The 57,671-nt window shown below is 52.5% G+C and carries 53 protein-coding genes, 6 tRNA genes and 1 pseudogene (2 of these 60 running past the window's edge); 41 read left to right on the forward strand and 19 right to left on the reverse strand.

The window, feature by feature from the left end; genetic code table 11:
* Positions 1–440 carry the beginning of an ATP-dependent RNA helicase HrpA gene (gene hrpA / locus NXT00_RS01030; RefSeq protein ID WP_259157731.1) on the reverse strand. Its footprint begins 3,598 nt before the window's first position, so only the first 440 of its 4,038 coding nucleotides appear in the window; the start codon lies at positions 438–440; its stop codon lies off the left edge, out of view.
* 142 nt (positions 441–582) lie between these two features.
* On the opposite strand from hrpA, the gene NXT00_RS01035 reads away from it, so the two are divergent.
* Complete coding sequence (locus tag NXT00_RS01035; RefSeq protein ID WP_259157733.1) at positions 583–1,572, forward strand: hypothetical protein; 990 nt, start codon at positions 583–585, stop codon at positions 1,570–1,572.
* A 32-nt stretch (positions 1,573–1,604) separates the two neighbouring features.
* On the opposite strand, the gene NXT00_RS01040 is transcribed toward NXT00_RS01035, so the two are convergent.
* A complete protein-coding gene (locus tag NXT00_RS01040; RefSeq protein ID WP_259076476.1) occupies positions 1,605–2,555 on the reverse strand; it encodes a hydrogen peroxide-inducible genes activator in 951 nt (316 codons plus the stop codon).
* Positions 2,556–2,818: 263 nt separating this feature from the next.
* Between NXT00_RS01040 and NXT00_RS01045 the strand changes: the two genes are divergently transcribed.
* Complete coding sequence (locus NXT00_RS01045; RefSeq protein ID WP_259076477.1) at positions 2,819–3,415, forward strand: peroxiredoxin; 597 nt, start codon at positions 2,819–2,821, stop codon at positions 3,413–3,415.
* 1 nt (position 3,416) lies between these two features.
* Positions 3,417–3,944 (forward strand): carboxymuconolactone decarboxylase family protein, encoded by a 528-nt coding sequence (locus NXT00_RS01050; protein WP_259076478.1) that lies wholly within the window; start codon positions 3,417–3,419, stop codon positions 3,942–3,944.
* A 52-nt stretch (positions 3,945–3,996) separates the two neighbouring features.
* Here NXT00_RS01050 and NXT00_RS01055 read toward each other — a convergent pair whose 3' ends face one another.
* Positions 3,997–6,534: an RNA helicase gene (locus NXT00_RS01055; protein ID WP_259157735.1), complete on the reverse strand. Its 2,538-nt coding sequence runs from the start codon at positions 6,532–6,534 to the stop codon at positions 3,997–3,999.
* A gap of 55 nt (positions 6,535–6,589) precedes the next feature.
* Positions 6,590–7,525, reverse strand: coding sequence for a PAC2 family protein (locus tag NXT00_RS01060; RefSeq protein WP_259076488.1), 936 nt, complete (start codon positions 7,523–7,525; stop codon positions 6,590–6,592).
* 151 nt (positions 7,526–7,676) lie between these two features.
* Between NXT00_RS01060 and NXT00_RS01065 the strand changes: the two genes are divergently transcribed.
* A complete protein-coding gene (locus NXT00_RS01065) occupies positions 7,677–8,543 on the forward strand; it encodes a DUF4192 domain-containing protein (protein ID WP_259157738.1) in 867 nt (288 codons plus the stop codon).
* Here NXT00_RS01065 and galE read toward each other — a convergent pair.
* From galE to NXT00_RS01095, 6 genes are all read right to left on the reverse strand, one after another.
* Positions 8,540–9,517, reverse strand: a complete 978-nt coding sequence (gene galE / locus NXT00_RS01070) for a UDP-glucose 4-epimerase GalE (protein WP_259157740.1) — start codon at positions 9,515–9,517, stop codon at positions 8,540–8,542. The genes NXT00_RS01065 and galE overlap by 4 nt on opposite strands.
* Before the next feature lie 20 nt (positions 9,518–9,537).
* Positions 9,538–10,224, reverse strand: a complete 687-nt coding sequence (locus NXT00_RS01075) for a metal-dependent transcriptional regulator (RefSeq protein WP_259076495.1) — start codon at positions 10,222–10,224, stop codon at positions 9,538–9,540.
* Between the two features lie 302 nt (positions 10,225–10,526).
* The gene (locus NXT00_RS01080; protein WP_396124895.1) at positions 10,527–11,552 is read right to left on the reverse strand and encodes a sigma-70 family RNA polymerase sigma factor; all 1,026 of its coding nucleotides are present in this window, start codon (positions 11,550–11,552) and stop codon (positions 10,527–10,529) included.
* 180 nt (positions 11,553–11,732) lie between these two features.
* Positions 11,733–12,179: a D-aminoacyl-tRNA deacylase gene (gene dtd / locus NXT00_RS01085; RefSeq protein WP_259076500.1), complete on the reverse strand. Its 447-nt coding sequence runs from the start codon at positions 12,177–12,179 to the stop codon at positions 11,733–11,735.
* Between the two features lies 1 nt (position 12,180).
* On the reverse strand, positions 12,181–13,767 hold the full coding sequence (locus NXT00_RS01090; protein ID WP_259157743.1) for a class I SAM-dependent methyltransferase: 1,587 nt from the start codon (positions 13,765–13,767) through the stop codon (positions 12,181–12,183).
* A gap of 22 nt (positions 13,768–13,789) precedes the next feature.
* Positions 13,790–14,254, reverse strand: coding sequence for a DUF3099 domain-containing protein (locus tag NXT00_RS01095; protein WP_259157745.1), 465 nt, complete (start codon positions 14,252–14,254; stop codon positions 13,790–13,792).
* A 57-nt stretch (positions 14,255–14,311) separates the two neighbouring features.
* On the opposite strand from NXT00_RS01095, the gene NXT00_RS01100 reads away from it, so the two are divergent.
* The 4 genes from NXT00_RS01100 (at position 14,312) to NXT00_RS01115 (ending at position 17,472) form a co-directional block, all read left to right on the forward strand.
* Positions 14,312–14,548, forward strand: coding sequence for a DUF3039 domain-containing protein (locus tag NXT00_RS01100; protein ID WP_259076505.1), 237 nt, complete (start codon positions 14,312–14,314; stop codon positions 14,546–14,548).
* Positions 14,548–16,224: a DEAD/DEAH box helicase gene (locus NXT00_RS01105; protein ID WP_259157746.1), complete on the forward strand. Its 1,677-nt coding sequence runs from the start codon at positions 14,548–14,550 to the stop codon at positions 16,222–16,224. Before NXT00_RS01100 ends, NXT00_RS01105 begins: the two co-directional genes overlap by 1 nt.
* A 182-nt stretch (positions 16,225–16,406) precedes the next feature.
* Positions 16,407–16,844 carry a DUF4870 domain-containing protein gene (locus tag NXT00_RS01110; protein ID WP_259076508.1) on the forward strand — a complete coding sequence of 146 codons (438 nt, stop codon included), beginning with the start codon at positions 16,407–16,409 and terminating at the stop codon, positions 16,842–16,844.
* Positions 16,845–17,280: 436 nt separating this feature from the next.
* Positions 17,281–17,472, forward strand: a complete 192-nt coding sequence (locus tag NXT00_RS01115; protein WP_259076510.1) for a hypothetical protein — start codon at positions 17,281–17,283, stop codon at positions 17,470–17,472.
* 218 nt (positions 17,473–17,690) lie between these two features.
* On the opposite strand, the pseudogene NXT00_RS01120 reads toward NXT00_RS01115, so the two are convergent.
* Both NXT00_RS01120 and ppgK read right to left on the reverse strand, forming a co-directional pair.
* A pseudogene (locus NXT00_RS01120) lies at positions 17,691–19,301 on the reverse strand (RNA polymerase sigma factor); the annotation flags it as partial.
* Between the two features lie 464 nt (positions 19,302–19,765).
* Complete coding sequence (gene ppgK, locus NXT00_RS01125) at positions 19,766–20,521, reverse strand: polyphosphate--glucose phosphotransferase (protein WP_259076520.1); 756 nt, start codon at positions 20,519–20,521, stop codon at positions 19,766–19,768.
* 310 nt (positions 20,522–20,831) lie between these two features.
* Between ppgK and NXT00_RS01130 the strand changes: the two genes are divergently transcribed.
* Positions 20,832–21,125, forward strand: coding sequence for a DUF4193 domain-containing protein (locus NXT00_RS01130; RefSeq protein ID WP_259076522.1), 294 nt, complete (start codon positions 20,832–20,834; stop codon positions 21,123–21,125).
* Between the two features lie 36 nt (positions 21,126–21,161).
* Here the strand turns inward: NXT00_RS01130 and NXT00_RS01135 are convergent, their stop codons facing one another.
* The gene (locus NXT00_RS01135) at positions 21,162–21,692 is read right to left on the reverse strand and encodes a DUF3093 domain-containing protein (protein ID WP_259076524.1); all 531 of its coding nucleotides are present in this window, start codon (positions 21,690–21,692) and stop codon (positions 21,162–21,164) included.
* Between the two features lie 133 nt (positions 21,693–21,825).
* Here NXT00_RS01135 and dut point away from each other — a divergent pair, with 133 nt between their 5' ends.
* The 5 genes from dut to dxs all read left to right on the forward strand — a co-directional run bounded on the left by dut (position 21,826) and on the right by dxs (position 27,133).
* On the forward strand, positions 21,826–22,284 hold the full coding sequence (dut, locus tag NXT00_RS01140) for a dUTP diphosphatase (protein WP_259076526.1): 459 nt from the start codon (positions 21,826–21,828) through the stop codon (positions 22,282–22,284).
* A gap of 115 nt (positions 22,285–22,399) precedes the next feature.
* A complete protein-coding gene (locus NXT00_RS01145; RefSeq protein ID WP_259076528.1) occupies positions 22,400–23,110 on the forward strand; it encodes a DUF3710 domain-containing protein in 711 nt (236 codons plus the stop codon).
* Between the two features lie 16 nt (positions 23,111–23,126).
* Complete coding sequence (locus NXT00_RS01150) at positions 23,127–23,759, forward strand: DUF3159 domain-containing protein (RefSeq protein ID WP_396124688.1); 633 nt, start codon at positions 23,127–23,129, stop codon at positions 23,757–23,759.
* 29 nt (positions 23,760–23,788) lie between these two features.
* Positions 23,789–25,033 (forward strand): class I SAM-dependent RNA methyltransferase, encoded by a 1,245-nt coding sequence (locus NXT00_RS01155; RefSeq protein ID WP_259076530.1) that lies wholly within the window; start codon positions 23,789–23,791, stop codon positions 25,031–25,033.
* A 174-nt stretch (positions 25,034–25,207) separates the two neighbouring features.
* Complete coding sequence (gene dxs, locus NXT00_RS01160; protein WP_259076532.1) at positions 25,208–27,133, forward strand: 1-deoxy-D-xylulose-5-phosphate synthase; 1,926 nt, start codon at positions 25,208–25,210, stop codon at positions 27,131–27,133.
* On the opposite strand, the gene NXT00_RS01165 is transcribed toward dxs, so the two are convergent.
* Both NXT00_RS01165 and NXT00_RS01170 read right to left on the reverse strand, forming a co-directional pair.
* A complete protein-coding gene (locus tag NXT00_RS01165) occupies positions 27,083–28,330 on the reverse strand; it encodes an HRDC domain-containing protein (RefSeq protein ID WP_259076533.1) in 1,248 nt (415 codons plus the stop codon). The genes dxs and NXT00_RS01165 overlap by 51 nt on opposite strands.
* 6 nt (positions 28,331–28,336) lie before the next feature.
* Positions 28,337–28,951, reverse strand: coding sequence for a DUF3000 domain-containing protein (locus tag NXT00_RS01170; protein ID WP_259157748.1), 615 nt, complete (start codon positions 28,949–28,951; stop codon positions 28,337–28,339).
* 222 nt (positions 28,952–29,173) lie between these two features.
* On the opposite strand from NXT00_RS01170, the gene hemQ reads away from it, so the two are divergent.
* Positions 29,174–29,878, forward strand: a complete 705-nt coding sequence (gene hemQ, locus NXT00_RS01175) for a hydrogen peroxide-dependent heme synthase (protein ID WP_259076536.1) — start codon at positions 29,174–29,176, stop codon at positions 29,876–29,878.
* Between the two features lie 43 nt (positions 29,879–29,921).
* Here the strand turns inward: hemQ and msrB are convergent, their stop codons facing one another.
* From msrB to NXT00_RS01190, 3 genes are all read right to left on the reverse strand, one after another.
* Positions 29,922–30,329, reverse strand: a complete 408-nt coding sequence (msrB, locus tag NXT00_RS01180) for a peptide-methionine (R)-S-oxide reductase MsrB (protein ID WP_259076539.1) — start codon at positions 30,327–30,329, stop codon at positions 29,922–29,924.
* Between the two features lie 64 nt (positions 30,330–30,393).
* Positions 30,394–31,629 carry a glycosyltransferase family 87 protein gene (locus NXT00_RS01185; RefSeq protein WP_259076547.1) on the reverse strand — a complete coding sequence of 412 codons (1,236 nt, stop codon included), beginning with the start codon at positions 31,627–31,629 and terminating at the stop codon, positions 30,394–30,396.
* A 39-nt stretch (positions 31,630–31,668) separates the two neighbouring features.
* Positions 31,669–32,445 carry a dihydrofolate reductase family protein gene (locus tag NXT00_RS01190; RefSeq protein WP_259076548.1) on the reverse strand — a complete coding sequence of 259 codons (777 nt, stop codon included), beginning with the start codon at positions 32,443–32,445 and terminating at the stop codon, positions 31,669–31,671.
* A gap of 215 nt (positions 32,446–32,660) precedes the next feature.
* On the opposite strand from NXT00_RS01190, the gene NXT00_RS01195 reads away from it, so the two are divergent.
* The 16 genes from NXT00_RS01195 to NXT00_RS01270 all read left to right on the forward strand — a co-directional run bounded on the left by NXT00_RS01195 (position 32,661) and on the right by NXT00_RS01270 (position 44,591).
* Positions 32,661–32,733: transfer RNA gene (locus NXT00_RS01195), tRNA-Gly, on the forward strand.
* Positions 32,734–32,754: 21 nt separating this feature from the next.
* Positions 32,755–32,829 (forward strand) — tRNA-Val (locus NXT00_RS01200).
* A 29-nt stretch (positions 32,830–32,858) separates the two neighbouring features.
* Positions 32,859–32,931: transfer RNA gene (locus tag NXT00_RS01205), tRNA-Gly, on the forward strand.
* A 36-nt stretch (positions 32,932–32,967) separates the two neighbouring features.
* Positions 32,968–33,041 (forward strand) — tRNA-Cys (locus tag NXT00_RS01210).
* Between the two features lie 5 nt (positions 33,042–33,046).
* Positions 33,047–33,121, forward strand: a tRNA-Val gene (locus tag NXT00_RS01215).
* Positions 33,122–33,138: 17 nt separating this feature from the next.
* Positions 33,139–33,214, forward strand: a tRNA-Gly gene (locus NXT00_RS01220).
* Between the two features lie 951 nt (positions 33,215–34,165).
* Positions 34,166–34,774, forward strand: coding sequence for a copper resistance CopC family protein (locus tag NXT00_RS01225; protein WP_259076550.1), 609 nt, complete (start codon positions 34,166–34,168; stop codon positions 34,772–34,774).
* Between the two features lie 57 nt (positions 34,775–34,831).
* Positions 34,832–35,437, forward strand: a complete 606-nt coding sequence (locus NXT00_RS01230; RefSeq protein WP_259157749.1) for a copper chaperone PCu(A)C — start codon at positions 34,832–34,834, stop codon at positions 35,435–35,437.
* A gap of 151 nt (positions 35,438–35,588) precedes the next feature.
* Positions 35,589–36,851, forward strand: coding sequence for a Dyp-type peroxidase (locus NXT00_RS01235; protein WP_259157750.1), 1,263 nt, complete (start codon positions 35,589–35,591; stop codon positions 36,849–36,851).
* A 234-nt stretch (positions 36,852–37,085) separates the two neighbouring features.
* Entirely contained in the window at positions 37,086–39,155 is a 2,070-nt protein-coding gene (thrS, locus tag NXT00_RS01240) for a threonine--tRNA ligase (protein WP_259157752.1), read from the forward strand.
* Positions 39,156–39,333: 178 nt separating this feature from the next.
* Positions 39,334–39,936 carry an HIT domain-containing protein gene (locus tag NXT00_RS01245; protein WP_259076572.1) on the forward strand — a complete coding sequence of 201 codons (603 nt, stop codon included), beginning with the start codon at positions 39,334–39,336 and terminating at the stop codon, positions 39,934–39,936.
* Positions 39,929–40,570 carry a phosphatidylinositol phosphate synthase gene (gene pgsA / locus NXT00_RS01250; protein ID WP_259076574.1) on the forward strand — a complete coding sequence of 214 codons (642 nt, stop codon included), beginning with the start codon at positions 39,929–39,931 and terminating at the stop codon, positions 40,568–40,570. Before NXT00_RS01245 ends, pgsA begins: the two co-directional genes overlap by 8 nt.
* Positions 40,571–40,599: 29 nt before the next feature.
* Positions 40,600–41,508 carry a phosphatidylinositol mannoside acyltransferase gene (locus NXT00_RS01255; protein ID WP_259076576.1) on the forward strand — a complete coding sequence of 303 codons (909 nt, stop codon included), beginning with the start codon at positions 40,600–40,602 and terminating at the stop codon, positions 41,506–41,508.
* Positions 41,509–41,585: 77 nt separating this feature from the next.
* Positions 41,586–42,680: a glycosyltransferase family 4 protein gene (locus NXT00_RS01260; protein WP_259157755.1), complete on the forward strand. Its 1,095-nt coding sequence runs from the start codon at positions 41,586–41,588 to the stop codon at positions 42,678–42,680.
* On the forward strand, positions 42,677–43,141 hold the full coding sequence (locus NXT00_RS01265; RefSeq protein WP_259076580.1) for a hypothetical protein: 465 nt from the start codon (positions 42,677–42,679) through the stop codon (positions 43,139–43,141). The genes NXT00_RS01260 and NXT00_RS01265 overlap by 4 nt, the downstream gene beginning before the upstream one ends.
* A 31-nt stretch (positions 43,142–43,172) precedes the next feature.
* Positions 43,173–44,591, forward strand: coding sequence for a deoxyribodipyrimidine photo-lyase (locus NXT00_RS01270; RefSeq protein ID WP_259076582.1), 1,419 nt, complete (start codon positions 43,173–43,175; stop codon positions 44,589–44,591).
* Here the strand turns inward: NXT00_RS01270 and NXT00_RS01275 are convergent.
* Positions 44,581–45,822, reverse strand: a complete 1,242-nt coding sequence (locus NXT00_RS01275) for a hypothetical protein (RefSeq protein WP_259076584.1) — start codon at positions 45,820–45,822, stop codon at positions 44,581–44,583. The two genes, NXT00_RS01270 and NXT00_RS01275, sit on opposite strands and share 11 nt — an antisense overlap.
* Positions 45,823–46,117: 295 nt before the next feature.
* Between NXT00_RS01275 and NXT00_RS01280 the strand changes: the two genes are divergently transcribed.
* The 10 genes from NXT00_RS01280 to NXT00_RS01325 form a co-directional block, all read left to right on the forward strand.
* Positions 46,118–46,873: a YebC/PmpR family DNA-binding transcriptional regulator gene (locus NXT00_RS01280; RefSeq protein WP_259076586.1), complete on the forward strand. Its 756-nt coding sequence runs from the start codon at positions 46,118–46,120 to the stop codon at positions 46,871–46,873.
* Between the two features lie 193 nt (positions 46,874–47,066).
* Positions 47,067–47,744, forward strand: a complete 678-nt coding sequence (gene ruvC, locus NXT00_RS01285; RefSeq protein WP_259076588.1) for a crossover junction endodeoxyribonuclease RuvC — start codon at positions 47,067–47,069, stop codon at positions 47,742–47,744.
* Positions 47,745–47,785: 41 nt separating this feature from the next.
* A complete protein-coding gene (gene ruvA / locus NXT00_RS01290; protein ID WP_259157758.1) occupies positions 47,786–48,397 on the forward strand; it encodes a Holliday junction branch migration protein RuvA in 612 nt (203 codons plus the stop codon).
* Positions 48,398–48,414: 17 nt separating this feature from the next.
* Complete coding sequence (gene ruvB / locus NXT00_RS01295) at positions 48,415–49,494, forward strand: Holliday junction branch migration DNA helicase RuvB (RefSeq protein ID WP_259076600.1); 1,080 nt, start codon at positions 48,415–48,417, stop codon at positions 49,492–49,494.
* Between the two features lie 51 nt (positions 49,495–49,545).
* Positions 49,546–49,839: a preprotein translocase subunit YajC gene (gene yajC, locus NXT00_RS01300; protein WP_259076611.1), complete on the forward strand. Its 294-nt coding sequence runs from the start codon at positions 49,546–49,548 to the stop codon at positions 49,837–49,839.
* A gap of 277 nt (positions 49,840–50,116) precedes the next feature.
* The gene (secD, locus tag NXT00_RS01305) at positions 50,117–51,997 is read left to right on the forward strand and encodes a protein translocase subunit SecD (RefSeq protein WP_259076613.1); all 1,881 of its coding nucleotides are present in this window, start codon (positions 50,117–50,119) and stop codon (positions 51,995–51,997) included.
* 1 nt (position 51,998) lies between these two features.
* Positions 51,999–53,105, forward strand: coding sequence for a protein translocase subunit SecF (secF, locus tag NXT00_RS01310; RefSeq protein ID WP_259157762.1), 1,107 nt, complete (start codon positions 51,999–52,001; stop codon positions 53,103–53,105).
* Between the two features lie 192 nt (positions 53,106–53,297).
* A complete protein-coding gene (locus NXT00_RS01315; protein ID WP_259157764.1) occupies positions 53,298–54,893 on the forward strand; it encodes an ABC transporter substrate-binding protein in 1,596 nt (531 codons plus the stop codon).
* A gap of 149 nt (positions 54,894–55,042) precedes the next feature.
* The gene (locus NXT00_RS01320; protein ID WP_259076620.1) at positions 55,043–55,594 is read left to right on the forward strand and encodes an adenine phosphoribosyltransferase; all 552 of its coding nucleotides are present in this window, start codon (positions 55,043–55,045) and stop codon (positions 55,592–55,594) included.
* A 99-nt stretch (positions 55,595–55,693) separates the two neighbouring features.
* On the forward strand, positions 55,694–57,671 hold the 5' portion of the coding sequence (locus NXT00_RS01325; protein ID WP_259076622.1) for a bifunctional (p)ppGpp synthetase/guanosine-3',5'-bis(diphosphate) 3'-pyrophosphohydrolase. Its footprint extends 296 nt past the window's final position; only the first 1,978 of its 2,274 coding nucleotides appear in the window; it begins with the start codon at positions 55,694–55,696; its stop codon lies beyond the right edge, outside the window.

A 57,671-nucleotide genomic window follows, 5' to 3' on the forward strand; every position in this document is an offset into this window, starting at 1 on the left:
CGGGGCTGGGTATGCCCGATGAGCCCCCGTCGCCCGCGCCCTAAATCTAGACATATTTTGGGCAATTGCGTGGTTTTACCTGAGCCAGTTTCGCCAGCGATAATAACGACCTGGTGATCGCGGATCGCTGCCGCTATATCGTCTCTACGGCCGGAAACAGGAAGGCTAGCAGGGTAGACGATGTCGGGTACGAGCATACTGCGCGAATGGACGAGTTTTTCGGCGCGGGTGATATCATTCTCGATCGCACAAAGGGCCTTCAGGCTGCGTGCTTTTTTAAGTCTGATACCAAAAACTCGGGCATCACTTAGGCTCACATTATCCAAGCGAGCTCGAAGCGTATCTCTTAGCTGCGAGTGCGCTGGATCTAGCTGTGTCTGATTGCGTCGCCGGCGACCTCGCTGATTTGTGTTGTGGTCATGTGATGTAGGTATAGACATAGTTGCTAAATCACTTTAGTGTATGGAAAGGGTGGCGCCCATTTTAAGGGCCTCACATTGAGGGGTGGTGCCAGCAGTGGTGAAAGTTTTTGGATACCCTTATATCCGTATTCGTATTTCACGTAACAGGAAGGCATAAATCATGACAGACAAGCACGAGCCACCATTAGGTGAAGATCCAGGTTCTGAGGGTTTCCAGCACCCGGAGAGTGCTCAACCGTATAGCGAAAATCCATATGGCTACTACGGTGATGGCACCTCAGCCGGCTTTTCCGATCCTGTCCAGGATCGACCAGATAAGATCAACCCCTACACTGAAACACGCATGGTGACTCGGGACAAGGGCCTCGATATCATGATGGCCTTTAGCTACGCCTTCAAGGCTACGTTTGCTAAGCCTTTACTCTGGATCGGCGGGGCGGCGCTCTTTCTCCTGCTGAGCCTGATTGTCGGTATAGCGTACGGTGTCTTAGGGTTTTACAGCTCAGGTGGGATGATCGCTGACCCCAACGCGGTTGATGGAGCTATCTATGAGGTACAAGCAGAGGATTCGCTGAGTTCGACCCTCCTCACATTTGGGATCTCCCTAATCATTGCTGCACTTTCCCCATTCTTGCTGGCTCTCCTCCTTGACCAGATTGATGGTCGCCCATTGAGCTGGGCAGGAATGAAAGAGCGCACTAACTATGTTCCTGTTTTCCTTGTGGCGCTTCTTGTAAGCCTGATTATTCAGGTACCAACGCTTCTCATTCAAGTAGCTCTCGGTGCTAACTCCTCCACGATGTTTGTTGATCCAGAAACTGGCCTCCCCACAGTGGCCATTGGGGCTCTTATTACGACCGTGTTGGTTTCTAACTTGTGGCTCTTTATTGCCTCGCTGTTCTTAAGCTTCTGTGAGTATTTGGTTGCTGATCGCCGCGATTCGGTAATTGGTTCCATCGGCACGTCAATCTCAATTGTTCTGAAGAACTTTTTCCCAGTTTTAGGAGCCACCCTTCTCATTGGTTTAGTAGCCGGTCTGGGAACTATCGTGACCTGCGGTTTGGGCGCAGTCATTCTGTTGCCCGCCATATACCATTTTTCCGTGCATATGTATCGGCAGCTTGCTCACGGAGAGTACCCGGAGATGTAGAAAAAAATTGCCCGCCTATGCGGGCAATTTTTTTACCTGATCCCAGGACGCTGGTGCCGAATATCATCAAAGGCGCGGGTAATAAGCTGTCCTAGGAGTTCGAAGTCAGTGGTACGTATCGAGGAATTTCTAAACGCTAAGCCTACCTCTCGCGAAGCCGTGACTCCCTCGGCAAAAGATGCTGTGGCCACATGCGTTCGAGAGCACTCGATTGCTTCAGCGGATTCGGGAATGAGGGTAGCTCCCATACCTGCGGTAATGAGCTGTAAAACGGTGGTTAGGGACGCCACGCGAGTTTCTTTGTATGTTGTGGGTAAAAAGTTATGGTCAGCCTGGCGGCACAAGTCTACTACTTGATCCCGGAGACAATGGCCATCATCAAGGAGGAGGAGCGATACATCTTTGAGGTTCTCCAATACTAAGTCGTCGCGCCCGGCTAGGGAATGATCAGCAGGAACCACCATGAGAAAGGACTCTGTGTAGAGAGAAATCTCATGCAGACCCGCTGTATTCGTAGGTAAAGCTAGTAATGCGCAGTCTATGGTGCCATCTCGCAACTGGTTAATGAGATGGTGTGTTTGATCTTCAACGATTTGGAGTTCTAAATTGGGATACTCTTCTCGTACTTTCGTAAATATCTGCGGCAAAATATAGGGTGCGATGGTGGGGATAATACCTAAAGAGAGGGGGCCGGTAAGCGTGCCTGAGGCGCCGTGAGCGTGGGCGATAAAGGTGTCTGCAGCGTCTAAGGTAGCCTTGGCGAGTGGGAAGAGCTTCTCGCCGGCTGGAGTAATAATAACTCGCCTGGTGGAACGCTCAATCAGTTGTACTCCTAAGCCTTGTTCGAGAGCAACGAGGGCTTGTGAGAGCGAGGGTTGGGAGATATTTAATTTACTGGCCGCTGTACCGAAATGTTTATTCTCCGCAATAGTGACGAAGGTGCGAAGCTGGGCGAGGGTAGGCCGATACTCTTTGTTCATCATAGCTATAGACAATAGCAAAGGAAGTATTATTTTCAGTTGATCTATAGCAGAAAATTAACAATGAAAGTCGATATTTTGAGTTGAGTGGGTAACCCTGGGTGAGGGAACCCAGTTAGCAAGATTGATAGTCAAAACCTTTTTCTCCATTCTTTAATTATAGGTTCAGTCGTTAGCGCAATGTGTCTATCGGATGTAAGATATCAATGGAGAGCCGGTTCATCGGCCGACAGTTTCAGAAACCATCCGCTTGAAGGAGCATACCCATGGCAGTTTTGTCTATTGGCGAAAAATTCCCCGAATTCAGTCTCACCGCACTCAAAGGTGGCGACTTGCACGATGTCAACGCCGCCTCACCTGAAGATTACTTCGAGACTGTTTCCCTCGACGCATATCAAGGTAAGTGGAAGGTAATTTTCTTCTACCCCAAAGACTTCACCTTCGTGTGCCCAACCGAAATTGCTGCTTTTGGAAAGCTCAACGAGGATTTCGAAGATCGCGATACCCAGGTACTCGGTGGTTCCGTTGACAACGAGTTCTCCCACTTCAACTGGCGAGCACAGCACGAAGATCTCAAGAGCATTCCTTTCCCGATGTTCTCCGATATCAAGCACGAGTTGGTTCGCGCTCTCGGTGTTGAAAACGCCGACGGCGTAGCTGATCGGGCAACCTTCATTGTAGATCCTGATGGATATATTCAATTTGTCACAGTGACTCCAGATGCCGTGGGTCGCAATGTTGACGAGGTCCTGAGGGTTCTTGACGCTCTGCAGTCGGAAGAAGTTTGCGCCTGCAACTGGCAAAAGAACGATCCGACCAAGAGCATCGATCGCTTCTCCGTTCTTCAAGAAGGCCTGAAATAATATGAGCATTGACAACCTCAAGACTTCGGTGCCGCAATTCGCTAAGGATCTTAAACTCAACGTGAGTTCACTCGCGCGTGCTTCAGTTCTCACTGAGCAGCAAAAGTGGGGTACCTTCTTAGCTGCAGCAGCAGCATCCCGTAATGCTGTGGTACTACAGGAAATAGCTGCTGAAGCTAAGGAAAATCTGAGCCCCGAAGCGTATGAAGCAGCGTTTGCTGCAGCTTCTATTATGGGCATGAATAATGTCGCTTATCGCGCCAAAGGGTGGCTCGGCGACGATTATGCCCAGGTCCGCTTGGGCCTTCGCATGAATGTCATGGCTAATCCCGGAGTGGACAAGTCAGATTTTGAACTATGGGCCACCGCAGTTTCGACCATCAACGGCTGCGAACACTGCACGATTGCGCATGAGGACATTCTGCGTAAAGAAGGGCTCAGCAAGGAGCAAATCTTCGAGGCCATCAAGATCGCAGCAACCGTTCACGGGCTAGCTCAAGCTTTCGATATCGACGAAATTCTCAGCTAGTACAGCAAACGCCTGAAATCTCCTTGGTCTTCCAACCGAGGGGATTTTTCCTTTATCCGACAAAATCGATCGAAGCAAAGCGTACTTCGCCCGCCTCATCTGAGGCATCGAGATCGACATGAGCTATGAAACGGAAAGCCCGATCATCCTCGGGATCCTTGAGGATTTGGGTGGCCTTCATAACCCTGCCTTCCTCCTTAAGGTGGAAGTAGTCACCGCTGCGCGCCGCGGAACTTGTGTCTATATCCGCGTACTCGTCAAAATAATTATCCATCCAAGCCCCAAAGTCTGGTTGAGGGCTTAAATAATCGGTCATGGTCTCGAGCTCTGCCTCTTTCTCCCAGGCGAAAAGCGACAGCAACCGAAACATTGCATTGCGCACCATAATGCCGAAGGCACGACGATTAGCGCTGACTGCCGTTGGATCTTCCACTCCAAAGGCTAATTCCTGCTGGAGAGTCATTTCGGAGATAGGCGCGTCAGGATCTGCCATTTGCGCCCATTCGTCGACAAGAGAAGAATCGACTTGGCGCACTACTTCGCCAAGCCAAACAATAATATCGTCTAGCTCCTCATTGAGAAATTCAGTCGGCACTGAATGTCGTAGTGTGCGCCAGGCGTCCGTGAGATAGCGCAAGATGACCCCTTCTGCGCGGGCTAAAGAATAGGTGGCCACCAGATCCGAGAACGTCATGCCTTTCTCTATCATTTCTCGCACGACCGATTTGGGTCGTAGCTCGAATTCTCGCGCCCATGGGACCTCCTGAGCATAGAGCTCGTAGGCCTTTTCTAACTCTTCCGCTAGCGGTTTGGGCCACGTAATATCCTCAACGATGGCCATGCGCTCGGTGTAGTCAACCCCCTCTGCCTTCAATTCCGCGATTTCTTCTCCTCGACGCTGCTTTTGCTGTGCAATCAAGAGGACTCTGGGGTCTTCCAGAATCGCCTCATACGTACTCACCACATCAAGAGCAAAGGTGGGGCTATCCGGGTCGAGGAGTTCCAGAGCCGCCATTGCAAAAGGACTCAATGGTTGATTGAGGGCGAAATCTCGCTGGAGCTCTTGGGTAAGAATATAGCGTCTCCCCGTGGCATCTAGGGTTTCAAGTCGCTTGGCGATCCCAGCATCCAAGAGACTGCGGAATAGCTCGAGAGCTTTGAGAATATCTTTGTTTTGCTTGCCGCGCCGGTCGTGATTACTGCGCACTAAATGGCGCATATGCTCAAATCCGTCACCCTCGCGGGACAAAATATTAATCAGCATGGAGGTGCTTACTCTGAACTGACTGCGTAAACCCTCAGATTCCGCTTCGATGAGTCGTTCAAAGGTCTTCTTAGTCCAGGTAATTTCCCCATCACGTGCAGACTTTTTGCGTAGCTTCCTGATTTTCGCAGGATCTGCACCTGCGCGTTCTCGCATCCGCCAATTCTCAATTTCATGTTCGGTTGCCTCAACGACCACGTAGCCAACAGAGTCAAAGCCTGCTCGACCCGCTCGACCCGCTATCTGGTGGAACTCCCGGGATGCTAAAATGCGCATCTTAGAGCCGTCAAATTTAGCTAATCCCGTAAAGAGTACCGTGCGGATTGGGACATTAATGCCCACGCCGAGTGTGTCTGTTCCGCAGATAACCTTCAGTAGACCCGTTTGCGATAATTTTTCCACTAAACGCCGATATTTCGGCAACATGCCAGCATGGTGCACTCCAATTCCACGCCGCAATAGTGAAGATAGAGTTTTGCCGAAGGTGGTGGTGAAACGAAAATCACCTATCTCTTGTGCAATCTTCTTTTTCTCTTCAGCATTGACTATGGACAGGCTGGTTAGGGATTGCGCTCTCTCAATGGCATCGCGCTGGGTAAAATGTACAACATAGACAGGAGCCTTGGAGGTACTCAGAATATTCTCAATTGTCTCATGAATGGGGGTGTAGACAAACGAGAAATCAAGCGGAACCGGACGCTTTGTATCTTGACCGATGAGGGAAGTTGTCCGACCAGTTCGGGCGCTCAAATCCTCCCTTAAAAAGCGAGTCTCGCCCAGAGTTGCAGACATAAGCAAGAATTGGGCTTGTGCCAATTCGATAAGAGGTACTTGCCACGCCCAACCACGATCCGGCTCGGAGTAATAGTGAAATTCATCCATTACTACTAGGTCTATATCTGCATCTTTACCCTCACGCAAGGCAATATTGGCAACAATTTCTGCGGTCGCGCATATGATCGGAGCGTTACCGTTGACAGTGGCGTCGCCAGTCATCATGCCGACAGATTCCGCGCCAAAAATCTCACACAGAGCGAAGAATTTTTCATTAACTAAAGCTTTAATGGGGGCGGTGTAGAAACTACGCTGGCCGCGAGCGAGAGCAATGAAGTGTGCTGCAATGGCCACCATTGATTTCCCACTTCCTGTGGGGGTTGCAAGGATAACGTTATCACCAGCAACTAAGCTGAAAACTGCCTCATCCTGAGCAGGGTAGAGGCTAATTGAGCGGGACGTAGCCCATTGCTGGAAGGAGTCATAGATAACCTCATCAATGAGAGAATCAGGCACCTCCGCTAAATCGGGCAATACCTCGGTCAATTTCATAGCCACCCTCGCTTACGACTTAGCTGTTTAACTCAGAAAAGCTCTTTGAACTCAATTATTCAGATTTATCATCTTCAATGTCCTGCAAAAAACGTTCAAACTCAGCACCAAGCTTCTCTGCATCAAGAATCTCGTTGCCGAGAAGGGAAGCACGTCCCCGTTCGGATTCGATTTTCTCTCGGTAACGCGCCATCGACTCATCATATTGGTGCTCAAGATGTTCTACGATACTCAACATTTCAGGATGAGACTGCACTTGCTCCTGGATCATGGCAAATACCTTAGGTATATCCTCCTTCAAGCTTCCCAACGGTAACTCCAGGTCCAATGTATTGGCGGCCTCCTGAAGAAGGGTAAATGTTGCCTCGGGATAGTCAGAGGCTGCCACGTAGTGGGGAATATGTGCTGTATAGCCGCCCACTTTCCGCCCGGAATCCGCCAGCGCCTTTTCGATAAAAAGCGATGCTGATCCCGGTACTTCTAAGCGTGTATCAAGGGTGTAGTGCTCAGCGAGTAATTCCTGTGAATTGCCGTGCGCGCTTAGAACCAGGGGACGTGTGTGGGGAACCGTCATAGGAACGGCGTAGAGGCACAGCGTGCGGGAGACATTGAACTGCTCGACCAAATCGGCAATGACCTCACTAAAGGCCTCCCAACGTAGATCTGGTTCGGGACCGGACAACAGAAGGAAGGACTTATTCTTCGTATCTTTGAGCACATGAAGCGCCAGCATGAAATCGTCAATATGGGCGACCGAGTTATTGTCCACCGTTACTGTAGGACGGCGGGAGCGATAATCTAAGAGCTCGTCACTGTTAAAGGAAGCGACGAGATGATGCTCTAATGCGGCCAGGAGATGCTCCGCGCTGTCACTCACAGCGGAGCCGGCATCGGCGAAGCCATCGAGGGCAATAATGAGAGAGGGGCCCTCGTTCCTCGCCGCAGAAAACTCCGGAGCAGGAAATTCGAGTTCATATATGCGCTTTTCCATGGCACACCTCCCTAGTAGATAGTTAAAGGTCAATTCTAGCCGATTTAGTCAAACACTGAATTTTTCTTAAAACTACCTCGTTATCCACAATTATCCGGACCCCACGACGCTCCGCCGCGCGAGGACCAACACGAGGCGCTCTGATGGATATATGAAACCATTCGACGCTGCAATATTCCTGTACAGCCTTTCGCCATACCTTGGAGCTCCGTCAGATAAAAGGATAGTTGTAGCGGCGCTTGATGCTTCGCACTCCATTGTGGCGGTATTCGCCCTCAGAGATACCGAAGCCGTCCCAGAGCTAGCAGAGAAAATATCGGCGATGGCTCCACGGTATTGTTTCGGTCTCATCATCCACGGCGAGCTAGATCCTGGCCCATTGCTCAAATCTCTCCACCCACTCCGTCCTCTCGATGGCTGCTGGCTCATCCCTTCCTTGAGCGCCGGTGAGCGGTACCATCTTGCTTTTACCGATAAGAAATCCAATCTCAAGCAAAAGGGTTTTATCACTGGTCGCATCCCAACTTCCGCTGCATCCACGGAAGCTAAAAGTAGAAAGATGGTGGCTCGCGCTCAGGTTGATCCCGACACTCTGTTGAATCGCTGTCACGACCTAGCGACCATTCTTCTCAGCATCGAAGCGGATCCTTTACGGCCGATCACTGATTGCGATATAGATGTGCTCGCCCAGTTTATGGGGCATATAACCCTACGAGACGCCGTTCTTCGAGTGCTCTTTATAAGCCCCGGAGCGGCCATAAAACTTGCCCACGAGGTGGCAGCGCGGTACGGCGGAGATATTCGGGCAAATGCCCTATGTTGCGTGAACCTTGCCCACTGCATCGCCAACCCAAATGATGAGCGCGCCGTGGGGGAGTTGGACCCTCATCACCGACTTAGTCAACTCATATATGAGTGTTATACAGCAGGTAAAAAAGAAGAGCTCATCGAGGCCGCAAAAAGAGGGTGTGACCGTACCTGGCTTAACCTCCTCAAAAATGGCCGCGCTGCCGCCTAGCTACTGTGCGCTTGATCTCCAAGGTTGGAGGTAAACGCCCACGCATCTTCTATAATGGTGCGCAGGTCCTTATGCTCTGGTTTCCAGCCCAGCTCTTTCTGAGCTTTGCTCGAGGATGCAATAAGCACAGCTGGATCCCCGGCACGTCTGGGCTTAATTTCTGCAGGGATCGAATGACCAGTAACCTCTCGGCAGGTATCTATGACTTCTTTGACCGAATAACCATCACCAGAACCAAGATTGAAAATCCTGTGGGTGAAGGGAGTATTACTCTCTAGTGCAAGGGCATGTGCTTGGGCTAAGTCAAGAATATGGATATAGTCGCGAATACAGGTACCATCTGGGGTCGGCCAATCGTCGCCGAAAATCATGATCTTTTCACGATGCCCCATAGCAACCTGGAGGACGAGCGGTATTAAATGGGTTTCAATCTCTCGGTTTTCTCCGATAGGTCCATAAGCTCCGGCTACGTTGAAATACCGCAGTGACGTGGCTCCCAAGCCATAGGCATGAGCATACGAAGAAATAGCATGATCGATCGCTAGTTTCGTGGCCCCGTATGGGTTCGTCGGCGAAGTAGGCATATCTTCGGTGATGGGCACCTCATCGGGTTCACCGTAGGTAGCAGCCGTGGAACTAAAAACCAGGTTATTAACCCCATGGCGTCGCATGCTGTCGAGAATGCCAAGAGTGGTGATGACATTACCGTGCCAGTAGTCGTGAGGTTTTTCTACTGATTCACCTACAAGGGAGCGAGCTGCGAAGTGGAGGATGCCGTCGATACGCCCAGAAGCGAGCACGGGATCAATGAGGTCAGCCACTTCGCCTTCGTGAAGCTGCGCCTTCTTGGGTACGGCCTCGCGGTTTCCGGTGGAGAAATTATCGATAATGACAACCTCGTGACCGCGTTCTATGAGGTACTGGGCGCACACGCTACCTACATAGCCTGCGCCTCCGGTAACTAGGAGTTTCAAACCCTTAGCCTTTCTAGTGTCTAGAGAGCTTCAACCCGAACGGCGTGAGCCATCTCCTCATCGAGGTGGATCACCTTGTCTCCCTTTATCAGAGAGATGCCCCCATCTTCGCGGTGCTGGAGTTCTACCGTGGTTCCCACAGTCATCTCCGCGTCATACAACATTTTGAAATAATGTGGGTCTACTTGGAGGATTTCATTAATTTGAACGATGCGTACCTGCTGAATAGTGCTGATATTCCTAGTATCAGTGGCACGGACCCCCGGACCTGCGGGCTCCTGAAGGTGAACACCGAGCTGCTCAAGCCCTGGGATGGGGTTGCCGAAGGGTGACCGTTCGCAATTGCCAATCACTGAAATAACACGCCGCTCAACTTCTTCGCTCATAACATGTTCCCAGCGGCACGCTTCTTCATGCACCTTATTAATGTCGAGGCCTAAGATATCGACAAGCAGGCGCTCGGCCAGGCGGTGTTTACGCATGACAGAAATGGCGAGTGCTCGCCCCTTCACAGTCATCTGGAGGCTGCGATCGCTAGCGACAACGACGAGGCCGTCGCGTTCCATACGGGCAATAGTTTGACTCACTGTAGGTCCGGATTGTTCGAGGCGCTCGGCAATACGTGCCCGTAGGGGAGTGATCCCTTCTTCTTCTAATTCGAAGATGGTGCGCAAATACATTTCAGTAGTGTCAACGAGGTCTTTCATGGCTTAGCCTTCCATTCGCAGTGAGTCACCACCAGGGCGCTTTTCCCAATAATTATAGGTGGAATTTATGCTCGGGTGAATTTTAATAGTAAACAAAATGTGGGATGACCCACGCAGAGGTCTCGTGGAATAAATAATAACAACAAAAGCCCCAAGGCGGAGAAGTGGTGTCCACCACACCTAGCACAGGCACTAAGGCTGGCACATTCAGGGCGTTAATCAGACGTTAATCAGGCGTTAATCAGGCGTCGAACAACCTTGAGAAAAGGGTTACCCCCAAGGGGATAACCCGATCGTCTTATCTAGTGGGCATAGGCTCGTAATTTTTCGGCCCGATCGCCATCGCGCAATTTCCGCATGACTTCGCGCTCGATCTGACGTACCCGCTCCCGCGAAAGCCCATAACGGCGCCCAATCTGATCGAGGGTGCGAGGAACGCCATCATCGAGCCCATAACGCATTCGGATCACATCTTGTTCGCGCTGCTCTAGGGTGGAGATTACCTCTCTAATATCGGCATGTCGCAGGGTAGCAACCACCGAAGCTTCTGCATCTGCAGCCTCAGAGTCCTCGATGAAATCACCTAATGGAGCTTCCTCATCCGCGCCCACCGGCATATCAAGCGAGACGGGATCACGCGATTGGCGTAGAAGCATCTCAATCTTTGAGGCATCAATACCCGTTTCCTCGGCAAGCTCTTCGTGGGTAGCCTCGCGCCCGAGGTGCTGATAGAGCTCACGCTTGGTTCGCGAGAGCTTATTAACTTGCTCAACCAGATGAACTGGAAGGCGAATAGTGCGCGACTGATCCGCCATCCCCCGGGTAATCGCCTGCCTAATCCACCACGTTGCATACGTGGAGAATTTGAAGCCTTTCGAATAATCAAATTTCTCCATGGCACGGATGAGTCCCAGGTTTCCTTCTTGAATGAGATCAAGCAGAGGCATCCCGCGACCGGTGTATCTTTTGGCTAAGGAAACAACTAACCGCAGATTAGCTTCCAGGAGGTGTGATCGAGCCTTTCGCCCGTCGCGTACTAATACTTTCAAATCGCGTTTCATGGCTCGGGTGAGGGGACGTTCGGCCGATTGCAGGAGATGCTCGGCATACAGACCGACCTCGATAGTTTGAGCGAGGTAGACCTCATCTTCCGCGTTAAGCAGGGCGGTCTTGCCAATACCATTGAGATAGACACGAACAAGATCTGCGGAGGGGTTATCATTGGTTTGTCCCCGTCGCGAGCGGGTATCCACTTCTGGACGGGGGTTGTCGAGAATATTTTCCTGCACAGCATCATCAGTGTTCTCGGTGTATTTAGCAGCCGTCATCGACTTGTGCCCCGCTTTCTCCGTCTTATACTCAAGCACGCTACTTTACTCACAGCGATAAACTAATCTGAGGTAGATGTGGTAGCGACGTTTCTATATTTAACAACGGGGCATCGATGGATTTTGTTCCCCTAGGCCGAATGCGCGCCTACTTCTGGAAAAAAATTATTTCCTTCGCTGTCACAGTGTGGCTCGAGTATCCACGAGAACCGTATACGGCCCCTCATTAACACTCTCCACCTGCATATCTGCCCCGAATACCCCCTGTTCGCAGGAAATACCGCGGTTGGCGAGCTTCGAAACTACAGCATTAAAGAGGGCACGCGCTTGCTCAGCGTGAGCGGCATCGGACCACGAAGGTCGCCGCCCTTTTGCGGTTCGTCCTAAAAGGGTGAACTGGGAAACAAGGAGAACTGGGGCTGCCAAGTCCGAGATGCTACGCTCGCCCTTGAGAATTCTCAGTTCTGCTATCTTGCGCACCATCGTGTCAACGTCAGATTCATCGTCAGTTGCTGCGACACCAATAAGGGCCAGTATGCCGCCATATTCCGGACACGAAATCTGGCCAACTATGTGGCCATCTACCCTAACTTGAGCCTCGCTGACACGCATTAAAACTGCCCTCATACTAGGACCCAGATAGAAGATCGGCAGGAATGATAAATCCGTGACGAATCAGATCCACTACCGCGGGGAGCGCAGCTTGTTGGGTTAGATCCGGATCGAGACCACGACTGATAGCAAAGAGTTCGATAACTTCGCTGAGGTTAAGGCCTTCAGGGTGTAGCCCAGCCAAAATAGCGGCTAGCTCGGCGTCGATATCGTGAGACCATCTCGGTCCGTCCATGCGGGTTATTCGCCTGGCTGCGGGAACAAAGCCCATAGCCTCTTCTGCATCTGCCACACTTATCTCCTCCTGGGCAATACCGGGACGCACCTGATAGCGAGCCTGCAGAATCTCGTTCTCGGTCTGGGCGTGCAGCCACGAGATACGGGCGAAATACTCTTCAGCCTCTTGAGCAAGATCCTCAATGGGGTGGGTGAGTTCTTCAACAAGAATATCTGACGGCAGATCATCAGAGATTCTCTTGATGAAGACAAAACCGAATCCGATGGCTAAGACATGATGGGAAGCAAAAAAGTCGAGCCAATGGAGAGTCTTGTGAGCACCCTGTTCGCTCCGGGGATCGATGGATTCATCGCGTAGCCACGTGCCGCAATAATGTTCAGGCGAAACCCGGTCGCGTTCGAGTATCCAACACATCACACCCTTATCTGGAAGCCACGATGCTAAACGCTGCTGGAAGGAGTGCCCGGACTCGTGAATCCACGATCCTAAAAGCGTAGCTGTGCCGTCCATATTGAGATAGTCGGGTATATTTTCCATCAATAACTGCGTTGCTCCATCAAGAGCGAGACCTGAATCTCGATAGATATGCGAGACATCATCAGGACCAACCACGAAGGGTGGGTTGGCGATAATGCGGTCGAAGCGACGCCCGCGGACTGGCTCAAACCAGCTCCCGCGCTGAATATCAACGGTGGCGCGGTTATCGGATATCAGCCCTGCTGTGTCCACGAGGGTTGCGTGGGCAAATAGCAGAGCACGTGGATGAATATCGGTCGCCGTGATCGACTCTGCCGCGTGCAACTGGCCCAATACCTGGATGCCGGACCCGGTTCCCAGATCGAGTACCGAGGACACAGCACTGCGACTGGTTGCCGATAACAAAGAGAGGCTGGCTGCACCCACCCCTAGAACGTGATCCTTTCCGGGGATGTAGTTACTCAACTGAGAGGCATCGCAGTCCGAAAAAACAAAATAGTCATTGCCGTCAACTCTGTGGGGATGGATATCGATGAGCGCAGTCACGTGGCTATCGTTTGCGGATTTAGGCCCCAAGATGCCGACTCGAATCAGGTCGTGGAGCAGTTCGCTGCCGAAAATTTTGGTGAGATCTTCCTCGCTTAACGCCCGATGAAGGAGAAATACAGTTATTAATTGAGCCAGTGGTTGGGTTCGGCTATTTCTCATAGAAAAAAGCACCGCATGGGGTTCGCCTCGGTAGAGGGCCTTATAGGCATTCTCGCCTAAAAATTCGCGCACCCCATCAGCCGTGAACTCGTAACTGATAAGGGCTGCCTTTAGTTGGGCAGCACAACGCACAAAGTCATCGTGTTGTTCCTGCAGATGATCAGTGGCGGGAAATTTCATAAAGTTTCGTCACTTTCTCAGATTAGTTTGTATCGCCGGAGTCAATAGCGGCGGGACCAGGCCGGGAATTGTGGGATAATTGCTGGCGCGCCAGAGCCGGCTTGTACACAGATCTTTCGCGCGGATCACGCGGTTGTCCCACTCCATTAGCGATGACTACCGCGATCCATGGTAACGGGACCGAGATGACAAATAGCACGGCAGAGAACCACACCAACTCGAGATATAGGTAGCTAAATGCCGCGAGTGCTAGAAATGGCAGCCTGATCGCTTGGATGATCGCATATTGGCGTTCGCGTTGCTTCCGATTCTCAGCCGGGGACTGCCGAGCCGACGTAATGAGCGCAGCTTTTTTCCTTCTCCCAGGCCACCATATTCTCTGACTCATCCGTTGTGCGGAGAGTGGTCGGGAGGTAGCGTCGATAATGGTAGGCGAGGAGTCAGGTGCCGCGCCTGTGTGCGAGGTATCTCGTTTATCCTGCTCCATAGCTATAAATCTAGTCTCGCTTCGCGTCAGAGGCGAACGTGGGGCACAATAGGAGGAGTGACTACTCAAACTCAAACGATCGAACGTCCAGATATTCGTAGCGATGAGCTTCTTGACGACGATACTCCGAAGTTTTTCCATTATGTGAAGAAAAATCAGATAGTGGAATCGGCAGTATCCGGTCGCATCGTGGTTGCTCTCTGCGGTGAAACCTTTCCCGTAACCAAGCAAGCAAAACCTGGGTCCCCCGTGTGTCCCGACTGCGAAAGCATTTACAGGAGTATGCGCAAATAGTGAGTAATGATCTGCGCGTTTGGCAACGTCAAGCGCTAGAGAAATATCTTGCCGTTCAACCTTCAGATTTCCTCGCTGTTGCCACTCCAGGAGCTGGAAAAACGACGTTCGCGCTGCGGGTTGCCACCGAGTTGCTCAACAGCCACGTCGTAGAACGAGTCATCGTGGTGGTTCCCACCGAGCACCTGAAGGTGCAGTGGGCGGAGGCGGCGTCGAGGGTAGGAATCTCTCTAGATCCTCATTTCAAAAATTCGGGCGCAGTTAACCCTCATTACCATGGCATTGTGGTGACCTACGCCCAAGTTGCCATGCACCCATTCAAGCACTATGCCATCACCACGGCGCACAGGAGTCTCGTGATCCTTGATGAGATTCACCACGGCGGGGATGCAAAGAGCTGGGGTGATGGAATCCGGCAGGCGTATCGCGATGCCACGAGGCGCCTTGCGCTCACGGGAACCCCGTTTCGCTCCGATGATTCCACGATCCCCTTCGTCCGCTACGACGAAGATGGCGAGGGGCACCTCGTCTCCCAAGCCGATCACACCTATGGCTATTCCGATGCTCTCGCCGACGGAGTGGTCCGGCCGGTGGTATTCCTGTCCTACTCAGGGGAGGCACGTTGGCGTAACTCCGCTGGTGAAGAATACGCAGCGCGCCTTGGCGAGGCTCTTTCACCGGAGCAAACCGCACGCGCTTGGCGCACTGCGCTTGACCCTAAAGGCGACTGGATACCTGCTGTCCTCGGTGCGGCCCACACGAGGCTTCTCCAATTACGCAAATCGATCCCCGATGCTGGTGGTTTAGTTATCGCTACTGATAAGACCACAGCGCGCGCCTACGCCAAGATCTTGGGAAACTGGAGTTCAACACCGGTTACTGTGGTCCTCTCCGATGAAGTGGGTGCATCAGATCGGATTGAGGAGTTCTCCGCAAGCAGCGATGAATGGATGGTGGCGGTGCGCATGGTGAGCGAAGGGGTGGATGTGCCGCGGTTGGCCGTGGGCGTATACGCCACGAGCGCTGCAACACCGCTTTTCTTTGCTCAGGCAATTGGACGTTTTGTAAGAAAGCGCCGCCCTGGGGAGACCGCGAGCGTCTTTTTACCGTCGGTACCCGTGTTGCTGGAACTAGCGGCACAGTTGGAAGTTTCTCGGGATCACGTTTTGGGTAAACCTCACCGATCTAAAGAAGGTTTTGATGATGATCTTCTGGCTCAAGCTAACCGGACAGAAACCGAGCCCGATCTAGAACGTAGTTATGAGTCTTTAGGAGCCGAGGCGGAGCTTGATTCCTTGATATACGATGGCTCTACGTATGGAACGGGTTCGATTGCAGGTTCGGCTGAGGAGGCTGATTACCTCGGCTTACCAGGCCTTCTCGATGCTGAACAGATGCGGGAATTACTGCGTCAGAGGCAGGCCGAGCAAATTGCCCAGCGAGAAAAAGAAAGGGCTAACCACGTTAGCGACTCTTCCACCGATCACGTTGCTAGTAAGGAAATCCCAACACTGCGCAAAGAGCTCAATAGCCTAGTGTCTATGGAAGCGGCCCGTACTGGACGTCCTCACGGGGCCATCCACACAGAAGTAAGAGCTAGATGCGGAGGCCCCCCCACGGCAATGTGCTCTGCTGATCAGTTGCGCGAGCGTATAGCCTATTTGCGACGGTGGTAGCCCCGATTGTGGCTATGGAGTGGTGGGGCTTAAACGTTGCAGAGAATAAGTGCTGTAGGATAGTCCCCGCTGGTATGTACCCCGCGAAGCTACAGAAACGAAAGCGCAGGGGAGCAATACCGTAGAACGCGGAGAAAAATTTTCTCCATATTTACAAATAACTACTCTCTAAGGACATCTTTATGACCAATCCCTATAACAACAATGACGAGTTCGTACAACCAGAGCAGAGCCTGCCCGCCTACAATCCCGTCGATCCCGCGCCTGCAGCAACACCGGTCGTCGTAGCAAAAAATGGCCTCGCACTTGCAGCTCTGATTGTTTCGGCTGTAGCTTTGGTGCTCACCCTCACCGTTGTTGGCGTTATCATTTCTTGGGCTGTAGCACTGGTGGGACTCGTGCTCTCCATTGTAGCCTTGGTTAAGGTGAAGAAATTCGCCCCAGGTGCCGGTCGAAAAGGTATGGCCATCACAGGTCTGGTCTTGAGCATTCTGGCACTTCTACTAACCATCGTTTTCGGACTCGTCTTTGCGCAGTTCGGCGCTATCGTGGGGGATTGCGCCCAGTATGAGGGTGAGGAGCTTCAAACCTGCATCGAGCAGCAGCTCGTTAACCAGTAGTAGCTACTACTACCTAGGTGAGGTGGTTACCGTGGTCAAGAGCTACGGTAACCACTTTTTTGCTTATTGGCACAGATACCTGGGTAGAGAGATCAAGCTACGAGTGCGAGGTGCAGCCATGTGTAGACGCGCAAAATACTCATTTGCTGTGTAATCCGGACCACGGCTCAGCCTGGTGCTGGACTTTCGACTTTTGCCGGGGCGCTGGCGGTAGATGTGCATGCGACCGAGCCCGGACGAGTATGGTCCCCATATTTGTTGTGGCTTTTTATAGACCGTGGGCATGAGGTTTCTCTCGGACCATCGGTACAGTTACGTACCTAGGGGGCGCGGGTCACTCTTATACGGCATTATATGGCTGACATCGTGTAAGACTGTGTGTGGAGAATAGCGCTGCGCCCAACTGCTCTTTACCCTAATAACGTCCTATTTGGGGGTGGGTAACCTTTACGCAGCGATCGCGGAGGCCCAGTTATGTGCTGGTTTAGATTTTCATGCTTCACCCATTAAAAAACGCATGTGGAGTCCGACACCCCTCGTCGACGCCGAGATCGATAGTGCGTGGACAGCCCAGCAAGGTGCCGGTTCTGCTGCTCCCTCACCACAGCTGACGCAGGTGCAACGGTGAGTTACTACAAGTAGTGCGGGTCTGTTATGCAGATATAGCTAGTGTGGCACTGGAGTAATAGAGTGTATACGCGATCTTCCCATCGAGGTCACCTCACCGCGGCTGAAATCGGCCACTAATACGATATATGGCCTGCCGTATTCGCTTGGGAATGAGCGAAATTTTTAGACCCCTCGGACTATCCGAGGGGTCTAAAATTGTGATATTAACGTCCAGCGTTAGTCAAGATAATCGCGCAGTACTTGGGAACGCGAGGGGTGGCGCAGCTTAGACATGGTTTTAGATTCGATCTGCCTGATACGCTCGCGTGTAACACCATAGACCTGGCCGATTTCGTCCAAGGTTCGTGGCATGCCATCCGTGAGCCCGAAGCGAAGTCTCACAACTCCAGCTTCACGTTCGGTGAGGGTATGGAGGACATCTTGCAGTTGGTCCTGCAAAAGCGTGAACGACACCGCATCGACTGCGATAACGGCCTCAGAATCTTCAATGAAATCACCCAGCTGGCTATCGCCTTCGTCACCGATCGTCTGGTCCAGCGAAATGGGCTCGCGCGCATACTGCTGAATTTCGAGGACTTTTTCCTCGGTGATATCCATTTCCTTGGCAAGTTCTTGCGGAGTGGGTTCACGGCCAAGATCCTGAAGCAGTTCACGCTGAATGCGTCCGAGCTTATTTATGACCTCCACCATATGGACTGGAATGCGGATCGTTCGTGCTTGGTCGGCCATAGCGCGGGTAATAGCCTGCCTAATCCACCACGTGGCGTAAGTTGAGAATTTGTAGCCCTTGGTATAGTCAAATTTTTCCACAGCACGAATGAGTCCAAGGTTGCCCTCTTGAATCAGATCAAGAAAAGCCATACCCCGGCCGGTATAGCGCTTCGCCAAGGAAACGACGAGACGTAGGTTTGCTTCGAGTAGGTGGTTCTTGGCCTTGCGGCCATCGCGAGCGATAGCCCTGAGGTCGCGCTTGACTGCGGGGGTCAGTTTCGCTTCCTTATCGCCATTATGAAAAGCTTCTGTCATCTGGTCCATGCGGTAGGTTGCATAGAGTCCAGCCTCGATTCGCTTAGCGAGTGAAACTTCTTCCTCAGCATTGAGCAGCGCAACTTTACCGATCTGTTTGAGGTATGCGCGAACCGAGTCGGCTGAGGCCGTAAGCTCGGCATCCTTACGGGCTTGACGCAAGGCTGCGGACTCATCCTCGTCCCATACCGACGACCCATCGTCCTCGTCGTCTTCAGCATCCTCGTCGTCGTCATCTGGGACGTCGAGTTCATCGATTTCAGCGCTGAAATCCTCAGCATCATCGTCAATCAAAGTATCATCGGCGATGAGATCAACGTCAACGTCTTCATCGGAGGACTCGTCGAGAACGCCGGTATCTTCTACCTCGACAACAGGTTCTGCAACTTTTTTAGTCCGAGTCTTTTTGGCCGTCTTCTTCGCAGATTTCTTTGCAGTCTTTTTAGCTCGAGTTTTCGGTTTTTCCGACTCCGGAGCGTCTTCGGCTTTGGGCTGCACCTTACGGGAGCTAGCAACCTTCCGAGAGACCTTTTTAGGCAAAGACGCCGACTCTTCGGAACCTGCGTCGGCTTCGGCTTCGGCTCTAGTCGCGCTCTGAGCAGATTTTGTCCGCGTGACCTTCTTCGCTACCTTCTTCACGACCCGCTTGGTAGTCGATTCGGTGTCAGTACTTTCCTCTACTTGAGCGCTGGATACAGTTGGCTCTTGCGATGTCGATGCGCTCTTACTGGTAGCTTTTCTGGTTACCTTGCGGGTCGTCTTACGCGCTACTTTCTTTGCTGCAGTCTTTTTCGTTTCAGTCACAATTGCCCCTTCTCCGGCGTGGTCACTACGTTAACGACAAAAATAAACTCTATGCACATTAGTGACCATCACTATGATGCTTATTCCAGCATAAAGAAAAATTAACAGTTATGCCGATATCCCCGTGCGATACCCACGAGTCTTTCCTATAACAAAGTCCATGGTACTGCTAGTTTCCCGGGTGGGAACGAGAGATATTGACGTGTCTCGGTGATCTTAATGTCAGTCCGTTAAGGGTGAAGGGTAGTTCGCAGGGGACGTATCAGGTCTATGCGCTGCGCGTAGTGACTTTATTATTAAGATCATAGAATCCGGGGAGAGCCAAACCTTGGGTCTCCGTCAGACAAACGGCAATTATAGAGCACGCGCAGGCAAAAGCCTAAATAATACTCTGGAATTAGCTGCGTTGGATTCTCCTCGGAAATATCCAACGCAGCGACACTAAGCAATCTAGCGGTAATCTAGGGGAATAAGCGGTGCTCGACCGCCAGTGCAGCACCCACGATACCAGCGCGATTACGCAATTTTGCTGCAATAACAGGGGTCTCATTGCTTAGTTTCGGAATCCACTTGTCGCCCTTGCGGGAGATGCCACCGCCGGCGATGAACAGCGTGGGATTAAAGATCCTCTCGTATTCCTTGAGAACTGTGGATACCCGAGCGGCCCACTTGGTGTAGCCAATCTCGTCCCTGTCTTTAGCGGAAGACGAAGCGAATGACTCAGCTTCACGTCCCTCGACGATCATATGCCCTACCTCTGTATTTGGAAACAGGGTGCCATCTACAATGAAGGCGGATCCGATACCGGTACCGAAGGTTAGCAAAATAACTGCACCCTTTGATGCTTTTTCGTCGCCGAAGGTCACTTCGGCCAAGCCGGCGGCATCAGCGTCGTTGAGTACGCTGATCAGGCGAGCCTCGCCGAGGTGATGAGCAAATAACTCGCGAACATCTACGCCAATCCACGAGGGGTCGATATTAGCTGCGGAAAGCACGAACTGATTTTTGATCACCGAGGGGAGGGTGATGCCGACCGGCCCATCCCATCCTGCGATTCTTAAGATCTCGTTGCACGTGTCCGCAACGGCTTGAGGGGTGGCGGGCTTCGGCGTCAAAATCTTAATGCGATCACCGACGAATTCGCCGGTATCCAAGTCAACGCGAGCTCCTTTAATTCCAGAGCCGCCAACATCGATTCCAAATCCAATTCTGCTCATGGCGCATAGTTTAGTGGACGAGTACGAGACCATCCCAATATCCTGATAGTGATAAATCTTAAATTCTCCGAGAGCTTTATAAGCTCTTAAAATAGGTACTCACATGGAGAAAGTCGCTGTGTAGCTGCAAGTAGGAGCGCTTTTTTGCTTGCATAAACGCTGCTGCATTATGGTATTGCTTGCTCGAAAATGGGAAAGAGTGTGACAAGAAACTCGATTCCGTGTATAAATAGCGACAACTAACACTTCACAATCTCGCATCCTTTGAGAGGGTGCAGCTAGCTAAACCGAAAGCGAGGGGATCGAAGGTATGGCTACCGACTATGACGCACCACGCCGTCGTTCCGACGATGACATTGAGGCCGATTCTCTCGAAGGTCTCAAGGCTCAAGAATCAGCTTCATCGACACTCGATGATGACGATGAGATGGTCGATTCCTTTGAGATCCCCACAGCCGATCTCACAGGCGAGGAATTGAACGTTTCCGTGGTTCCCCGTCGCGATGACGAATTCACGTGCTCCTCATGCTTTATTGTGCAGCGCAAGAAACGAATCGACCACGTCGAGGACGACGGCAGCATCATCTGCATGGATTGTGCCTAAAAAAGACGCTACTTAGAAAAGTAGCGTCCGCACCTCCTAGTTCAGGGACTGTGTCGCTTTATCGGCTTGATCGGGTAGATAGGCCCGCAATAGTTTCTCAGGATCGCGGGTTGCCACAAGCCAATAAGGGGTGGGGTCTTCGGGATCGTCAAGAACAAGCATCACCATTTCTGGGACCCACCCATGGGAGACCACGAAGGCTGCAGGGTCGAGCTGTCGTCCCATCGCATTACGTTTAGCGGTTGCTGGAACAGCTAGGCTGCGGGACACTACAGTATGGGGGAGGTTTGCTTGGCCAGTGACCAGCCATCGGGTGCCGTCGGGATCTCGTTCCACTCGCACCCGAGTACTCGACATGCTAAGCAGGAGCCAGACTGCAAGAGCGCCTAAGGAAACCGCTGACACCACAGTCCACACTAGACTTCTGTTGAGACCCAGTTGCGCGGAAATAAGCGAAACTACGAAGGTTGCCATCAGCCACCAATACCACGGCACCCACTGGCGCTCGGAGTAGAGAATGGCCGGCTTCGACGCTGTTTTCTTTTCACTGTCACTCACGGTATTCATTGTAGCGGCGATCTTCGGGAAAAAGCCAAGGAGTTGGTCGCTAGGCTGAGCGCTAGGTCTTAGGCTATCCTGCTTGCAGGAGATAACGCGAGAAGTCTTGCGAATATTTAAGTCTCAACAAAGGAATTACTCTGTGCATACCTATACCGAGCCAGTGAAAACAGTCGCCCTGAAATTGCTCGATCCGGGCCTTCCTGTTCCGAGGCGGGCCCACCGTGACGACGCAGGCGTGGACTTGTACTCCACCATCGATTTAACCCTGGAGCCGGGTGAGCGCTCTCTCGTCCCTACTGGGATCGCTATCGCCCTGCCTGTAGGATCCGTCGGCCTCGTGCATCCGCGTTCGGGTTTGGCATTGAAAAAAGGACTGTCAATTGTCAACGCTCCGGGCACTATCGATGCTGGTTATCGTGGGGAGCTTAAGGTGTGTCTCATCAATCTCGATCCCCGTGAACCTATCGTAATAAAGCGTGGAGAGCGCATAGCTCAGCTCCTCGTACAAAAAGTGGAACTCTTTGATTTCGTAGCGGTTGCTGAACTCGATGACACCGAGCGCGGAGTCGGGGGGCACGGATCAACTGGTCTACGTTAGGCTGGGATAGGTGTTCTCAACGCTGAGAGATAATGGCTCTAAGGCGCTGAGATTTAATCAGGCGTTCTAGCTGGCGCCACATGACGTAAATATAATGATAAAGAGGTATCTGGACATGTCACTCTGGCCGTTCTCAAAAGATAATAGTAGTGCCCCCCACAAGTCCGAGACAGAGCCGCTCGAAGCTCACCCAGCTCATGACGCCGTTAATGGGGGCATGGGGCCTTTCGACGGCGACTCGGTCGATATCGATGAGTTCGAGTTTGGAGACTTTGCCCAAGGCATCCTCAATCTAGGTTCCCTACAGGTGCCGCTCCCTATAGGTTCCGAGGTGCAGGTTGAGATGGGACCCAACGGTCCTACGATGCTCCATGTCCTCACTGAATATGGTCGTTGCACACCGGTTGCCTTTGCCGCCCCTCGTTCTGGAGGACACTGGGATGAGGCTCGCGCAGAAATCACCGCGGACATGAGCAAACAAGGTCTCAGTGTGAGCGAAGAAATGGGCCCCTGGGGACCGGAAATTGTGGGGGCAGCCCCGCAACAGGGCGGAACCATCCGTGTCATCGGCGTTGATGGCCCTCGCTGGATGCTACGTATGACCTTGGCGGCCCCGCTCGATAAAGCCGATGATATGGCAGCCTTGGGCCGCGAGATAGCGGCGCGTACTTTCGTCTACCGTGGCAACGATCCGATTCTTCCTGGTACCTCTTTGCCGGTAGCTCTTCCGCAGCCTTTGGCTGAACAGGTCGCCCAGGAGATGCAACGCCGCTCCCAGCAGAACAACGGTCGAGGTTTCCCCAATAACTCCGTGTCTTTGAATTAAGTCCAGGAGACTATCTGTGAACGATCACCAATCTAATTCTGAGACAAAACCCAATCTTATAGACCAAATGGGCGGCCTCGGGGGTCTAGTCGCATCGAGTGTACCTGTGATCACCTTTGTGCCCGTCAACAATAGATGGGGGCTGCATTCTGGTATCGCAGCAGCACTTCTAGTGGCCGTGGCAATCCTAGTGTGGCGCCTTGTGCGTAAAGAGAATCTCCAGCCCGCCATTTCCGGCTTTTTTGGCGTGGCTATTGCGGCCGGCATCGCTTGGTATACCGGGTCCGCGAAAGGCTACTTCCTTTTCGGAATTTGGATATCGGCCTTGTATGCAGCGATCTTCATTGTATCCATTATTGTGCGATGGCCCTTGGTCGGAGTGATATGGAAAGGGATCAACGGGGACGGCATGGCGTGGCAAAAAAACCCGCAGGCAGTTAGGGCTTATACCTGGGCCACCGCGGGGTGGGCTGTGGTTTTTGCCGTGCGCTTTTATGTTCAAAACTTTTTCTATAATTCCGATGCCACCAATTCCCTGGCCATAGCGCGTCTGCTGATGGGGTGGCCACTGTCCGCACTCGTCATGGTATTTACCGTAGTCATGGTGCGCAAAGCCACCGCGGCCCTCAAAACCACGCCTGCGGATTAACCAACAACGACGAAAACTAGGTTATTGTCATGAACTTTTACCCCAGATCCACTGAACCAAAACTGTCCACGGGGCAGCGACTCGAGCTCAAGATCTCGCGAGTGGCCCACGGTGGGGAGGGTATCGCCATCTTCGACGGCCGAGTGATCTTTGTCCAAAGCTCCTACCCAGGTGATACTGTCCTAGCTGAGGTCACTAAGGTGAAGCGGAACTTTGCCAGAGCGCTACTCATCGATGTCCTCGAACCAGCACCCGCGAGGGTCGAACAACGGTGTCCCGCAGCTGCTCTAGGCGCCGGCTGTTGCGACTTTGGAGACCTTGAACCCAAAAGCGCCGTGGGCTTAAAGACCACCATCTTGCGAGACCAACTCACCCGCCTCGGTGGACTAGAAAATCTGCCCGACATCCAGCAACTGGCACTCAATCCTTATCAGGGGTGGCGGACCCGCATGCGATTGGGTGTTGACGACCAAGGACGCGCGGGAATGCGGGCTCTCCGGTCGAATGACGTTATATCTGCGGCCCCGTGTGCTCAAGCAGTGCCAGGACTGCTTGATTCAGTGGTGGGAGAAGAGGCGCGTCGTTTTACCCCTCATGCAGAGGTGATCGTGGTCATGGACGACGATCATAACCGTCATATCGTCGAGATCTCCAAAGCGCCTCGCGGGCAGCGGAGTGAAACCATCACAAAGGTCATAGAAGGCAGCGATCACGCTATCCAAAAAGTCGCTGGATATACTTTTAAGATCCCAGCAACAGCATTCTGGCAAGCTCATGTGGCTGCCCTCGAAACGTATTCGCAGCAGATTACCTCGTGGTTGAAAAACTACGGTCCTAAGTCTCACGAGTTGCTAGCTTGGGACCTCTATGGGGGAGTGGGGGCGCTCGTTCCAGCCATTCGGGAAGGGTCAAACCCCCAAGCCACAATTTACTCGGTGGAAACATCTCCGGGATCAGCGCGCGCGGGGCGAAAGGCTTTCGATAGGGGGATAACCTTTATTACTAATTCCGTTGAGGCTGCCCTGGGAGAGTTGCCAAACCCGGATATCGTAGTCCTCGACCCGCCTCGTACCGGGGCTGCGTCAGGGGTTATCGAGGGTATTGCTGCTGCTCAACCGGATATCGTTATTCATATCGGTTGTGACCCTGCGACCTTTGCGAGAGATGTGCGACGATTTGTCGATCAGGGGTATATTTTCTCTGAGTGCGTGATGATTGACGCTTTCCCTGGCACCCATCATCTGGAAAGCATGGGCCTCTTCCTGCGCTCTTAGGCTTAAGTTACGGGGTAGAATGAGTATTAGCCGTCTGAGACGCTCAGCCGATATGATGGACAATAACTATTAGTGCGTGGGAAAAACAGTGACCCTGTGGACTCCCTCCAAATCTGATCGGAGAGGACCGATTTTCGATCAGTATGAGAAAGGACAAAGGTTTCTCTTTCGCCCATGAGTATTCTCGCAACACTTACACACCCCGCTGATGTCAAGAGGCTCAAGCCTGAAGATTTGGCGCAGCTATCTGAGGAAATACGAGAATTCTTAGTTGAGAAAGTAGCCGCCACCGGAGGCCACTTGGGGCCGAACTTAGGCGTTGTGGAACTCACCATCGCACTGCACCGAGTCTTTGATTCGCCTAAAGATCCAATCATTTTCGACACCAGCCACCAGTCTTACGTGCATAAAATGCTGACGGGGCGCATGAACCAATTTGATACTCTTCGGCAAAAGGGTGGACTATCTGGCTATACGTCTCGGAAAGAATCTCCGCACGACTGGGTTGAGTCGTCTCACGCCTCTGCTTCTTTAAGCTATGCAGACGGACTGGCTAAGGCTTTTGAAATCAAAGGGGAAACCGATCGCTGTGTCGTCGCAGTAGTAGGAGACGGCGCTTTAACAGGTGGCATGTGCTGGGAGGCGCTCAATAATATTGCCGCCTCCAAAAAACGCAAAGTCGTAATCGTTGTCAACGACAATGGGCGCAGTTACTCGCCCACAATCGGTGGTTTCGCGGAGAATCTAAAAAAGCTACGCACTCTCCCTACGTATGACAGAGTGATGGAGCACGGCAAATATACCCTTAAGCGTCTCGGCTGGGTGGGGGAGCGAACTTTTGATGCACTCCATGCGTTTAAGGAGGGGCTCAAATCCACAGTCATACCCACAGAGATGTTCAATGAGCTGGGAATAAAATATGTTGGTCCTGTCAATGGCCACGATTCCGAAGCTCTCGAAGATGTTCTCAACTATGCTCGTGATTTCGAAGGTCCTCTTATCGTTCACGTCGTTACAGAAAAAGGTCGCGGCTATCCACCTGCTGAAAATGACGCAGCGGAACTCATGCACTCCACCGGCGCTATTGATCCTGTTTCTGGACTACCTGTCTCCAAAGATTCTCCTGGTTGGACGGCGATTTTCAGTAAGGCGTTGGTAGCGGCCGGGGGACGCCGCGATGATATCGTTGCCATTACAGCAGCGATGGCGGGCCCTACCGGACTGGTGCCCTTTCAGCAGCGCTTTCCCGCACGTTTTTTTGATGTTGGCATCGCCGAACAGCACGCCTTGACCTCAGCAGCCGGCTTGGCGCTGGGGGGTTTACACCCCGTGGTTGCGGTATACGCGACATTTCTCAATCGGGCTTTTGATCAACTCCTCATGGACGTAGCTCTTTTAAAACAGCCCGTTACCCTGGTTCTCGACCGCGCTGGCGTCACCGGGAGCGACGGAGCAAGCCACAACGGCGTTTGGGATTTTGCGATTACTGGCATAGTCCCGGGTATCCACGTGGCCGCCCCGCGAGATGGGCTAAAATTACGTGAGCTTTTCGATGAGGCAATAGAGATTCAAGGGCCCAGCGTTGTGCGCTTTCCAAAAGGGGCACTGCCCCCAGTCTTTCCGGCCCTGGAAAAACGTGCAGATGGTGTGGAAGTCCTCTATAGCTCGGCTCGAGACGCAGAGAAGAAGATACTTGTCATTGCGGTGGGTCCTATGGCTGAGCCGGCCCTCTCGGCGGTTGAGGCTTGCACACATATACCAGTGGACTTTACGGTGATTGATCCCTGTTGGGTGGTGCCCGTCGCCCCCTCCATTCTCGAAATGGCACTCGACCATGATCTCGTCGTTACCATTGAGGACGGCGTTATCCATGGTGGCATCGGATCGATGATCGCGGAATCTCTAGCAGCAAGCGATATCGATACCCCGATTCGGCAGTTAGCTTTCCCTGAAATCTTTCCGGAACATGCCAGCCGCAATGAATTACTTGCGGAGGTAGGTTTGGATGCTCGCGGCATTACAGCGTCGTTGCAGGGATGGATTGAAACCTTAGTGGCGTCGTGCCCTATTGATGAGACGGCTGAAAATCCGGAATACTAGTCCCGCCTGCCAAGGGCGTACCCCAACATCCTTTAGGTAGCTCTGCAGTTCCCGTTCGCTGCTGACGAGACCCTCGTGGGCAATCGCCCACACCAGAGCGCGGCTATCGGCTGGAGTGATGATATTCTCTTGCGGCACAGCTAACTCAGCTGCTCTTTTGGCCAGCTGACTATTTACCCACTCCAGTTCTTCGTAGACTGCAGGGTAGTGCTGCTGTATAGCACGTTTGGATAATACGGTGATCTCACCGCCTGATGTGGTGTGCACTTTGTGGGGAAGTTCGAGCGGATCTGGCCATAGAGCTGAGTCAGTTCTCTTGGCCTCTGCAATAATTTTCGCCCACGTCGTAGCCCGAGAGCGAAGCCGGTGAGGGTAGCCCTTGGTGCGGAGAACTTTAGAGGCATGAGTCGGCATGGACGATGCTAGAGCCACCAAAACCCGATCCGGCAAAATTGCAGACGGGGCCAGATCTTCCATCGAACCCTCTCGTTCACGCTCCTGCCATAGGGCGCGGGCAACAGCTAATTTTTGGGGGGTTTTCAGAGAGTTAAGGCCTTTGGTGTCGGTCCACAGTCTTGATGGGGCTTGGTAGTGGGCAAAGCGAGTCTGAACGAACTGGCATTCCTGTTCTATCCAAGTGATTTTTCCTGCATCCTTGAGATCTTTGGCCATAAGGCGAGCTAATTCGATGAGCAACTCCACATCGAGAGCGGCATAGTTAATCCACTCCTGAGGAAGGGGCCGCCTAGACCAGTCTTCGGCTCCGTGGCCCTTGAGCAGCTCCCGATCAAAGTAATGCTGAACCATAGCTGCAAGGTTGACCTTGTCGTAGCCTAAAAGCCGTCCAGCTATTTCGGTATCGAAAAGTCTCCCTGGATGCAGGCCAAGGGCCGCTAGGCTGGGTAGGTCCGATATTGCTGCATGGAGAATCCAATCGGCGCCATTAAGGATTGGTTCCAGATATGTTGAAGTGGCTGCGCGATCACTTTCGACGTCGAACAACACTGTTCCAGCCCCCTCGCGGCGAACCTGGAGCAGAAAGACTCGGTCGTCATAGCGAAAACCTGCGGCCCGTTCAGTATCGATGGCAAAAGGGCCGTAGCCGAATTCCAAGACACTGACCGCAGCGGCTATTTCGCGGGCGCCTGTGGCCACGGAGGGGGTTCCTTCGCGTGGGACACCCAAGATTCTGGACATATTCTTCTACTTAGAGTTCACTGAATCTAATTCGCGCACACCCTCGGGTGGCAGACCAGCGACATGAGCTAAGATTTCCGCAAAGGCTGCGACGTGAGTGCTCAGATCGCTTTCGCTAGCGGTCCACGATGCTCGCATCTCGAGCTGGTATGCCGATGGTGGGCCACCAATCTCCCCGAAGCGAACAGATGTGGTGGAGGTGACTGTTCCCCCTAAATTCGTATACCCAACGCCTTCAAGTGCCTCCGCTAACCACTGCCACGCTACCTCCGGAAGAAGAGGGTCAGCTGCTACTTGGGAATCCATATCGGCCTGGATATACGCAACTAAGCGCATATCACCATCCCAAGTATCCTCAGCGTGTGGGTCATGAAGCAGGATCAGCCGACCGAATGCGTCATCGTCGCTGTGTGTTGTCAGCGGTTGATCATCATGAATGACCTCCAAGCCAATGGCATGGGAAAAAGGTGCAAGCCGCTGTGGTGGGCGAATGGTGCCGAGAGAGATTTCTGGGCGTAGCTGAGCCTGGTGCATGGACTCCACGGCGCGCGAGAAGTTCTCCGGTATGGCCTCGTCTGAGCCAGACTCTTTGGGGAGTGGAGATTTGGGATTTTCGGTCACGAATCAAAAGGTATCGAAAAATCTAAGCTTCTGTGAGTTGCCACGCCGCCTATGGGCGGAAAGATGCCGGATATTAGGCCAGCCTGCGTGATGAGAACCATACTTATATTCTAGTTGGGGTTCAATCTTTTGGATGAGTGTCGATATAATGGGTTTAGTTCTAAAGTGCGGGGCAGATATCCCGCTCCAACCAGTCGGCCGGCAGTGCAAAGGATCTTTTAGATGGCAGAGAAACTAAACTTCGAAGAGCTCAATAACATTCAGCGGTACTCACAATTTGCTGTATTCAAGGTGCAGCCTTTGGCGGTACACGAAGGGGAGGCCGAGATTGCGGCTGATGCTCAAGAATTTTTTACAAAGATGGCAAACTCAGGTTTGATCACGGTGCGGGGTCTTTATGATCTTGCGGGTTGTCGGGCTGAGGCGGACTTCATGATCTGGTGGCATGCGGAGCAGTGGGAAGATATTCAGAAAGCCCTCACAAGCTTCAGGCGTGAGACTAAGCTGGGGCGAAAATCAACAGCTGTCTGGTTCGGAAATGGCCTGCACCGCCCTAGTGAATTTAATAAATCCCATCTTCCTAGTTTCATTATGGGCGAAGATCCAGGTGCGTGGATTTGTGTCTACCCTTTCGTTCGTTCCTACGACTGGTATGTAATGGATGCTAAAGATCGCCGTCGGATTCTTGCTGAACACGGCAGGCAAGCCCGGGGATATCCTGATGTGCGGGCAAATACCGTCCCATCCTTTACCCTTGGCGATTATGAGTGGATGCTGGCCTTTGAGGCACCGGAACTTCATCGTATCGTTGATCTGATGCATGATATGCGCTACACGGAGGCTAGGCTGCATGTTCGCGAGGAGCTACCCTTCTTTACAGGGCGGAGGGTGACAGATCTCGCCGAGCTAATTAAAGCTCTCCCATAGAAAAAACCCCGCTATATGGCGGGGATTTTTTACTGCCAATTGCTCAAGGTTGCTCCGGTTGCAGAGTTAAGCATACGGAGTTGATGCAATAACGCAGATCGGTAGGTGTGTCATAGCCCTCGCCCGAAAAAACGTGGCCCAAATGGGAGTGGCAGTGTGCGCATATGACTTCCGTACGGACGTGCCCTAGTGAGCGGTCTTCACGTTCAATGATCCGATCTCCAGCTAGCGGGGAGAAAAAAGAAGGCCAGCCGCAATGAGAGTCGAATTTCTCCGTGGAGCGAAACAGCTCCGTGCCACAGGCCCGGCAGGAGTAAATCCCCGATGTTGTTGTATTAGTATACTGTCCGGTGTGTGGAGCTTCGGTTCCAGCCTGGCGTAGCACTCGGTATTCTTCGGAGTTGAGGCGCTCGCGCCATTGGGAATCGCTAAGTTTCCTAAAGTCAGTCATTGCATCTCCTTATTAAATTGGGTGTGCTTAATACTAGAAACCTACCAAAGATCACCAGGGGCGTCTAGAGCTGCTTCCCCTCCATCAATGTCCACCGTACCGCCGTGGTGGATATAGCAACGATAAGCAATGCCCAACCGGCGGTAGCTTGATAGACATTGAGCCACCAGCCCAGCTGTGGACTCACGATTGATCCGTAATCGAGCGGCGCTAGTGCCAGGTATAGACCAGCCCAGGCACCCCACGAATGCAGCACGCTCATTCGCGAGAATACCGTAAAAACAAAAGGGAAAAGCAGCATCGAATAATACATTTGACCGAGCGACGACAGCAGAAAAACCCCACTGAGAATGAGTGCAGACGTCGTCGTGATCCATACGAGAGGATCGGTGAGTCGAATCCTCAGCAAGAAGATAACACCAACAACAACTATCGAGGCGAAAAGAACCCACACACCCGTGGCGAGAAACGGCTGCAGACCAAAGTAGACGGAGAATCCCTGCCATGATGCATTGGCGTAATCGCGCACCTCGCCCAAATACGGGATAGTGCGCCGGATATAGTCACTGGCGCCTGGGATAATAGGCCATGCAACGAGATTGAGAATAAGCGGTACCCCTAAACCAGCAAGGATTGTCGAAATTTGTCCGCGAACAGCGGGCAAGAAAAGCAGGGGCAAGAAAATAGGCTTGATCAATATGGCAAAGCCGATGAGGATACCTGCCCATACCGTGCGCTCCGACCACAGGCAAATAATAAAGCCGGTGAAAATCAACAGTAAAACTCCGTTGATATTAGAAAAGACAAGCGTGTTCTGCACCGCTTCTGTCATAAATGCGATGCTAATCGCGGTGGGGAAGGCTAGAGAGGAAAGCTTAAAGCCGCTCAGGCGCGTTAGTAGCCCCAATGACACAATGATCGCGGCGGCGTTACAGCAAATGAAAGCAAAGCGCGCCGCAGCAAAGGGCTCAAGAAAGGCGAGAGGCGCTAGGATGAGTGTCGCGCCGGGGTTGTATAGATAATGCGGATCAACGAATGTGTAATTTTCATTATAAACGTTGACACCCTCGATAAAGCGGCGTAGCGCCGTATAGACGGTCGTATAATCGTCGGTGATCGAACCGTTGATGGCGAGGAAGAATAACCGGTGAACCACGAGCAAGAGAGCCAACGGCCATAGGCACGCATTGCCAATAGAGTCCATGGAAGTCCCGCGCGGTGCTGGGTGGTGGTCACGAGCATGCTGAGGCGCGCGGCGCACCCACAAGGAATCAAGTTTTTGCTGGATAGCTAATGCCACTGCAGTCCCACCCTACCTTCGAACGGAGTCTAAAATTCTTCAATCTTCAACCATATATCGTTTCGATCGTTCGTAGTGGAGGAAAACGGTTCCATCATCGGTCGCCGCGAGAGAATGGAGTTGAAAGTGACGCGCGTCGTCGATGTGGTTCCCAAATAGGCGAAGATTCGAGCTATCAATGATGCACGGGCTCAAAGTGAGATGAAGGTGATCAACCAGATCCGCTGACATCAGATCGGTGATGACACGCGTTCCACCTTCCACGCAAATATTCGTCATTCCAGCTCGTCGTAGCCAACCAACGCAGTAGCGCGGGCTGAGATTGGCGCCAAAAATCACCTCAGCTCCTTGATTCTTCACGAATGCTAGGCGCTCTGGATATCTTCTCGCAGCTTTAAAGGTAGTGAAAATCAGTGGGGGCGTGCCAGCAAAAAATTCCGCTGCACCAGAAAAATCCAGTGTTGCTGTAAGAGTAGCAATCCGAGGCGGTAGATCGCGCCCAAATGTGCGGCGAATACGTTGACTTTGAAGATTTTCCACTATGGGGCCGTATTTTTCGCTACGAATCGTTTGCGCGCCCACGAAAACGACGTCGGAAAGAGCTCGCATATACAGTAATAAAGCTTGATCTACAGCATTGCCCAACCCCCCACTGGTGCCTGCAAGAGTCGATGACCCATTAATGCTTGTGATCCCTATCAGCCGAGTACCAAAATCAAATCTCACAGTGCTGAGACCCACCTGGTGGGTGAGGAAATCAGGTGGTGGAGTGTCGCCAGCGGGCAAAATTACAGGGTAAACAACCGGAGCGCTCATGACTAATGAGTCTAATAATAACGAAGTGACAGGTTTGGGATTTAGCGGGTTCGGTGCGCGGCATCACCGCCATCTGACTTCCTAGGGCCTAAAAAATCTGCGAAATCTGCTCAGCTCCAGCTCAATGGGGTTTTGGCTCGTGGATTTGCGTTCAGATGCAATGAGGCATTAAAGTTTCATCCGCACGACAAAATCCCTACCATGGAATGTCGTCTGCGGATGTAGCGCAGTTGGTAGCGCATCACCTTGCCAAGGTGAGGGTCGCGAGTTCGAGTCTCGTCATCCGCTCAGCTTTGAACACAAAGCTATGCGCGATTAGCTCAGCGGGAGAGCGCTTCCCTGACACGGAAGAGGTCACTGGTTCAATCCCAGTATCGCGCACCAGAGCAAAGAAGCTCTTTAAAACAATATATGCGGATGTAGCGCAGTTGGTAGCGCATCACCTTGCCAAGGTGAGGGTCGCGAGTTCGAGTCTCGTCATCCGCTCAGGCACTCTTCAGTGCTCCGAGGCAGGAATGCCACGGTGGAATGGCCGAGTGGTGAGGCAACGGTCTGCAAAACCGTGCACACGGGTTCGATTCCCGTTTCCACCTCCAATTTTGCGCGTTTAGCTCAGCGGGAGAGCGCTTCCTTCACACGGAAGAGGTCACTGGTTCGATCCCAGTATCGCGCACCAACCCTTGACAAACTCATGCGGATGTAGCGCAGTTGGTAGCGCATCACCTTGCCAAGGTGAGGGTCGCGAGTTCGAGTCTCGTCATCCGCTCCATGCATCACCCAGCTGATACTTATGCCCAATACAATCGAGGCATTTGTCCCTGCTGGGTGCTTTCTTTTAGCAACAAGTATCTTGATAAGTAGAGTGCGATAAATCGCCTGTGCCATCAGATTAACGCTGTACCGCGGACAAGCCATCAGGTACGTCGGAGGAGTCGTGCTCAGTGATCTGCGAATCCGCGCCAACCCCTATATTTGACTTTCGGAACTGACATCACTGGAGTGAGAGGTCTGCGGCATGCCCCAATCGCCCATCGAATTTTTTTACCGGGTGAACCCCTTATATGTGTGGGAGCCCTGCGCTTGGTGCGGCATTTTTACTGACTATCTCTCTTCCATAGGGGTCCGTAGCCTCATCCTCATAACCCTGATTGCGCAACGAGAATATCTCGGTTTGTACGAATGTCCTCACAAAGGACAACGAGCTTGAGATCTGCTGATTTTCAAATCAAAGCTCGGCATATTCCCCGTCCACCGGCGGGCGGCAGCGAAGGAGGAGCACGATCACCACTCTTCCTCTCCTAACCTCATCTCTACTCCCATATAGTCAAGTCCCAACTGCGCGCGTGTGGAGAAGTTAGCGTTGAACTACGGTCAGCCGAATGTGGCCAAAGTTCTCTTTGAGGAAGGAGTCTAGGAAGACTAGAAACTGGAATATACTTTCGTTCAGTTCCTATGAGTCAAGGCATTATGGATCGTTGAGGTGATGCAGCGTGGATCCCACAAGGAATTTCCCGGATCATCTAAAGACAATATCGAGGGCCGGCTGGGTATTTTAAACTCAGCACCAAACTAATGAGGGGTAATAGGCGTAACCCAAAGGGATTGAGAGATCAATGTCTCTCTCCGTCCTCACGGGTATAGCTAGGTGGGCTAAAGGAGGCAGAAAATCCCTAGTCGTAGTACGCTTCGAAATAGAATATCAAGACGAGAATGAGGATATATGAAGGTATTAGTGCGAAAAGTTGCCACCATAGGCTGCCTCAGCGCATTACCGATGAGTGTAGGAGCTTTGTTCCCAGACTTTATCCATCATGCGCAAGCACATGATGTGGTAGTCGGTGGTTCGCCAGCCGATGGGGAGGTCATTGACGGCACCCCACGTCGGCTGGTCCTCGAGTTCTCTGCTGAGCCAAAAGAGGGATTCAACTCTATGGCCTTGACTGACCAAAACCGCACCATTATTACGAGCGGGGAACCTGAGGTAGACGGTCGACTAGTAAGTCTTGATATGCCATCTGATCTTATTCTGCCGCCTGGGGCGTACACCATAGGCTTCCAAATTACTTCCTCCGATGGGCATTCAACCCGCGGGAAAACCACGTTCACAGTTCAAGGGACCGCCTCTGGCGCACCCTCGACTACTCCAGAAATAACGGCTGCTCGCCCGTCGGAATCAGCTGCAATCGATCCCGCAGACACTACATCGGACTCACAGCAGTGGTGGTTGTGGCTGCTAGGTGTAGTGGCGCTTAGTGCTATTATTGTGGCGCTAGCAATTGCCCGCCAACGCCAGAGGAATAAAGGCGGCAAACCTAAAAATGGCCGCTAAGCACTGAGGGAAATACCCAATTAATCTCAACAAATCTTACAGGAGGAATATATTCCTATGAAATCTTTATTCGTACGTCGAGCTGGACTCGCCGCTTCCGCTGTTGCTCTCACCGGGCTCGCCCTGGTTGGCTGCTCCGATAAAGAGGCTGGCTCTCCTTTGATCGAGGACCCCATCGCTACCACGATTTCCCCAGAAGAGGAAATCCTGGAAGATACGCCAGCCCTGACGTTCTCCGATGCTTACGTTAAAGCTGCTGGTGTGGACAGTGGAATGACCGCCATTTTCGGTGTGCTGCACAATAACTCTGATCAAGATCTCCACATCACCAGCTTCAGTGCTGATATTGATGCCGCGAAGTTCGAGATTCACGAGGTTGTCGATGGAAAAATGCAGCAGAAGCTTGATGGTCTAATGATCCCGGCAGGTCAGACTGCTGTTCTCGAACCTGGTCATGACCACTTCATGATTTTGGGTCTCACGGAACCGGTGCTGGCCGGTGACGATCTCGATATCGAGTTGCGTCTAGCCGACGGTTCAGAGCTGGAATTTGAAGATATCCCAGTACGGACTATCTCCGCTGGCGACGAGGACTATTCCATGGACCACATGGACCACGACAAGATGGACCATGACGATAAGATGGAGAAGATGGAGAAATAATTCCATCGCATTGAGTATGGGATAAATAGTGATGGTGGGAGCGGGGAATTTCTTGGGATATTTCCTCCTCCCACTTTCGATCATTCACACGCTTTTCATAAGGCTGCGAGTCCTAGTGCCCGCACAACGACATTTTTAAGGTGATGCAATAATGAGTACGGGGTGTCCGCATAACGCGGGACGCAATTTGAGTGGATTTAGCCGGAGGGATTTTCTCCTCGGCGCGGGGGCATCCGTCGGCGCCGTTTCGGTAATCTCGACTCCTCTAGCTGAAGCTCAGCCAGCTGACACCGAGGCGGACCCCTTCCTAGAAAACGCTCGTGTACCTTTTGACGGTCCGCACCAGGCAGGGATAGCAACTCCTGCACAGGCCTTGCTGCGAGTCGTCGCGTTTCAACTTTTTTCCAATAATGATCGCGAATCGGTACGCCGCTTGTTGAAGCTGTGGACGGAAGATGCTCGTCGACTGTGTCGCGGTCAGGCCCCTTTAGGCTCCCTTGAGCCCGAAATGATCAATAAGCCAGCTAATCTCACCATTACCTGCGGATTCGGAGCAAGACTTTTCGATATCATCGGTGCAGCGGACCAGCGACCATCGTGGTTGGGACCGCTGCCTGCCTTCGAGCGCGACGCTCTAGACCCCCGGTGGGGCGAGGCGGATATGGTGCTGCAAATATGCTCCGATGACCCCCTAACCCTCGCTTTCGCTAGCCGACGCATGCAACTAGCAGCTCTCGATTTTGCTCAGGTGAGCTGGGTGCAAGAGGGTTTCCTCAATGCCAATGGGGCTCTCAGACCCGATGAAACTCCCCGCAATCTATTCGGTCAAATTGATGGCACTGTCAATCCTCATAGCAAGGATGAATATGACGACTATATTTGGATCGATTCCGAGCAAGATGCGCCTTCTTGGGCGCACGGGGGCAGCTGCATGGTCGTTCGGCGCATCAGTATGGACCTCGATGACTGGGAGCGCCTCGATCGCACCTCTCGAGAAGTCGCGCTTGGTCGCGCCCTCGACACGGGCGCTCCCTTGACAGGCGAGCGCGAGCACGACGACGCAGATTTTGATGCCACGGATGAGCTTGGATTACCCGTTATCGACCCGCGTAGCCACATGGCGCTTGCCGCACCGCCGGCGGATAAACCAAAGCAACGGTTGCGTCGCCGAGCGTATAACTTTGACGATCCGCCGCAGCCTGGCTCGCCCCGTACCTCGGATTCGGGATTAGTCTTTGTGTGTTTCCAGCAGAATCCGCTCCGGCAGTTTGTTGAGATCCAGAAGCGTCTCGATGCCGGCGACCGGTTGAATGAGTGGAATACCCACATCGGCTCGGCTGTGTTTATTGTACCGCCTGGAACTTCAGAGGATGGCCCAGAGCACTTCTGGGGCCAATCACTGCTGGAAACCTAAGTTCGTGAAGTGGATCAGAGTCCCAGTCCGGACATAACGGCTCGTCGGTCTCCTCAAGCGATATTTTCGAAGGATTCAAGCATCAGTTAAAATAGCTTGCTAGTTGCCAACCTCGTACTGCGTATGTCTGACCATATCCTTCGTAGTGATGGTGTCGGTAGCGGTTTATCCCATTCTTCTGCGCTCGCGTCCAGGTCTGACGGGGGCGCCTGAGCTCAAAGGAGCACACCCCATATGGCACAGCTTACTGCTGCCGCAAATCCCCATGCCGCTTTTCTTTGTCCCCAAGGTGTAGCCGCCGGTGCTGCAATGCGGGAATTGGACTTACCCAATAAGGGTCCAGAGGCGATTGTGTGCGTTAAGGATGCCACCGGCCAGTTACGGGATCTCTCCTATATCCCTGATCAAGACGTTGAGTTGACCCCTGTTCCCGCTAATACCGAGGACGGACGAGCGGTGATCCGCCACTCCGCCACTCACGTTTTAGCGCAGGCTGTTCAAGCGGAGTTCCCTGGGACAAAACTCGGAATTGGCCCTGCTATCGAGAACGGTTTCTACTACGATTTCGACGTAGCCGAACCTTTTACTCCTGACGATCTCAGGCGTTTGGAAAAACGCATGAAGAAGATTATTAAATCAGGGCAGCGTTTTGAACGTCGCGTTTATGCCACGCAAGCTGAGGCAGAGGAAGCGCTGAGAGATGAGCCCTATAAGCTCGAGCTCATACAGGACAAAGGTTCAGTCGATCCTACTTCTGATGAGGCAACCGAAGTTGGTTCAGGGGAACTAACGGGATATTACAATGTGAATCCGCGCAGCGGCGAGGTTGAATGGTACGATCTGTGCCGCGGACCGCATATCCCTACCACCAAGTACATTCCGGCATTCGCCCTGACGCGTTCGTCGGCGGCGTACTGGCGCGGCGACCAGACCAAGGCCGGCCTCCAGCGAATCTATGGCACCGCATGGGAATCCGCCGATATCCTCTCTGAATATCAGCATATGTTAGAAGAAGCAGAAAAGCGCGATCACCGCAGGCTGGGCGCGGAACTTGATCTGTTCTCCTTTCCCGACGAGATTGGTTCAGGATTCCCAGTCTTCCACCCCTACGGCGGGATTGTCCGCCTTGAAATGGAGGAGCATTCACGCCGTCGCCATATTGCTTCTGGCTATTCTTTCGTTAATACCCCGCATATTACTAAGGGTGACCTTTTCCAGAAATCAGGGCATCTCGATTTCTACGCGGAGGGGATGTTCCCTCCTATGCAACTCGACGGCGAATGTGCTGATGATGGCACTGTTACTAAGCCGGCGCAGGATTATTATGCCAAGCCCATGAATTGCCCGATGCACAATCTGATCTTTTCATCGAGAGGTCGGTCCTACCGCGAACTCCCGCTTCGCCTTTTCGAATTTGGTACCGTGTACCGCTACGAAAAATCAGGAGTCGTACATGGGCTCACACGAGCTCGAGGGTTCACCCAGGATGACGCGCATATCTACTGTACCGAGGACCAACTCGAGCGTGAGCTCACCACAGTCTTAGATTTCATCATTTCTCTGCTCCGCGATTATGGCTTGGATGATTTCTACCTTGAGCTTTCCACCAAGGACCCCAATAAATTTGTGGGTTCGGATGAAATTTGGGAGAAATCGACCGCGATCTTGCAGCGAGTCGCAGACAATTCGGGCCTCGAATTGGTACCCGACCCGGCAGGTGCAGCTTTCTATGGCCCGAAGATCTCGGTACAGGCGCGCGATGCCATTGGGCGCACGTGGCAAATGTCCACGGTACAACTAGATTTCAATCTGCCAGAACGTTTCGATCTGGAGTACACTGCCTCCGACGGGTCCAAGAAGCGCCCTATTATGATTCACCGTGCACTTTTTGGTTCGATTGAAAGATTCTTCGGAGTGCTTCTCGAGCACTATGCAGGTGCTTTTCCTGCATGGCTAGCTCCGCACCAAGTAGTGGGTATTCCCGTAGCCGAGGCGTTCTCAGATCACCTTGAAATGGTGTGCGGGCAACTTCAGGCCCGCGGAATCCGTGCGAGCGTAGACACCTCTGATGACCGGATGCAGAAAAAGATCCGAAATCACACCCAGGCTAAGGCACCGTTTATGTTACTTGCCGGAGAGCGGGATGTGGAAGCGCAGGCAGTATCCTTCCGTTTCCTAGATGGTAGTCAAGTTAACGGAGTTCCCGTTGGCGACGCGGTAGCGATCATCGAGGCCTGGATTTTTGGCCGAGAAAATTCCCAGCCATCTGCCGAAATTATTAAGGAAAAATTAGCGGCTCGTTAATGAGCCGAGAACGCGGCGGTGCTAGATCCAGAAAGATCTGGGCTAGCCCGCCGCTGTGTCTGTGCGTGCTGATTGTTATCTAGAATAGGATGGTGATGGCACAGGGTAACGACAGCTCGACCGCCGAAGCGAGGGTGAGTAGGCCCTTGTGCAGGATTCGGGAAGCACGATATGGGAAGTGAGTAGCGTGGACGATAGTCAATCCAATTATGTCGATACTGGAGTAGGTATCCCAGATCGACTTATCCGCTTATGGGCTCCCTATCGCATGAACTATATTGTGAACAAAGGCGCTCACGATGACCAATCATCTCAGCGTGATAACCCTTTTATCCGCATCCCAGCGCTCAGCGATGAAGACGGTCTAATCGTAGCCCGAGGTGAGCTGGTGTACTGCGTGCTCAACTTATACCCCTACAATGCCGGGCACATGATGGTCGTCCCTTATGAGCAGAAAGCGAATCTCGAAGATCTCACGGCTGCAGAGATGACCGAACTCATGCAATTCGCTCAGATGGCAGTGCGGGTTCTCAAGCAGGTGTCGCAACCGGACGCCATTAATGTTGGATTTAACCTAGGGCGCTCAGCAGGTGGGAGCGTAGGGGAACACCTGCATCTACATATCGTGCCTCGGTGGAATGGCGACGCTAATTTCATGACAGTCATCGAAGGAACCAAAGTACTGCCGCAACTGCTGCGTGATACTCGCAGCCTCCTGGCGGCAGGGTGGCGTGATCTCACCCAGTCAGATCCTAGCGATATTGGAGCGAACGGTGCTTAGCGTACGAGGACGCAAGCCAGCGGCAGTGCTCACGGAACCGCTGGCTAAAATGCTATTGCAGGTCGGACTGACCCCAAATGCTGTCACCGTTATCGGAGCATTCATTACCATTATTATCGCCGTGACCTTGATACCTACAGGCCATCTTGTTCTAGCAGCTGTACTGTCGGCTCTTTTTACAACATTTGATCTCATTGACGGCACAATGGCACGGCTGCGCGGCTCGGGCACGGCTTTTGGTGCCACTCTCGACGCCACGTGCGATCGTATTACCGACGGAGTGCTATTTGCCTCGATTACGTGGTGGCTGATTTTTAGCTACGAGGCTTCACATTCCCTGATCGCGGCTAGCTTTACTGTGGTTATTGCCTCACAGGTCATCTCCTATGTAAAAGCACGCGGAGAAGCTAGTGGCTTGACCATGGATGGTGGGCTCATCGAGCGCGCAGAGCGCCTGATCATTGGTTTGCTAGGGCTGGGACTCACTGGGCTAGGAGTACCATGGGCTATTGATATAGCTCTCTGGGTTTTGGCAGTCGGGAGCGTCTTTACTGTTATTCAGCGTCTAGCCATGGCCAAAAAGGATCCCCGAGCACTTGACCCCATTGCTCCACCAACCGGGGCGAAGCTTTAAGATCCACTGATGAGAATAAGAGCCTCACGATGACTCCTATAAAAACCAAGAAATTTCTTAGTCTCGCCTCCACCTATGCCTATCTTGCGGGCTGGTCTGTGGTTAAGTGGTTGCCCTTAAGCATCGCAGCTCCGTTATTTATGTGCTTTGCAGATCGTGCGAGTAAAAATGGACGCGGCTTGGAGCAGCTACGCAGAAATCTCATGCGGGTTGTGGGTCCTGAAAATACCACCAGAGATTTAGTAAAAAACTCAATGCGTTCTTATATGCGTTATTGGTTAGAAGCCTTTCGGTTGCCACTTATTGCTCATGACCCCAGTGTCATTGATGCAATTGAGCAGAATATCCAGGGTAAAGAGCATCTGCTGAAATCCCTATCCGAAGAACGCGGGACAATTTTAGTTCTGACCCACTCAGGAAATTGGGATCTCGCAGGCCTCTATCTTGTGCACCTAGCGGGTGGTTTTAGTACCGTAGCTGAGCGCCTAAAGCCGGAGATCCTATACCGAGCCTTCCTCACTTTTCGGGAAAGTCTGGGCTTTACGGTGTACCCTCACCGAGATGAGTTGGGTCGATCTCCCATGGGCCAACTTACTCGCGATCTTGAATCTCGAACGGTGGTCTGCCTGCTGGGAGAACGTGACTTAGGTGGGCGGGGGTTAGAAGTCCAATTTTTTGGCGAAGAAACAACGATGCCAACTGGTGCCGTGAAACTTGCCTTAGATACCGGAGCCGATTTGTTGGTCGTAGCTAATTGGTTCGAGGGGAACGCCGCTCACCCCGGGTGGGGAATAAAAATCTCCGAACCGATAGCCCACACAACCTTGGCGGAGATGTTGCAAGCTCAGGCAGTAATTATGGAAGAAAATATCCGAGAGCACCCCGCAGACTGGCATGTCCTGCAGCCAGTATGGCCAACTGATCGAAGAGGCACTTAAGCTTTTTCATTGCTGAAGTTGACGGGCTATTAGACTGAGTGGGATCGTAATATCGGCCTGTGGAGAGGAGGGATTATATGAGAATCGGATTCGTGTGTCCTTATTCCTTTGATCATCTTGGGGGAGTGCAGGCTCATATCCTGGATCTCGCTGAAGTTTTCCGCCGTCAAGGTCATGACGTTGCTGTTCTGGGGCCAAGTACCCGCCCAGACACCCTCCCTGACTTCGTGCACCCTGGTGGGCCATCCATTCCAATTAAATATAACGGCTCGGTGGCCCGGTTGAGTATTGGGCCGAAAACATTCGCCCACGCTCGAGATTTTATCGAACAAGGGGAATTCGATGTCCTCCATATCCACGAGCCGAACTCTCCGAGCTACTCCCTTGTCAGTCTATCCATCGCACACGGACCAATTGTGGCCACGTATCATGCCTCAGCAGCCAATTCACGGCTATTGCGTTTGGTTCAGCCGATACTAAGGCCCCACTTGGAAAAAATTCGGGGTGGGATTGCAGTTTCGGAAATGGCTAGACGCTGGCAGGTTGAACAATTAGGGGGAGATCCCGTTCTGATCCCTAACGGAGTTCATACTGAATTTTTCCGGCGATCTGAGATCAAGACTAGCTCTCAAAAGGTCGAAATCGCCTTTCTAGGGCGGATAGATGAGCCGCGTAAAGGGCTAGATATCCTCCTCGAGGCATTTCAAGGACTCGAAGAATGCGCACATCTTACTGTTATGGGAGACGGTTCTGTGCGCCCCCAACCAGGTGTGAGCTTTGCGGGGCGGGTAAGCGAAGAGGATAAAGCAAGGATTTTGGGAGCGGCCGATATCTATGTTGCCCCCAATACTGGAGGGGAGAGCTTTGGGATTGTGCTGGTCGAAGCGATGGCGGCTGGATGTGCGGTAGTAGCTAGTGATCTCGAGGCTTTCGCCGCGGTTTCAGATGCCCACTCAGCCGTACCCGCTGCTCGACTATTTAAAACTGGTGACCCAGCCTCCCTGCATCACGCCCTAAAAGAGCTCATTGCCAACCCCCTCGAAAGAGAAAAGCTGCGTCAGGCCGGACGTAGTCGTGCTACTGATTTTGAATGGAAGAATATCGCTGATCAGATCATGCGGGTATATGAGACTGTTTGTGACGGTACGAAAGTGACGGTCGAGAGTCAGTGACTACCATCATTGCGGTCATATGTGCGGTCATCGGTGCGATCTTCTTATTCACGCTTTATTCCACCGCAGCGCGTCTCCATCGTCTTCATATTCGCACTGAGGCGGCGCTCGCGGCTCTCGAGGCGGCACTCGATCGCCGCGCAGCAGTATTTGCGGCATTGGCACCCGAGTACCGCGACCTAACTGCCGGCACTGAGGCGATCGGACTAGTTCCAGGCAACTTTAGGAGACGAAGTGAAAAGGAACGAGAGATTGCACGAGCAATATCAGCTGATGGTCATACCGTCGAACCCGCTATTGTCGATGCTCAAGCACGGGTTCATATCGCGCACCGATTCTATAACGACGCTGTGACCTCAACCCGCAGTCTGCGGCTACAACCAGTGGTGCGTATTTTTCACTTGGGCGGGACTGCCAAACTTCCCGAGTACTTCGAACTCGTTTACGATGAGACCGATTAGAGTCGGCGCTTTTTAACCAAGAAGGAAAAAGATGACAGAGAAAATATCCCTCATGTGGTTCCGCGACGATCTACGTCTCGAAGACAATAAGGCATTGGAATCGCTGGCTGGCCACAGTCGGATTCATGCCCTCTATATTCTTGATACCTCCTCATCGACTCGCCCCCTTGGCCGAGCCTCTCAGTGGTGGTTGCACCACAGTCTCGTCTCCTTGGCCACGCAGCTAGCTGATTACAATATCCGACTTCAGATCGCCTTAGGTGACCCGCGTAAGCTCATTCCACAGCTAGCTCATGATTTAGGGGCACAGAGCGTAGCCTGGTCTCGCAGGTACTACCAGCCGTGGTGTGAGATGGACGCCCATATCAAGAGCATGGTGCATGAGAGTGGAATTGAAGCCCACAGTTACCCCGGACACCTTCTACTTGAACCTTGGCAGGTGCGGACCCTACAGGGTGAGGCGTATCGGGTGTACACCCCATTTTCCAAGCGCTCGTTTGAGGTTCTGCACGCGCAGTCTTCCGTTGATCTAGCCGATGTTCTTTCCGATAATTCCTTCATCGAGCAACTCGATGGGGCCGGTGCCGATCTTGAGGCCAGTATGGTGGAAATCGCCCAGTTGAGACTCCTGCCAGCAGATCGCGGGGAACCCAATTGGGCTAAAGAATTTCCCTTCAAACCCGGCGAACAGGGTGCCTGGGAGGTGGTGGAGAAATTTGGTACACCAACTAACTACCACAAGGGCAGGGACTTTCCTGCGGTCAAGGCGACCAGTGGGCTCGCCCCTCACTTACGATTCGGTGAAATTAGCATACGCCGGCTCTTCGAACTTGTTGGAGATAGCGCTGATGCTCACGTTTTTCGCAAAGAGTTACTATGGCGAGACTTTGCCTGGCACCGACTCTATGAGAACCCTCAGATGATAGATACTCCCTTGAGGGAAAAATTTGCTGTCTTCCCATGGTGGAAAGAAAGCTACCGCATCGATGACATTCATCAAAGGAAAATCGCGCCCGATAATAAAATGGCAGAATTTACCGCTTGGGCCCGTGGTGAGACTGGAATCCCATTGGTCGATGCCGGGATGCGGGAACTGATGCGAACGGGCACGATGCACAATCGGGTTCGCATGGTTGTCGGCTCCCTGCTCACTAAAAACCTTGGAACCCACTGGATAATGGGTGAGGAGTGGTTCTGGGACAGTTTGGTGGACGCTGACCTAGCCTCCAATACCTTCAATTGGCAGTGGGTAGCTGGCTGCGGCGACGATGCGGCCCCATATTTCCGTATCTTCAATCCCATCACACAGCAGCAGCGCTTCGACGCAGATTACCATTACTGCTCATCGTGGGTTCCAGAGCTCCACACCCCCATCTACCCGGAGCCGGTTGTTGATGTGAAGGCTTCCCGCACCGCTGCTTTGCACGCGTATGACGAGATTAAAGAGTAGGCACCCGTCGGTGTGCATAGGCAGCTCGCAGCTCTACGATCGTCCACGCCATGCTGATGAGCATGAGGGCTACCACCAAACTGTTTCTTAGGTAGATAGCCACCAAGCCTATGGCCAAAGGATTATCCGAGGAGAAAAGGTCAGCGTAATGGAAGGGATAAATACAATGACTCAGCCCTGCTAATGCCAAAGTCAATAATGCAATAGCACTTACGAGTTTGCGGTGGCAGAAGACCACCGCTACCGCGACCATTGGGCCAAGCCATGTTATATACTGAGGACTAAATACTTTGTTAGCCACCAACAACATCGACGTTGCAGAAACCATAAAACTCAGCGCCAACTGTGGGTTCCACAGGTCATAGCGGAATACTACAAGCGCAAAGGTTAGTGCCATCAAAAATGTGAGAAGCATGAGCGCTGATGCTATCGATAGGGCTAGGCTTACGGCGGGGCCAGTAATTTCGAAACTTTTAGAAGCTGCATAAAAAAGTTCGTACTCATCCGATCCTGGCTGAGCTGCTCGAAATAGCAGCGGGGTAGCAACGACCGACTCGATTTGAAGCCCACGTTCACCCTGATACGTCAAAGGGGTTAGCAAACGCCAGACTCCAGAGCGTAGTAAAACAGCGATGGTGAGCACGGTTAAGGTGATCGCGCCGACACCGATATCGATATATGTGCGCGTATTTCTATATCCTCGAACAGAAGCCACCGCTAGAAGACCTGGCCACAATTTAACCATGGTAGCCCATCCGATAAAGACCGCGGTCAGAGCAGGATAGGAGAAAAGAAATAGTGCCGCGATTCCAACCCCAGCAGCGGGGTAGAGGTCGAGACGGTAAAGGTAGACCGCACCAAGAAGGGGCGCAAATAAGGACCAAAATACGCTGGCAAAGACCCGATCTTTAGTACCAAGCCCGCGACTGCCGTATATGAGCGCCCCATGAAAAGCAGCGTCGCACAGTAGAATGAGCGCAATAAATGTGAGGAGAAATCTCTCCGGATCTTCTCCAGCGAGCCATAATGTGACCTCAGCGGGCCATATTCCTACGGGTGGATATTCGGCAGTTCCTGAAGAGGCTGGGTCCGTGAGGCTGGCAAAATAGTAATGAATATCAGCGTCTGAATCTACCCAGAAGGGTCGCATTAACAGCATGATGCCACGGCCGCATAGCCACAACGACCACAAAGCGAAGTGGATACTGATGGTGCGAGTGATCTTGGGCATCAATATGTCCTTTTCCGAGCAATGAAGGGATGTCAGAAGAATTCTAAACCAGTGTTTCTGGGTATAGAATATCTCAACGTATATCGACGGGATCAGGGTGTTCTCATTGAGGGTGACGGTGTCCAATTCAAGCAGGAGAAGTACCGATCGGGAGCGCTTTTACCGTATAATTGGAGCTTTGTTAGGTCAAAGAGCTAAATATAGCTATATACAACAGAGCTGAACATATACGTAACTCGTAGCTCGCTACACCTTCAAGACAGGCTGTAGCGGTGTAGAGGAGGAAAGGTAGCCAATGTCAGGCCACTCTAAATGGGCAACGACTAAACACAAAAAGGCAGCAAACGATGCCAAACGTGGTAAGGAGTTTGCCAAATTAATCAAAAATATCGAAGTCGCAGCACGCACCGGCGGCGGTGATCCCTCCGCCAACCCAACCCTCGACGATATGATCCGCAAGGCTAAAAAGGCCTCGGTTCCTAACGATAATATCGAACGCGCCAGGAAACGTGGGTCCGGCGAAGAGGCTGGCGGAGCCGACTGGCAAACCATAATGTACGAGGGCTACGGCCCGAATGGTGTGGCCGTTCTCATCGAGTGTTTGACCGACAATCGCAATCGCGCGGCTTCCGAGGTGCGTAATGCGATGACCAAACACGGCGGCAATATGGCCGAATCCGGTTCCGTCTCCTACCTTTTCACCCGTAAGGGAGTCGTACTCGTTGAGCGCGGTGAACTGGACGAGGACGATATCTTGATGGCGGTCCTCGATGCCGGGGCCGAAGAAGTTAACGCGGTAGGCGACAACTTCGAGATTCTAAGTGCCCCTAGTGAATCAACGGCAGTACGTGAAGCTCTTCAAGAAGCCGGAATTGAGGTTGAAGATTCCGATTCCGATTTCCGTGCTTCCGTCGAAGTTCCGTTGGAGCTTAACGACGCCAAGAAAATTATGAAGCTGATCGACGCTTTAGAGGATTCTGACGATGTTCAAAACGTCTATACGAATATGAGCCTCAGTGACGAGGTCATCGCTGCCCTTCACGCTGAATAACACGAAGATTCCTCGGTGCTGCGAAACGAGCACCGGGGATTTTCTATATCTGCGAGGCGGATGCTGAGCGAAGGGTGATCGAACATCTGTGTGATAGATTGTGTTACTCTGAATTCTCATATCAAAAGATTCTGAGACTCGATAAATGGCTCGATAAAAGGCTCAACAAAAGAAGCTCAGGGGAGAGGTGCGGATGTCTGTCAAGTCCATCGAGGGGTTGCGCATAATGGGCATCGACCCCGGATTAACGCGATGTGGCCTTTCGGTGGTGCAAGCCGGCCGTGGTCGCAGTGTTATCCCCGTGGCGGTGGGTGTGGTTAGAACTCCCGTCGATGCCGCGATAGAGAAGCGTTTGTTGGAGTTGAGCAAGGCCGTCAACGAGTGGATGGATGAGTATCGGCCTGACGTGGTAGCTATCGAGCGCATCTTCGAACGTGGCAATGTATCAACAGTGATGAACACCGCTCACGGCGTGGGCGTCCTTATGCTTGCTGCTGCCCAACGCGATTTGAGTTGTTATTTGTACACTCCGTCAGAAGTGAAAAAAGCTATCTCTGGTAATGGTCGCGCCGATAAGAAGCAAATGACAGCGATGATCACGCGTATCCTCGGTTTGAATGAGGCTCCGAAACCCGCCGACGCCGCCGATGCTTTAGCTCTTGCTGTGTGTCACTGCTGGCGGGCCCCGATGATCTTAGCGCAACAGGAGAATCAAGTCCGAGCCCAGTCACTCATGCGGCACCACAACGGCGTCCTCGGAAAAGCAAAGCAGCAAGCACTCCAGCGCGCCGCTGATATTGCACCGTCCGACGCGGAACTGCGGTCCCTAATACAGCAACAGACACGACCGCGAGGGGCATGGCGCCGCTAGACTATGGTTAATGAATCAAGACAAAATGGAGGCAGGCGATTATGATCGTTTCCTTACGGGGGCACGTCGTTGATATCACCTTAAAAAGTGCAGTTATTGAATGCCACGGGGTCGGCTACGAGGTAGTCGCTAGCCCTAAAACCCTTGGAACACTGCGCCGCGGCGAAGAGACTTTCATGCTGGTTAGCATGATTGTGCGCGAGGATTCGCAAACGCTCTACGGCTTTCGGCATTCTGATGATCGAGATATGTTCGCACTCTTGCAAAGCGTTTCGGGTCTGGGTCCCAAGCTCGCTATAGCGATACAAAGCTTTTACGATGCCGAAGAGCTTTCGACACTGATATCCGAACATGATATTAAGGGGCTGCAAAAAATTCCTGGAGTGGGCAAGCGCATGGCTGAGCGCCTAATCGTTGATCTCAAAGACAAGGTCACCAGTTTTGGAAGCGCCGAGAGCGAAGCGAATACCTTAGCTATCGACACCCATTCCGCCATTGCCGATCAAGTGCTCGAAGCCCTAGTGGGTCTGGGATTCAGTGAAAAAATAGCGGCGCCAATTCTGGCCGCGGTACTAAACGAATCCCCTGACATCACAACATCTGCTGCGCTGCGCGCAACCCTGGCGGCGCTTGGGAAGAATAGAACGAACTGAGCAACTGCGGAAAAATTATGGCTAGCGTAGAGAAAACCGAATTTGAACTCCCCCAACCGTCTTCGGGGCACCGTCGTCCCGATGCGCCCATCAACCCCACCATAAACGACGGGGAAAACGATGTGGAAACCACGCTGCGACCGCGTAGTTTGACGGAGTTCATCGGCCAACCAAAGGTCCGCGATCAACTCGATCTTGTACTCACCGGAGCGAAGAACCGCGGAGTAACCCCCGACCATGTTCTGCTTTCCGGCCCTCCCGGTCTTGGAAAGACGACGATGGCGATGATTATTGCCTATGAGATGGGTACGAGCTTGAGGATGACCTCTGGCCCGGCACTGGAGCGTGCTGGTGATCTCGCCGCAATGCTGTCTAATCTCATGGAGGGTGATGTCCTCTTCATCGATGAAATACACCGGATGGCGCGACCTGCAGAAGAGATGCTCTATATGGCGATGGAAGATTTTCGGATCGATGTGATCGTCGGCAAGGGACCGGGTGCCACTTCAATCCCGCTGGAACTAGCCCCATTTACCCTCGTGGGAGCAACTACTCGTTCGGGCATGCTCACCGGACCGTTGCGCGATCGCTTCGGTTTTACTGCGCAGATGGAATTCTACGACACTCCAGAACTCACCAAGGTTGTGAGTCGGGCCGCTACGATCATGGGCGTTGAAATAGAACCGGTGGCAGCTGTGGAAATCGCCTCTCGTTCCAGAGGTACACCACGCATCGCTAACCGTCTCCTGCGACGGGTTCGGGACTACGCCGAGGTTCATGGCACCGGCTATATCGATCTGCAAGCAGCTAGGGCCGCATTACTTGTCTTCGATGTAGACGAGATGGGACTCGATCGTCTCGATCGCGCGGTCTTGGAGGCACTTATCAAGAGCCATGGAGGCGGTCCCGTAGGAGTATCGACTCTAGCCATAGCCGTCGGGGAAGAAGCATCGACAGTCGAAGAAGTGTGTGAACCATACCTAGTTCGCGCCGGTATGATTAGCCGCACCGGGCGGGGGCGTGTGGCCACCCAAGCAGCATGGCGCCATCTAGATCTGGAACCACCCGAGGGGTGCCCTGGAACCGGACTGCGCTAAAAAGGGTGTGAGTTTTCCAACTTTCCCTTAGCTATCTGGCACACTGGGTGTATGGATTCAATTTTTCTTCTCATTCTAATTCTGGCAGTGGTTTTTGTGCCTAGTTTCCTCATGCAAAGGAAACAACGGCGCAAAATTCAAGAAATCCATGAGCTCCAAGAGGCCCTCATGATTAACGATCAAGTTCTTACGACCGCAGGTCTCCACGGCACCGTTGTAGGCATAGCGGAAGCAACCGTGGAGCTAGAAACTTCCCCTGGGGTAGTTAGCACGTGGGAAAAGGCAGTAGTCGTGCGCAACCTCACCCAGGAGCAACGCACCCTTCCAGATCACGAAGACGCTTAAAAGCAGGCTTTCTCGCTCAAGGTCCCCACGGGTTCAACCCGCAGGGACCTCCACTATATATGAGACTTCCTCTTAGAAAATCGCCGATCGGTCGAACCATGGCGTAGCATAGCTGGGTGCATATACAAACTGTCGAGAAGTTGGGTCTAGGATAGATTCAGGTTGTTAGCTTGGCCTATGTCAAGCGGGTTAACACACTCGGCGACGAGGTATCTTCCTTAAGGGAAGGGGCACCTCGATAACCTTCATTACACATCCGATACAAGGAGAAACTTCATTGGCTTCGACAACACGAAGCGGCGGAAGTCGATGGGAGCAGTGGCCCAAGAGAGCCATTGCGGGATTCATCACCCTTCTCGTCTTAGTCTACGCCCTCATTTTTTTCACCGGCGATCGCAGCGCGAGCCCCAAGTTGGGTATTGATCTCCAGGGCGGCACCCGCGTGACCCTTGTCCCGCAAGGCTCCGATCCGACCCAAGACCAACTCGCACAAGCACGAACCATTTTGGAAAATCGTGTCAACGGTATGGGAGTCTCTGGTGCAAGTGTCATCATCGATGGCTCGACCCTTGTCATCACAGTCCCCGGAGAAGACACCTCTCAGGCTCGAGCTGTTGGGCAAACCTCACAGCTACTCTTTAGGCCTGTAGCCAACCCAGGAGACTTCGATACTTCAAAGCTGATCCCAGTGGTCCAAGATATGGCTAATCGCTGGGTCGAGGCAGGAGTAGCTAGCCCCGATCAGCTCAATGAAAAATTGGAGAAGATCTCTTCTTTCGCTGCGAATGAAGAAAGCAGCAAAGATAACGCGGAGCAAAAAGATGCCGCGGATATATCGACGATCACGGTGACTGCCAAAGCTCCGCAAGCTCCCCAAAATTCCATTGAATCTGCGGCGCGCCGGGAAAAAATTCTCGAAGTCATGCATGAGGATCGCCAATCGAGTGATCCACTCCGCCAATTTGCAGCGGCAACGCTGCTGATTTGCGACGACAACCCAGACCTCCTCCAAGGCAGTGACGACCCAGCCAAACCTCTGGTGGCTTGCGACCCCGGCTCGGCTGATTCCGAAGAGGATTCCCAAGTCTATATTCTAGACCCCGCACCTTTGCTCGTAGGCGAGACAGAAGGGCCACAAGCGAAGCGCTTGACTGGTGAGGAAATCGACACCGCCCGACCTATTACAGGAGGTCTTAACTCCCAGACTGGTCAGATGGAAATTAGTTTCGCTTTCAAGTCGGATGGTGGTTCCGAAGGCTCTGCTACATGGGCTAAGCTCACGCAGGACTATCTCAAGCGCAACGTAGCCATCACCCTTGATTCCAAGGTGATTTCCGCTCCAGTGATCCAGTCCCCAACTCCCATTGGTTCGGCTACTTCCATCACAGGTAAATTCACTAATAAGGAAGCTCAGGATTTAGCTAATAATCTCAGGTATGGCGCCCTACCTCTGTCCTTCGCCGGTGAAAATGGCGAACAAGGTGGAACGGCCATCACTGTCCCCGCATCCTTAGGTGTGGCCTCCCTCAAGGCTGGATTGATAGCGGGCCTCGTCGGGTTGATTTTAGTGGCTCTTTTCAGCCTGTATTTCTACCGCTTTTTTGGCGTGATTTCTCTTGTTTCTCTGATCATGTCTGGACTCTTTGTCTACGGTTCCCTAGTTTTGCTGGGTCGACTCATCGGTTATTCTCTCGATCTAGCTGGTATCGCTGGTTTGATCATCGGCATTGGTACCACCGCCGACTCTTTCGTGGTGATCTACGAACGTATCAAGGATGAAATCCGCAACGGCCGAACGTTCCGCTCAGCGGTGCCCCATGCATGGGACAGAGCCAAGAACACCATTATCACTGGTAACTTCGTTACGATTATCGCTGCAGTCGTGGTTTATCTTCTTGCAGTAGGCGAAGTTAAGGGATTCGCCTTTACATTAGGTCTGACTACGGTATTTGATTTGCTCATTACCTTCCTCTTCACGGCACCTTTGGTCATACTTGCGTCGCGTCGTCCGTGGACTGCTCAGCCTGCGGCCAACGGTCTGGGTCGAGTTTTTGATTACGTAGCGCGCAACAACATATCTGCCCCGCTGGACACAGCTGCGCCAGAGATGGCCACAGCAGCGCAGCCTCAAGCCCCTACCTCGAATGAGGAGAAGTAATATGTCTTCGAAAACGACTTTGGAAAAAATCTTCACCGGTGAGGGTGGGTTGGATTTCGTCGGCAAGCGCCGGGTGAGCTATATGGTCACGCTTGCCATCATTGTGGTCTGCTTACTGTGCATTCTTTTCCGCGGCTTTAATTTGGGAATTGATTTCCAGGGCGGCACCAAGATGAATATGCCTGCCGGCAACCTTGACAAGGTAGCAGTTTCGCAAACCTTCGAGGAAGCTACTGGAATTGAACCTGCACTGGTTCAGATCGTCGGGTCCGGCGACACTCGTATTTTAGAGATCAATTCCGAAAGGCTCACCCAAGAGCAGATCGACAGCGCGCGTCGAGCGATCTTCGATGAGTACCAGCCAGAAAACCTTGTTGGCGAGGCTACCCCTGATGTGATTGGTGATTCTACCGTTTCGGAATCATGGGGTTCAACAATTACCAACCGGATGTTTATATCGATGGGCGTTTTCCTACTGGCGGTCTTCATCTATATAGCAATCCGCCTCCAGCGGGAGATGGCTGTGGCCGCCCTAGGAGCACTCGGTGTGGACCTCGTTTTCATCACCGGACTCTATGCCCTCTTCGGCTTTGAGGTAACGCCAGCCACCGTTATCGGTCTTTTGACTGTACTTGCCTTCTCTCTCTACGACACGGTGATTGTTTTCGATAAGGTGGGGGAGAATACCGCTGGTTATCTAGGCAATCGAAAAATGACTTATGCCGAGCATGCCAATCTTGCAATCAACCAGACGGTCATGCGCTCGATTTCTACAACTGTGATTTCGGTACTACCCATGATCGCGCTGATGGTTGTTGCTGTATGGCTCATGGGCGTGGGAACGCTCAAAGATTTGGCGCTGGTGCAGCTTATCGGTGTGATCGAAGGTACCATTTCATCGATCTTCCTTGCTACCCCCTTCCTCGTTTCTCTGAAGAACCGCTCAGCTAAGACTAAGGAACATAATGTGGCTGTTGAACAGTTACAGGAAACTGGTCGCATTGATGCCGACGTTTTAGCGGACCTTGATGGAGCGCCGAAACGACAGATTCAGGGACCAGATCTCAATCATCGAGGCCCTAGCTCTTGGCGCCCTCGTAGAGTTTAAACCGAGTATAAATAATGAAGGTTTACTCCCGATCACTACTTTGAGAGGTGATCGGGAGTTTGTCTTTGTGCAATAAGGTCGAGCACAGATATATTGTGACCTTCACATTCCTTTGGGAGAGCGAAAAATTAGTTGCAACGGCTCTTAAAGAACTAGGCTTGGATCTAATAACATATCTAACAAGGGGTCGTTATGAAGCACGAAATGTGGGGGCGTGTATGCGTAGCGCTCCTTAGTTCTTTGGCAGCCGTCTTAGCTGGATGCTCCTCCCCATCGTCCCGGGAAGATTCTTCACCACATATCTTTGGCTACGCCGTCGATCGCCCCTTATTGACTACGAATGTAGGTTCGAGTTTGGGACGATCCACGAATGCCCACGAACTAGCAGGAAGGCTGTACCCAGGTATTTACGTCACTGGACCTGAGGGACAGACAATACCCAATTCGGATCTGATGGACGCTAGGCTCCTGCCGGGTGCGCAACAGCGTGTTCAGATTCAAATCTCCGATAAAGCAGTCTATTCTGACGGCGCTCCCATAACATGCGATTCCTTCCTTCTCGCATTTACCGCGGCCACCCAAAGGCCAATTTTTGATTCTGCTATGCCCCTCTATCAGCAGGTTGACAGCGTTGAGTGCGTACCCGGTGGGAAGCTAGCCATAGTAGTTTTCAAAGATAACTTCGGCGAACGATGGCGTCATCTTTTCAATGCGGGGACTCTGCTGCCTGCGCATGCAATTGCAGCGAAGCTGGACATGCCATTGGACGTTTTTAGCAACGTGCTGAAATCCCGAGACCCTGCGGCAATGGAACCTATCGCTCAGATTTGGAACACAGGGTTCAACCTCGATCAATTCGACCCCGAGCTGCAAATAAGCTCAGGACCACTAAAGATTGAATCCATAGGATCGAGTGGGGAAGTTACTCTGGTGCGTAACGAGCGGTACTTTGGTGAAAAGTCTGCTCTCGAGCGTTTGATTGTGTGGCCCTCTGGTTCGGATATTCAGACTTTAGCTGGGCGTGGAGATATTCAAATCGCGGAAGTAGCCTCGACCTCTCAGGCCTCGTGGGTCAATAGAAACGACCCAAATAACCCCTTTACTATCATATATAAGCCTGGAGTTCTCAGTGAACAACTGGTTCTTGGCAGTGGAGGTATCTTTGCTGACCCTGAGAACCGACGCGCTTTTGCCGCCTGCATTGATCAGCCCCGGCTGGCGCATATCAGTAAAGAGTTTTCAGGTGTAGACACCCCTGCCACGACCGTGCGCACCGTGAGACCCCAGGACCCCGTCCACCTCAAAATGCGTGATATCACCGATCCGCACCGCGGAACAGATATACCTGCAGCTACCCGCATCAGCGGTCAAACCGTCCGCATTGGGTATTTCGGCCCTGATAAAAGAAAGGCTGCTATGGTGCAGGCGATTGCGGATTCTTGTCAAGACGCTGGCGTATCTATTGTCGATGTATCCCGCGAAGCACCTAGTTTAGGGAATCTATCTGAGGTTCTTAGCAATGAATTCGGGGTGTACTACAGCCAAGAAGGGGGAGCTGATGCCAATCTGCTCTCTGTCGACCCTATGCTAGAGTTCCCGATCCGAGCTACCTCTACATCGAATATAGGCGCGACTCGTGAAGCCGAACAACGCAGTTGGGATTTAGTCCCCAGTATCCCCATCGCTGTAGAACCCCGTATTTATATCATTGACAAGAAGATCGCCAACGTGGTGGAAAATACCGATCTCTACGGACTGAGCTGGAATATTGATCGCTGGCAGGAGTAAGGCTGCCCCCGAAGGTGAATTCTGAGATTTGCTGCTAGACCAAATTCCTCATACCTTTTAGGGGTATGAAGCTATAACCTCGATTCCGCTCACTTCAGGCGGTTGGATGAGGCCTAGTCCTCGATTGACAGAAAGTTTGACTGAAAACCATGACCGTTGCCCGAACAGCCCGCTTCGCCAATTCTCAGCAAGCACTCTCCGAGAAAACTCGCTTCGTCAAGGACTTCCCAGTTCAAGGGGTAATTTTTGAAGACCTAACCCCAGTCCTCGCTGACGGTGAAGCCTTCTCATTACTGGTGGATGACCTTGCAGCGGCGGCACAGAAGATGGGCGCAGACCTCATTGGTGGTCTAGATGCCAGGGGCTTTCTTCTCGGTTCGGCAGTAGCCTACAGGCTCGGTTTGGGCATCCTAGCCATTCGTAAAAAAGGAAAGCTGCCTCCGCCGGTGCACACCCAGGAATACGCACTTGAATATGGGACCGCCGCTTTGGAATTGCCGGCTTCTGGCATTGACCTCCAGGGCAAAAAGGTCGTGCTTATCGACGACGTCCTCGCCACCGGGGGAACCCTTATTGCCGCTACCAATTTGATCTCAGAACTCGGCGGCACCGTGACCGGTTATGGCGTCGTGCTGGAAGTTGCTGGCTTAGGTGGTCGTCATCGTATTGATCAAGCTCCAGTATTTGTGGTTAACGATTAACCGCATATCTTATCTTTCCGATATCGACGAAGTCTCTCTCGGTACGGGTATTGTTAAATTCAAAGTTAAGACAGGGCTAATAGGGAAAGCTGAGATGAGATGAGTCAACGCAGTACTAATAAACAGCCATCTACTGTGCGCAGCATGTCAGCTCGCTTGGCGCGGAGCTTAACCAGCAACCGCGTAAAAGTAAATCCTGTATTAGATCCACTTTTGAGTATTCACCGGCAATTTCATCCGAAGGCCGACATAGCGACTCTCTCGCGCGCCTATGACACCGCAGAAAAACTCCATGCTGGTGTTCTGCGAAAGTCGGGGGAGCCTTATATCACCCATCCGTTAGCGGTGGCCACGATCGCTGCCGAAATTGGTATGGACACCACCACGCTTATTGCAGCCCTCCTCCACGACACCGTCGAAGATTGCGAAGACTATACAATCCACGATCTATCGATGGAATTTGGCGAAGAAGTAGCTAGGTTAGTCGATGGCGTCACCAAGCTCGATAAAGTCGCATTGGGAGCGGCGGCCGAGGCTGAGACGATACGAAAGATGATCGTCGCAATGGCCCAAGATCCGCGAGTGGTCGTTATTAAGGTAGCCGACCGGCTTCATAATATGCGTACTATGCGCTTCTTACCGCCAGAAAAGCAGGCAAAGAAGGCCCGCGAAACACTCGAAGTGATCGCACCTTTGGCACACCGTCTTGGCATGGCGAGCGTGAAGTGGGAGTTGGAGGATTTGGCTTTCGCTATCCTCTATCCCAAGAAGTATGAGGAAGTGGTCCGATTAGTTGCCGACCGGGCCCCCTCACGGGACCGATACTTAACCGAGATTATTGATCAACTTCATCAAGGGCTCAAAGAGGCTAATATCGAAGCCGAAGTGATGGGTCGGCCGAAACATTACTGGTCTATCTACCAAAAGATGATCATTCGCGGCAAAGAATTCGACGAGATCTTTGACCTGGTTGGAATTCGCATCCTCACCGACACGGTGCATAACTGCTACGCCGCGGTGGGCGTAGCGCACTCCCTCTTCGCGGCCATGCCAGGGCGATTCAAGGACTATATTTCAAGTCCAAAATTTGGAGTCTATCAATCCCTCCACACTACGGTGATGGGCGAGGGTGGCAAACCACTCGAGATTCAGATCAGGACCCGGGAGATGCACTTCAATGCTGAATACGGTATTGCAGCTCACTGGCGCTATAAGGAAACTAAAGGTTCGCAGAAGGGTGGCGAATCCGAGGTCGATCAGATGTCCTGGATGCGCCAATTACTCGACTGGCAACGAGAGGCAGCCGATCCCAATGAATTCTTAGACTCCCTCCGCTTTGATCTCACCGCTAAGCAAATATTTGTATTCACACCCCACGGTGATGTCATCAGTCTTCCAGTTAAGTCAACCCCCGTTGACTTTGCCTATGCGGTCCACACAGAGGTGGGGCACCGCTGTATCGGGGCTAAGATCAATGGCAAGCTCGTTGCTCTAGAATCCACCTTGGACAGCGGCGACCGAGTGGAGATCTTCACCTCCAAAGATAGCCAGGCCGGCCCCTCTCGAGATTGGCAGGATTTTGTAGTCAGCCCTCGCGCAAAGGCAAAAATTCGACAGTGGTTTGCTAAAGAGCGCCGCGAGGAGTACCTCGATGCCGGACGTGACGCGCTCGCCGCCGAAATTCAGCGCGGGGGTTTACCGCTACACCGTCTTTTCACCGCGGAATCAATGAAGGCAGTGTCTCGGGAACTGCACTATAACGATGTAGATGCGCTCTATACCGCAATCGGTGCAGGTACGGTGTCGGCAGCTCATGTAACAAAGAGACTAATAGCTAAATTTGGTGATCTCGACGACGCCGAGGATGATCTCGTTTCACGCACACCCTTTAGCGAGCTGGTATCGAGTCGAGTTCCCGCAACCTCCGAGGCTGGTGTCCTCGTTGAAGATGTTCCTGATGTTATGGCTAAACTCGCACAGTGCTGCACGCCGGTACCAGGGGACGAGATTTTTGGTTATGTTACCCGCGGTGGGGGAGTCAGTGTCCATCGAGCAGATTGTCGCAATGCGCCTCAAC

The sequence above is a fragment of the Corynebacterium sp. ES2715-CONJ3 genome (assembly GCF_024814365.1).
Classification (GTDB): Bacteria; Actinomycetota; Actinomycetes; order Mycobacteriales; family Mycobacteriaceae; genus Corynebacterium.

Bases quoted from the DNA above. Each gene is read 5' to 3' on its own strand.
- NXT00_RS01050 (WP_259076478.1), top strand. From the start codon at position 3,417: ATGAGCATTGACAACCTCAAGACTTCGGTGCCGCAATTCGCTAAGGAT.
- NXT00_RS01060 (WP_259076488.1), bottom strand. From the start codon at position 7,525: ATGGAAAAGCGCATATATGAACTCGAATTTCCTGCTCCGGAGTTTTCT.
- NXT00_RS01040 (WP_259076476.1), bottom strand. From the start codon at position 2,555: ATGATGAACAAAGAGTATCGGCCTACCCTCGCCCAGCTTCGCACCTTC.
- NXT00_RS01055 (WP_259157735.1), bottom strand. From the start codon at position 6,534: ATGAAATTGACCGAGGTATTGCCCGATTTAGCGGAGGTGCCTGATTCT.
- NXT00_RS01080 (WP_396124895.1), bottom strand. From the start codon at position 11,552: ATGACGGCTGCTAAATACACCGAGAACACTGATGATGCTGTGCAGGAA.
- NXT00_RS01230 (WP_259157749.1), top strand. From the start codon at position 34,832: ATGAAATCTTTATTCGTACGTCGAGCTGGACTCGCCGCTTCCGCTGTT.
- dxs (WP_259076532.1), top strand. From the start codon at position 25,208: ATGAGTATTCTCGCAACACTTACACACCCCGCTGATGTCAAGAGGCTC.
- NXT00_RS01270 (WP_259076582.1), top strand. From the start codon at position 43,173: ATGACAGAGAAAATATCCCTCATGTGGTTCCGCGACGATCTACGTCTC.
- NXT00_RS01225 (WP_259076550.1), top strand. From the start codon at position 34,166: ATGAAGGTATTAGTGCGAAAAGTTGCCACCATAGGCTGCCTCAGCGCA.
- NXT00_RS01255 (WP_259076576.1), top strand. From the start codon at position 40,600: ATGACTCCTATAAAAACCAAGAAATTTCTTAGTCTCGCCTCCACCTAT.
- NXT00_RS01065 (WP_259157738.1), top strand. From the start codon at position 7,677: ATGAAACCATTCGACGCTGCAATATTCCTGTACAGCCTTTCGCCATAC.
- dtd (WP_259076500.1), bottom strand. From the start codon at position 12,179: ATGAGGGCAGTTTTAATGCGTGTCAGCGAGGCTCAAGTTAGGGTAGAT.
- NXT00_RS01315 (WP_259157764.1), top strand. From the start codon at position 53,298: ATGAAGCACGAAATGTGGGGGCGTGTATGCGTAGCGCTCCTTAGTTCT.
- NXT00_RS01235 (WP_259157750.1), top strand. From the start codon at position 35,589: ATGAGTACGGGGTGTCCGCATAACGCGGGACGCAATTTGAGTGGATTT.
- msrB (WP_259076539.1), bottom strand. From the start codon at position 30,329: ATGACTGACTTTAGGAAACTTAGCGATTCCCAATGGCGCGAGCGCCTC.
- hemQ (WP_259076536.1), top strand. From the start codon at position 29,174: ATGGCAGAGAAACTAAACTTCGAAGAGCTCAATAACATTCAGCGGTAC.
- yajC (WP_259076611.1), top strand. From the start codon at position 49,546: ATGGATTCAATTTTTCTTCTCATTCTAATTCTGGCAGTGGTTTTTGTG.
- NXT00_RS01075 (WP_259076495.1), bottom strand. From the start codon at position 10,224: ATGAAAGACCTCGTTGACACTACTGAAATGTATTTGCGCACCATCTTC.
- NXT00_RS01190 (WP_259076548.1), bottom strand. From the start codon at position 32,445: ATGAGCGCTCCGGTTGTTTACCCTGTAATTTTGCCCGCTGGCGACACT.
- ruvA (WP_259157758.1), top strand. From the start codon at position 47,786: ATGATCGTTTCCTTACGGGGGCACGTCGTTGATATCACCTTAAAAAGT.
- NXT00_RS01045 (WP_259076477.1), top strand. From the start codon at position 2,819: ATGGCAGTTTTGTCTATTGGCGAAAAATTCCCCGAATTCAGTCTCACC.
- NXT00_RS01145 (WP_259076528.1), top strand. From the start codon at position 22,400: ATGTCACTCTGGCCGTTCTCAAAAGATAATAGTAGTGCCCCCCACAAG.
- NXT00_RS01275 (WP_259076584.1), bottom strand. From the start codon at position 45,822: ATGCCCAAGATCACTCGCACCATCAGTATCCACTTCGCTTTGTGGTCG.
- NXT00_RS01155 (WP_259076530.1), top strand. From the start codon at position 23,789: ATGAACTTTTACCCCAGATCCACTGAACCAAAACTGTCCACGGGGCAG.
- NXT00_RS01320 (WP_259076620.1), top strand. From the start codon at position 55,043: ATGACCGTTGCCCGAACAGCCCGCTTCGCCAATTCTCAGCAAGCACTC.
- NXT00_RS01260 (WP_259157755.1), top strand. From the start codon at position 41,586: ATGAGAATCGGATTCGTGTGTCCTTATTCCTTTGATCATCTTGGGGGA.
- ruvC (WP_259076588.1), top strand. From the start codon at position 47,067: ATGTCTGTCAAGTCCATCGAGGGGTTGCGCATAATGGGCATCGACCCC.
- NXT00_RS01110 (WP_259076508.1), top strand. From the start codon at position 16,407: ATGACCAATCCCTATAACAACAATGACGAGTTCGTACAACCAGAGCAG.
- NXT00_RS01090 (WP_259157743.1), bottom strand. From the start codon at position 13,767: ATGAAATTTCCCGCCACTGATCATCTGCAGGAACAACACGATGACTTT.
- thrS (WP_259157752.1), top strand. From the start codon at position 37,086: ATGGCACAGCTTACTGCTGCCGCAAATCCCCATGCCGCTTTTCTTTGT.
- ruvB (WP_259076600.1), top strand. From the start codon at position 48,415: ATGGCTAGCGTAGAGAAAACCGAATTTGAACTCCCCCAACCGTCTTCG.
- NXT00_RS01130 (WP_259076522.1), top strand. From the start codon at position 20,832: ATGGCTACCGACTATGACGCACCACGCCGTCGTTCCGACGATGACATT.
- NXT00_RS01095 (WP_259157745.1), bottom strand. From the start codon at position 14,254: ATGGAGCAGGATAAACGAGATACCTCGCACACAGGCGCGGCACCTGAC.
- secF (WP_259157762.1), top strand. From the start codon at position 51,999: ATGTCTTCGAAAACGACTTTGGAAAAAATCTTCACCGGTGAGGGTGGG.
- NXT00_RS01135 (WP_259076524.1), bottom strand. From the start codon at position 21,692: ATGAATACCGTGAGTGACAGTGAAAAGAAAACAGCGTCGAAGCCGGCC.
- NXT00_RS01165 (WP_259076533.1), bottom strand. From the start codon at position 28,330: ATGTCCAGAATCTTGGGTGTCCCACGCGAAGGAACCCCCTCCGTGGCC.
- NXT00_RS01280 (WP_259076586.1), top strand. From the start codon at position 46,118: ATGTCAGGCCACTCTAAATGGGCAACGACTAAACACAAAAAGGCAGCA.
- ppgK (WP_259076520.1), bottom strand. From the start codon at position 20,521: ATGAGCAGAATTGGATTTGGAATCGATGTTGGCGGCTCTGGAATTAAA.
- NXT00_RS01035 (WP_259157733.1), top strand. From the start codon at position 583: ATGACAGACAAGCACGAGCCACCATTAGGTGAAGATCCAGGTTCTGAG.